53 protein-coding genes and 1 tRNA gene (2 of these 54 only partly in view) are annotated in these 57671 nt (G+C 38.4%); 49 read left to right on the forward strand and 5 right to left on the reverse strand.

What is annotated here, in order from left to right:
• From asd to G4Z05_RS02385, 32 genes are all read left to right on the forward strand, one after another.
• Positions 1-691, forward strand: the 3' portion of a protein-coding gene (gene asd, locus G4Z05_RS02230; RefSeq protein ID WP_163250268.1) for an aspartate-semialdehyde dehydrogenase. It extends 356 nt beyond the left edge of the window; 691 of the gene's 1047 nt are visible here — the last part of the coding sequence; its start codon lies beyond the left edge, outside the window; the stop codon is at positions 689-691.
• A 26-nt stretch (positions 692-717) separates the two neighbouring features.
• Positions 718-1962, forward strand: coding sequence for an aspartate kinase (dapG, locus tag G4Z05_RS02235; RefSeq protein WP_163250269.1), 1245 nt, complete (start codon positions 718-720; stop codon positions 1960-1962).
• Between the two features lie 131 nt (positions 1963-2093).
• The gene (gene dapA / locus G4Z05_RS02240; RefSeq protein WP_163250270.1) at positions 2094-2966 is read left to right on the forward strand and encodes a 4-hydroxy-tetrahydrodipicolinate synthase; all 873 of its coding nucleotides are present in this window, start codon (positions 2094-2096) and stop codon (positions 2964-2966) included.
• A 154-nt stretch (positions 2967-3120) separates the two neighbouring features.
• Positions 3121-4788, forward strand: a complete 1668-nt coding sequence (locus G4Z05_RS02245) for a ribonuclease J (RefSeq protein ID WP_163250271.1) — start codon at positions 3121-3123, stop codon at positions 4786-4788.
• A 104-nt stretch (positions 4789-4892) separates the two neighbouring features.
• Positions 4893-5648 (forward strand): ClpP family protease, encoded by a 756-nt coding sequence (locus G4Z05_RS02250; RefSeq protein ID WP_163250272.1) that lies wholly within the window; start codon positions 4893-4895, stop codon positions 5646-5648.
• Complete coding sequence (locus G4Z05_RS02255) at positions 5645-5875, forward strand: YlzJ-like family protein (protein ID WP_163250273.1); 231 nt, start codon at positions 5645-5647, stop codon at positions 5873-5875. The genes G4Z05_RS02250 and G4Z05_RS02255 overlap by 4 nt, the downstream gene beginning before the upstream one ends.
• Before the next feature lie 124 nt (positions 5876-5999).
• Positions 6000-8351, forward strand: coding sequence for a DNA translocase FtsK (locus tag G4Z05_RS02260; protein ID WP_163250274.1), 2352 nt, complete (start codon positions 6000-6002; stop codon positions 8349-8351).
• 299 nt (positions 8352-8650) lie between these two features.
• Entirely contained in the window at positions 8651-9376 is a 726-nt protein-coding gene (locus G4Z05_RS02265) for a GntR family transcriptional regulator (protein ID WP_163250275.1), read from the forward strand.
• Between the two features lie 79 nt (positions 9377-9455).
• Entirely contained in the window at positions 9456-10532 is a 1077-nt protein-coding gene (locus G4Z05_RS02270) for a BMP family lipoprotein (protein ID WP_163250276.1), read from the forward strand.
• Between the two features lie 213 nt (positions 10533-10745).
• Positions 10746-12275: an ABC transporter ATP-binding protein gene (locus G4Z05_RS02275; protein ID WP_163250277.1), complete on the forward strand. Its 1530-nt coding sequence runs from the start codon at positions 10746-10748 to the stop codon at positions 12273-12275.
• Positions 12268-13317, forward strand: coding sequence for an ABC transporter permease (locus G4Z05_RS02280; RefSeq protein WP_163250278.1), 1050 nt, complete (start codon positions 12268-12270; stop codon positions 13315-13317). Before G4Z05_RS02275 ends, G4Z05_RS02280 begins: the two co-directional genes overlap by 8 nt.
• A 1-nt stretch (position 13318) precedes the next feature.
• Positions 13319-14278: an ABC transporter permease gene (locus tag G4Z05_RS02285; protein WP_163250279.1), complete on the forward strand. Its 960-nt coding sequence runs from the start codon at positions 13319-13321 to the stop codon at positions 14276-14278.
• A 325-nt stretch (positions 14279-14603) separates the two neighbouring features.
• Positions 14604-15884 (forward strand): EF-P 5-aminopentanol modification-associated protein YfmF, encoded by a 1281-nt coding sequence (gene yfmF, locus G4Z05_RS02290; protein ID WP_163250280.1) that lies wholly within the window; start codon positions 14604-14606, stop codon positions 15882-15884.
• Positions 15884-17176, forward strand: a complete 1293-nt coding sequence (yfmH, locus tag G4Z05_RS02295) for an EF-P 5-aminopentanol modification-associated protein YfmH (protein ID WP_163250281.1) — start codon at positions 15884-15886, stop codon at positions 17174-17176. Before yfmF ends, yfmH begins: the two co-directional genes overlap by 1 nt.
• A gap of 69 nt (positions 17177-17245) precedes the next feature.
• Positions 17246-17968: an elongation factor P 5-aminopentanone reductase gene (ymfI, locus tag G4Z05_RS02300; RefSeq protein ID WP_163250282.1), complete on the forward strand. Its 723-nt coding sequence runs from the start codon at positions 17246-17248 to the stop codon at positions 17966-17968.
• A gap of 83 nt (positions 17969-18051) precedes the next feature.
• Complete coding sequence (locus tag G4Z05_RS02305; RefSeq protein WP_038541234.1) at positions 18052-18297, forward strand: DUF3243 domain-containing protein; 246 nt, start codon at positions 18052-18054, stop codon at positions 18295-18297.
• Between the two features lie 188 nt (positions 18298-18485).
• Positions 18486-19271, forward strand: coding sequence for a DUF3388 domain-containing protein (locus G4Z05_RS02310; protein ID WP_163250283.1), 786 nt, complete (start codon positions 18486-18488; stop codon positions 19269-19271).
• Between the two features lie 25 nt (positions 19272-19296).
• Positions 19297-20208, forward strand: coding sequence for a RodZ domain-containing protein (locus tag G4Z05_RS02315; protein ID WP_163250284.1), 912 nt, complete (start codon positions 19297-19299; stop codon positions 20206-20208).
• A gap of 321 nt (positions 20209-20529) precedes the next feature.
• Complete coding sequence (gene pgsA / locus G4Z05_RS02320) at positions 20530-21108, forward strand: CDP-diacylglycerol--glycerol-3-phosphate 3-phosphatidyltransferase (RefSeq protein ID WP_163250285.1); 579 nt, start codon at positions 20530-20532, stop codon at positions 21106-21108.
• 25 nt (positions 21109-21133) lie between these two features.
• Entirely contained in the window at positions 21134-22387 is a 1254-nt protein-coding gene (locus tag G4Z05_RS02325) for a competence/damage-inducible protein A (protein ID WP_163250286.1), read from the forward strand.
• A gap of 272 nt (positions 22388-22659) precedes the next feature.
• Complete coding sequence (recA, locus tag G4Z05_RS02330; RefSeq protein ID WP_163250287.1) at positions 22660-23700, forward strand: recombinase RecA; 1041 nt, start codon at positions 22660-22662, stop codon at positions 23698-23700.
• A gap of 306 nt (positions 23701-24006) precedes the next feature.
• A complete protein-coding gene (gene rny / locus G4Z05_RS02335; protein ID WP_038541253.1) occupies positions 24007-25566 on the forward strand; it encodes a ribonuclease Y in 1560 nt (519 codons plus the stop codon).
• A 96-nt stretch (positions 25567-25662) separates the two neighbouring features.
• The gene (locus G4Z05_RS02340) at positions 25663-26460 is read left to right on the forward strand and encodes a TIGR00282 family metallophosphoesterase (RefSeq protein ID WP_163250288.1); all 798 of its coding nucleotides are present in this window, start codon (positions 25663-25665) and stop codon (positions 26458-26460) included.
• A 219-nt stretch (positions 26461-26679) separates the two neighbouring features.
• Positions 26680-26940 (forward strand): stage V sporulation protein SpoVS, encoded by a 261-nt coding sequence (gene spoVS, locus G4Z05_RS02345; RefSeq protein WP_038541258.1) that lies wholly within the window; start codon positions 26680-26682, stop codon positions 26938-26940.
• Between the two features lie 478 nt (positions 26941-27418).
• On the forward strand, positions 27419-29152 hold the full coding sequence (locus G4Z05_RS02350) for a 2-oxoacid:acceptor oxidoreductase subunit alpha (protein WP_163250289.1): 1734 nt from the start codon (positions 27419-27421) through the stop codon (positions 29150-29152).
• Positions 29153-30019, forward strand: a complete 867-nt coding sequence (locus tag G4Z05_RS02355; RefSeq protein WP_163250290.1) for a 2-oxoacid:ferredoxin oxidoreductase subunit beta — start codon at positions 29153-29155, stop codon at positions 30017-30019.
• A gap of 193 nt (positions 30020-30212) precedes the next feature.
• On the forward strand, positions 30213-31757 hold the full coding sequence (gene miaB, locus G4Z05_RS02360) for a tRNA (N6-isopentenyl adenosine(37)-C2)-methylthiotransferase MiaB (protein ID WP_163250291.1): 1545 nt from the start codon (positions 30213-30215) through the stop codon (positions 31755-31757).
• A gap of 1 nt (position 31758) precedes the next feature.
• Complete coding sequence (locus tag G4Z05_RS02365) at positions 31759-32214, forward strand: YlbF family regulator (protein WP_163250292.1); 456 nt, start codon at positions 31759-31761, stop codon at positions 32212-32214.
• A 206-nt stretch (positions 32215-32420) separates the two neighbouring features.
• On the forward strand, positions 32421-32966 hold the full coding sequence (locus G4Z05_RS02370) for an outer spore coat protein CotE (RefSeq protein WP_163250293.1): 546 nt from the start codon (positions 32421-32423) through the stop codon (positions 32964-32966).
• A 188-nt stretch (positions 32967-33154) separates the two neighbouring features.
• Positions 33155-33622, forward strand: a complete 468-nt coding sequence (locus G4Z05_RS02375; protein ID WP_163250294.1) for a flavin reductase family protein — start codon at positions 33155-33157, stop codon at positions 33620-33622.
• A 130-nt stretch (positions 33623-33752) separates the two neighbouring features.
• Entirely contained in the window at positions 33753-34541 is a 789-nt protein-coding gene (locus G4Z05_RS02380) for an ABC transporter ATP-binding protein (RefSeq protein WP_163250295.1), read from the forward strand.
• A gap of 160 nt (positions 34542-34701) precedes the next feature.
• Positions 34702-35436 (forward strand): TerC family protein, encoded by a 735-nt coding sequence (locus G4Z05_RS02385; RefSeq protein ID WP_163250296.1) that lies wholly within the window; start codon positions 34702-34704, stop codon positions 35434-35436.
• A 111-nt stretch (positions 35437-35547) separates the two neighbouring features.
• Here the strand turns inward: G4Z05_RS02385 and G4Z05_RS02390 are convergent.
• Positions 35548-35621: transfer RNA gene (locus tag G4Z05_RS02390), tRNA-Arg, on the reverse strand.
• Between the two features lie 125 nt (positions 35622-35746).
• The gene (locus tag G4Z05_RS02395; RefSeq protein WP_163250297.1) at positions 35747-36502 is read right to left on the reverse strand and encodes a YwaF family protein; all 756 of its coding nucleotides are present in this window, start codon (positions 36500-36502) and stop codon (positions 35747-35749) included.
• Positions 36503-36747: 245 nt separating this feature from the next.
• Here G4Z05_RS02395 and mutS point away from each other — a divergent pair, with 245 nt between their 5' ends.
• From mutS to G4Z05_RS02410, 3 genes are all read left to right on the forward strand, one after another.
• Positions 36748-39351 carry a DNA mismatch repair protein MutS gene (gene mutS / locus G4Z05_RS02400; protein ID WP_200878205.1) on the forward strand — a complete coding sequence of 868 codons (2604 nt, stop codon included), beginning with the start codon at positions 36748-36750 and terminating at the stop codon, positions 39349-39351.
• Between the two features lie 21 nt (positions 39352-39372).
• A complete protein-coding gene (gene mutL / locus G4Z05_RS02405) occupies positions 39373-41268 on the forward strand; it encodes a DNA mismatch repair endonuclease MutL (RefSeq protein ID WP_038541312.1) in 1896 nt (631 codons plus the stop codon).
• Positions 41269-41413: 145 nt separating this feature from the next.
• Positions 41414-41863 carry a hypothetical protein gene (locus G4Z05_RS02410; protein ID WP_163184119.1) on the forward strand — a complete coding sequence of 150 codons (450 nt, stop codon included), beginning with the start codon at positions 41414-41416 and terminating at the stop codon, positions 41861-41863.
• Between the two features lie 70 nt (positions 41864-41933).
• Here G4Z05_RS02410 and mreBH read toward each other — a convergent pair whose 3' ends face one another.
• Complete coding sequence (gene mreBH, locus G4Z05_RS02415; RefSeq protein WP_038541316.1) at positions 41934-42941, reverse strand: rod-share determining protein MreBH; 1008 nt, start codon at positions 42939-42941, stop codon at positions 41934-41936.
• A gap of 350 nt (positions 42942-43291) precedes the next feature.
• Here mreBH and miaA point away from each other — a divergent pair, with 350 nt between their 5' ends.
• From miaA to spoVK, 3 genes are all read left to right on the forward strand, one after another.
• The gene (gene miaA / locus G4Z05_RS02420; RefSeq protein WP_163250298.1) at positions 43292-44251 is read left to right on the forward strand and encodes a tRNA (adenosine(37)-N6)-dimethylallyltransferase MiaA; all 960 of its coding nucleotides are present in this window, start codon (positions 43292-43294) and stop codon (positions 44249-44251) included.
• Positions 44252-44278: 27 nt separating this feature from the next.
• Positions 44279-44509, forward strand: a complete 231-nt coding sequence (hfq, locus tag G4Z05_RS02425) for an RNA chaperone Hfq (protein WP_038541324.1) — start codon at positions 44279-44281, stop codon at positions 44507-44509.
• A gap of 255 nt (positions 44510-44764) precedes the next feature.
• Positions 44765-45712 carry a stage V sporulation protein K gene (spoVK, locus tag G4Z05_RS02430; protein WP_163250299.1) on the forward strand — a complete coding sequence of 316 codons (948 nt, stop codon included), beginning with the start codon at positions 44765-44767 and terminating at the stop codon, positions 45710-45712.
• A 352-nt stretch (positions 45713-46064) separates the two neighbouring features.
• Here the strand turns inward: spoVK and G4Z05_RS02435 are convergent, their stop codons facing one another.
• Complete coding sequence (locus tag G4Z05_RS02435; protein WP_163250300.1) at positions 46065-46670, reverse strand: trimeric intracellular cation channel family protein; 606 nt, start codon at positions 46668-46670, stop codon at positions 46065-46067.
• A gap of 169 nt (positions 46671-46839) precedes the next feature.
• On the opposite strand from G4Z05_RS02435, the gene hflX reads away from it, so the two are divergent.
• The 4 genes from hflX (at position 46840) to glnA (ending at position 51316) form a co-directional block, all read left to right on the forward strand.
• A complete protein-coding gene (gene hflX / locus G4Z05_RS02440) occupies positions 46840-48096 on the forward strand; it encodes a GTPase HflX (protein WP_163250301.1) in 1257 nt (418 codons plus the stop codon).
• An 18-nt stretch (positions 48097-48114) separates the two neighbouring features.
• Positions 48115-49383, forward strand: a complete 1269-nt coding sequence (locus G4Z05_RS02445; RefSeq protein ID WP_163250302.1) for a methionine gamma-lyase family protein — start codon at positions 48115-48117, stop codon at positions 49381-49383.
• Positions 49384-49579: 196 nt separating this feature from the next.
• The gene (locus G4Z05_RS02450) at positions 49580-49954 is read left to right on the forward strand and encodes a MerR family transcriptional regulator (protein WP_205597417.1); all 375 of its coding nucleotides are present in this window, start codon (positions 49580-49582) and stop codon (positions 49952-49954) included.
• 27 nt (positions 49955-49981) lie between these two features.
• Positions 49982-51316: a type I glutamate--ammonia ligase gene (glnA, locus tag G4Z05_RS02455; RefSeq protein WP_163250304.1), complete on the forward strand. Its 1335-nt coding sequence runs from the start codon at positions 49982-49984 to the stop codon at positions 51314-51316.
• A gap of 55 nt (positions 51317-51371) precedes the next feature.
• Here glnA and lexA read toward each other — a convergent pair whose 3' ends face one another.
• Positions 51372-51995: a transcriptional repressor LexA gene (lexA, locus tag G4Z05_RS02460; protein WP_038541344.1), complete on the reverse strand. Its 624-nt coding sequence runs from the start codon at positions 51993-51995 to the stop codon at positions 51372-51374.
• Positions 51996-52154: 159 nt separating this feature from the next.
• On the opposite strand from lexA, the gene yneA reads away from it, so the two are divergent.
• The 7 genes from yneA to G4Z05_RS02495 form a co-directional block, all read left to right on the forward strand.
• Entirely contained in the window at positions 52155-52478 is a 324-nt protein-coding gene (yneA, locus tag G4Z05_RS02465; RefSeq protein ID WP_163250305.1) for a cell division suppressor protein YneA, read from the forward strand.
• Between the two features lie 4 nt (positions 52479-52482).
• A complete protein-coding gene (locus tag G4Z05_RS02470) occupies positions 52483-53130 on the forward strand; it encodes a YneB family resolvase-like protein (RefSeq protein ID WP_163250306.1) in 648 nt (215 codons plus the stop codon).
• Positions 53131-53210: 80 nt separating this feature from the next.
• A complete protein-coding gene (locus G4Z05_RS02475) occupies positions 53211-53441 on the forward strand; it encodes a DUF896 domain-containing protein (RefSeq protein WP_038541352.1) in 231 nt (76 codons plus the stop codon).
• 379 nt (positions 53442-53820) lie between these two features.
• Complete coding sequence (gene tkt, locus G4Z05_RS02480) at positions 53821-55824, forward strand: transketolase (RefSeq protein WP_163250307.1); 2004 nt, start codon at positions 53821-53823, stop codon at positions 55822-55824.
• Positions 55825-56023: 199 nt separating this feature from the next.
• Entirely contained in the window at positions 56024-56464 is a 441-nt protein-coding gene (sirA, locus tag G4Z05_RS02485; RefSeq protein ID WP_163250308.1) for a sporulation inhibitor of replication protein SirA, read from the forward strand.
• A 77-nt stretch (positions 56465-56541) separates the two neighbouring features.
• A complete protein-coding gene (locus G4Z05_RS02490; RefSeq protein ID WP_038541360.1) occupies positions 56542-56751 on the forward strand; it encodes a YneF family protein in 210 nt (69 codons plus the stop codon).
• 742 nt (positions 56752-57493) lie between these two features.
• Positions 57494-57671: the 5' portion of a hypothetical protein gene (locus G4Z05_RS02495; RefSeq protein ID WP_163250309.1), read on the forward strand. The gene runs 665 nt beyond the window's last position; 178 of the gene's 843 nt are visible here — the first part of the coding sequence; the start codon lies at positions 57494-57496; the stop codon falls past the right edge of the window.

The raw sequence follows: 57671 nt of genomic DNA on the forward strand, positions 1-57671 counted from the left end.
GTATCATCATAAAGGAATTATCGCTAATCCGAACTGCTCTACCATTCAAATGGTTGTCGCCCTCGAACCTATTCGCCAAAAGTTTGGCCTTAAAAAGGTTATTGTATCCACCTATCAGGCTGTTTCCGGTGCAGGAGCGGCTGCTGTAGAAGAACTAATGGATCAGACAAAAGCGATCTTGAATAAAGAAAACTATGAACCAAATATCCTGCCAGTAAAATCAGATAATAAACATTATCAAATCGCATTTAATGCCATTCCGCAAATTGACAAATTTCAGGAAAATGATTTTACTTTTGAAGAAATGAAAATGATTAACGAAACGAAGAAAATCATGCATTTACCAGACTTGCAAGTTGCTGCAACTTGTGTCCGTCTCCCTATTGCAGTTGGGCATTCAGAGTCTGTATACTTTGAAATTGAATCAGAACATGTAACAGCCCAAGAAATTAAAGAAGTATTAAAAGATGCACCTGGTGTTGTTTTACAAGATGAACCAGAAAATCAATTGTATCCAATGCCGGCTGATTGTGTAGGGAAAAATGAGGTTTTTGTTGGAAGAATTAGAAAAGATCTTGATGAACCACGTGGCTTCCATATGTGGGTTGTTTCCGATAACCTTTTAAAAGGCGCAGCTTGGAATTCAGTGCAAATTGCTGAGAGATTAATCGAATTAGGTCTAGTAAAATAAATGTTTTCATTAAAGGCAGGTTAATTATGAAAATCATCGTACAAAAATTTGGCGGTACATCTGTCAAGGATGAGAATAGCAGAAAACATGCACAAAGACATATTGAAAAGGCATTAGCTGATGGCTATAAGGTTGTAGTGGTTGTTTCAGCTATGGGGAGAAAGGGAGATCCCTATGCTACCGACACCCTTTTATCACTAATCGGTGGAAATGGAAGTAAACTTACTAAACGGGAACTAGATATACTAATGTCCTGTGGAGAAGTTATTTCAAGTATCGTTTTTACCAATATGCTGCTTGAAAGTGGAATTCATGCTACGGCGTTAACTGGAGCACAAGCCGGATTCAGAACCAATAATGATCACACCAATGCAAAAATAATGGAGATGAAATGTGACCGGTTACTAAGGGAACTTGAGCACCATGATGTCGTAGTTGTCGCAGGATTTCAAGGTGCGGCAAAAAACGGAGATGTCACTACCATTGGACGAGGTGGAAGTGATACCTCCGCTGCTGCGTTAGGGGCAGCTTTAAACGCTGAATGGATTGATATTTTTACAGATGTGGAAGGAATCATGACCGCTGACCCGAGAATTGTTGAAAATGCACGTCCACTTTCCGTTGTTACTTATACTGAGGTTTGCAACATGGCCTATCAAGGTGCGAAAGTAATTCATCCAAGAGCGGTCGAAATCGCCATGCAGGCGAAGGTACCCATTCGAATTCGTTCAACGTATTCAGATTCCATGGGAACGTTAGTTACATCCTTAAATAAAAATAATCGTGGTACTGATATTAAAGAACGATTAGTAACTGGCATTGCCCATGTTTCAAATGTTACTCAAATTAAGGTGTTTGCAAAGAAAGATCAATATTACCTGCAAGCTGAAGTATTTAAAGGGATGGCCAATGAAAATATAAGTGTAGATTTTATTAATATCTCACCTAACGGCGTTGTGTATACTGTCAGTGAGGAGATGACTGAAAAGGCCATTCGTGTCTTGAATGAACTAGGACATGAGCCAGTGGTTGAACGTCACTGTGCTAAAGTTTCCGTGGTAGGAGCAGGAATTGCTGGTGTCCCTGGGGTCACTTCAAAAATTGTTACGGCTCTATCTGATCAAGGGATAAGAATATTACAGTCAGCTGATAGCCATACAACTATTTGGGTACTAGTAAAGCAAGAAGACTTGATTAAATCAGTCAATGCGCTCCATGATGCTTTTCAATTGGAAGTAGAATCATTTGAATATAATCAGTCAAATTGGTAAAATGCTTCAAGTGAAATGACTATGGGCTTTGACTTAGCTCTAGGTTGATTTGCTACGAAGGTGGCAAATGATCAACCGATTAACCATTACTTCGTAGAATATGGCAACATTTAAGTAAAGGAGCATTTAAAATGTCTCATTTCGGGCGAGTGTCCACGGCAATGGTCACACCCTTTGATAATAAAGGGCATATTGACTTTGCCAAGACAACAAAGTTAGTCAATTATTTAATAGAAAATGGTACGGATTCACTTGTTGTTGCTGGAACAACAGGTGAATCACCAACATTATCAAAAGAAGAAAAACTTGCTTTATTTCAGCATGTTGTAAAAGTGGTTAATAAAAGAGTTCCGGTTATTGCCGGTACTGGTAGTAATAACACTTACTCATCGATAGAATTGACAAAAAAAGCGGAACAAATTGGTGTAGATGGGATCATGCTAGTAGCCCCATATTATAATAAGCCGAATCAGGAAGGTTTATATCAGCACTTTAAAGCAGTTGCGGAATCTACCACGCTTCCTGTAATGCTTTATAATATTCCAGGCAGAGCGGTTGTTAATATTCAACCAGAGACAATTATCCGACTATCAAAAATCCCAAATATTGTGGCAGTCAAGGAAGCAAGTGGGGATTTAAATGCAATGACAACCATCATAGCAAATACAGATGAGAATTTTGCTTTATACAGTGGAGATGATGGGCTAACCCTTCCTGTTTTAGCTATAGGTGGCGCAGGAATCGTATCTGTTGCATCACACATTATCGGAAATGAAATGCAACAAATGATTAAGGCATTTTTGGATGGAGATCATAGAAGTGCTGCTAAACTTCATCAAGAGCTGTTACCAATTATGAAGGCACTTTTTGCTGCTCCAAGTCCAGCACCAGTTAAAACCGCTTTACAACTGAAAGGTTTAGATGTAGGAACTGTTCGGCTGCCGCTTGTTGGTTTAAATGAACAGGAACGGTCAGCATTAATCGATGTATTATATAAAAAATAGATACTATAGGTGACCAACCGAATTATTCGGTTGGTTTTTCATTTTTATGGATTCCAATCGATTTTGTTTTTGGTTGTAAAGGCTTTCCGGTTTCAAGTATAATAAACGTAACTGATTTCGGTCGGCTTTAGTTCAACATAGGAGGAAACGGATTGTGATAAATAAAAAGAATCAATCCATCAAGTTCATTGCACTTGGTGGGGTAGGAGAAATCGGAAAAAACATGTACCTTGTGGAAGTGGACGAGGACATTATTATCATTGATGCTGGCATAATGTTCCCCGAGGAAGAAATGCTAGGCATCGATATGGTTATCCCAGATATTACATATCTCAAAGAAAACGAAGAACGAGTGAAAGCCATCTTTTTAACTCATGGGCATGAAGATCATATTGGTGCCCTTTCCTACGTTTTACGGCAAATCAATGTTCCTGTTTATGGAACGAAATTGACATTGGCTTTGGCACATGCCAAATTAAAAGAACAAGACTATCAGGAAAAAACCAATTTTATTGAGATTGATTCGAATACAATCGTAGAGCTAGATTCCGTAAATGTTAGTTTCTTTAGAACGAACCATAGCATTCCGGATTCTGTAGGTGTATGTATCCATACATCGGAAGGAATTATTGTATATACCGGTGATTTTAAGTTTGATCAAGCTGCTACAAAGTTTTATCGTCCGGAAATTGGAAAAATGGCAGCTATAGGTGAACAAGGTGTTCTATGTTTATTGTCTGATAGTACGGAAGCTGAGAAACCGGGTTATACAGCTTCAGAATCCATTGTTAAACATGAATGGTCCAATGCTTTTTATAATGCTCAAGGAAGAATCATTGCTGCCTGTTTTGCATCAGACATCAACCGAATTCAACATATTTTTGATGTGGCAAAAGAAAATAATCGAAAAGTAGCTGTTGTTGGAAAAAGTTTGGAAAGAATATATCATATCGCATTAGATTTAGGCTATTTGGAAGTAGATGACGAATTAATTATTTCCATCGATCAAATTAAAGATTACGAGGATCGGGAAATCGTTGTTTTAATGACCGGAAGTCAAGGAGAACCAATTGAGGCCCTTCAAAAAATGGCAAAACAGCAGCATAAACTCTTGAATATTCAAAAAGGTGATACCGTGTTAATTGCTAGCTCACCACTTCGAGGGAGCGAATTGTTTTTATATAAAACGGTTGATATGCTATTTAGAGCAGGGGCGAATGTCATCACTGGAAAGCGGACAATTCATGTATCTAGTCATGGTAGCCAGGAAGAATTAAAATTTATGATTAACCTGATGCAGCCAAAATTCTTTATTCCGGTTCATGGGGAATATAGAATGCTGAAAGCTCATCGGAAAATTGCCTTGGATTGCGGCCTAAAGGATGAGCAGATTATTATTCCTGACTGTGGAGATGTGGTGGAATGGAAAGGTAGGACCTTTGCTGTTACTGGAAAGGTACCATCTGGAAATGTGTTAATCGACGGAATAGGTGTCGGTGATGTTGGGAATATCGTTTTAAGAGATCGAAAGCTTCTATCACAAGATGGAATTTTAATTGTGGTCGTTACATTAACGAAGCAAGAAAAAAATATAGCCGCAGGACCAGAAATCATATCAAGAGGTTTTGTTTATGTTCGAGAGTCGGAAAAACTAATGGGTGATTCCACTAAATTAGTTCGTGAAATTGTCGAGGAGAATCTGGCAAAAGGATCGTTTGAATGGTCAAGCTTAAAGCAGGAAATCAGAGATGATCTGAGCCGTTATCTCTTTGAAAAAACAAAACGAAGACCAATGATTTTGCCAATTATTATGGAGGTTTAATAAGAAAAGGTATCGGAAAATCCGGTACCTTTTTCTATTCTGGTGGGATTTTTTTCTCCGATACGTAAATACTAATCCATATCATGCCTGAAGGGAGAATAATGATGAAATACGATTGGTTTAAAAATAATGCTGGTACACAAGAAGGCGGGGAGCCTCAAAAAGAGGAAAAGCCTTCATCACCATTAATGGAAAAAATTCAACAGTTAGGACAAACCAATGTACCTCAGCTTTCCTCCGATTCTAAAATACATTGTTTAACGATTGTCGGTCAAATAGAAGGACATATGGCACTACCGCCGCAAAATAAAACAACCAAATACGAACATATTATTCCACAGTTGGTCGCCATTGAACAAAACCCAAATATTGAAGGTGTTTTAATTGTTTTAAATACGGTGGGAGGTGACGTGGAAGCAGGATTGGCAATATCTGAAATGCTTGCCACCTTATCCAAACCAACTGTTTCCATCGTATTAGGTGGAGGACATTCTATCGGTGTACCTATTGCTGTTTCTTGTAATTATTCCTTTATCGCAGAAACCGCAACGATGACCATCCATCCGATTCGATTAACTGGTTTGGTCATTGGCGTACCTCAAACTTTTGAATACTTGGACAAAATGCAAGAGAGGGTTGTCAATTTTGTTACGAAGCATTCGAAAATTTCGGAAGAAACCTTTAAGGATTTAATGTTTGCCAAAGGGAATTTAACAAGAGATATTGGTACAAATGTAATTGGTCCGGATGCAGTGAAATATGGTCTGATAGATGAAGTAGGAGGGATTGGTCAGGCCATGAAGAAATTATATGAATTAATTGAGTTAAGGAAGGATAAAAAAGAGGGGCTGATTCAATGATTTTATATACGATGATGCCCCATGAATTAATATTTCCTTATGATGGAAACGCCTATGAAAAACAACAAATGGTTTCCTATCAAGGGATTCCATTGCTCGTAGAACCGGTCGATCAGCAAAATGTTCAAGTATTACGGATATTGAGTAGTGATCCACAGCATTATTTACATGCCAATTTATCACCAGGATCAAAAATTTCTTTTTCAAATCTTGATCCCGTACAGTAAATGTAGGATGAAATTATGGTATAATAAGGTTATAAATACAAGAGCAGCCATTCATAAGGCTGCTTTCTTCCTTTTTCTTGAAGATAATGTAAAAGTTTATAGTATTTAAAATATAGGTGATGAAATGGCCAAAAAAAAGAAAAGACAACCAAAAAGAAGTGATCAACAACTTAAGAGGACCGTTCAATATGAACTATCGGCTCTAGCAATCCTAGCATTAGCCATAATAGCCATTGCGAAGCTTGGAGTTGTTGGAAGGGGAACGGTACTATTCTTCCGTTTTTGGATGGGAGAATGGTATATGCTAGGTTTGTTGGGACTGTTATTTTTAAGTATTTTTTTAATGTGGAAAAGGGAAATACCATTCCTATTTCAAATTAAATTAGTAGGTAGTTACTTTGTTGTTTCCGCTATTCTATTATTAAGTCATGTGACACTATTTCATTTACTTACCAAAGAAGGAAATTTTAATAACCCAAGTGTGATCGCAAATACTTGGGAGTTGTTTATGATGGAAGTTCGCGGTGACACGAGTACAACTGATCTCGGAGGAGGAATTCTTGGGGCAATTCTTTTTGCCTTATTCCATTACCTTTTTGCAGAAACAGGTACGAAAATCATTGCTTTTATTTTCATCATTATCGGTTTTATTCTCTTAACAGGAAAATCATTTGGCGATTTTGTTGGAAAAATCATACTTACTATTCTAGATTTTATTAAAACACAATGGGCTGCATTTAAGTCAGATGTGTCTGACTGGAAACAAAAACAACAAGATCGTAGAAAACACAAACAAATAGAGAAAAACCAAAAGCAGCAAAGTGGGCAGAATGATCAAGAGTCCATTCATGATGCGGCAAAATTGAATGAAAATGAGGTTTCGGTTGTACCGGAACCAATTATATCAAACTTTGCCGATCGAGCTTATCCAGATACGGAAGCCCATAAAACGGAGAATGCAAAAGAACAGCCAAAGGCAAAGACAAAAAAACAGGAAGAACCGGAGGAGGATTCTACTCCTCCAATGACCTTTACCGAGGTGGAAAATGTCGATTATCAGCTACCGCCACTTAAGCTATTAAAACGGCCAAAGAAAACCGACCAAAGCGGGGAATACGAGCTGATTAACAAAAATGCTGCTAAGTTGGAAAGAACCTTCCAAAGCTTCGGTGTAAAAGCACGAGTCACACAAGTACACTTAGGACCCGCAGTCACAAAATATGAGGTTCATCCTGATGTAGGTGTGAAAGTAAGTAAAATTGTCAGCCTAAGTGATGATTTAGCGTTGGCGCTTGCTGCTAAAGATATCCGAATTGAAGCACCGATCCCCGGTAAATCAGCGATTGGTATCGAAGTCCCGAATTCGGAAATAGCGATGGTTTCCTTAAGAGAAGTACTAGAAGCTACCCATCATAATAAACCAGAGTCAAAACTGTTAATTGGATTAGGAAGAGATATTACAGGGGAAGCCGTTGTTGCTGAATTAAATAAAATGCCGCATCTTCTCGTTGCCGGGGCTACCGGTAGTGGGAAGAGTGTATGCATCAACGGGATTATTACAAGTATTTTAATGCGGGCAAAACCACATGAGGTAAAATTGATGATGATTGATCCGAAAATGGTTGAACTAAATGTGTACAACGGAATTCCTCATTTGCTCGCACCTGTAGTAACGGATGCAAAGAAAGCTTCGCAGGCATTGAAAAAAGTAGTTAGTGAAATGGAAAGAAGATATGAATTATTTTCCTATTCAGGGACACGTAACATTGAAGGCTATAATGATCATATTAGAAAACATAATCTTGAGGAAAATGATCAACAACCTCTATTACCATATATCGTAGTTATTGTAGATGAGTTAGCCGATTTAATGATGGTGGCATCTTCAGATGTAGAAGACGCAATTACCCGACTTGCCCAAATGGCTCGTGCTGCTGGCATTCACTTAATTATCGCCACTCAAAGACCATCGGTAGATGTCATCACTGGAGTTATTAAGGCCAATATTCCTTCCCGTATTGCTTTTGCAGTTTCAAGTGCAACGGATTCTAGAACGATCTTAGATATGGGAGGGGCCGAAAAACTTCTCGGTAGAGGGGACATGCTATTCATGCCGGTTGGGGCCACCAAGCCACTCCGTGTCCAAGGTGCATTCTTATCTGACCAAGAAGTGGAGGATGTGGTGCAGTTTGTCATTTCACAACAAAAGGCTCAATATCAGGAGGAAATGATTCCTGATGACATTCCGGAGGCTACTGGAGAGGTCGATGATGAATTATATGACGAGGCTGTTGAATTAGTAGTGGAAATGCAAACAGCTTCTGTATCCATGCTTCAACGTAGATTCCGCATCGGATACACAAGGGCAGCACGTCTCATTGATGAAATGGAGCTTCGCGGTGTGGTTGGACCGTATGAAGGGAGCAAACCACGAGCTGTATTAATTTCTAAAAATAATGAAGAGAAAAGTTCTTAACAAGGGCTACATGGTCCTTGTTTTTTTTTACTATTTTAGGACTATTAGACAATGATTTACAGTAAAATGATACTATAAATCATACATCAAAACAGGAAAATAGGAATAACGAAATTTAATTATATCAGACCTAATAATGAAAAAAATAGAAGAATTAGGACATTTGCAAACAATATGCCTTTTTTCGACAAATTCATCAAAATTCTATTTATTTCTCGCATAAAACATGGTAATATTAGTTCGATTAGTAGGAATGATATCAGAGGTCTGATGTCTTAGGAAAAGGCTGGAGGTTGCACATGTCAATAAAGTCAGATAACCGGCATTTATATTTACAAGTCATTGATCACCTGAAACAAGATATTGAAAAAGGGGTATATAAAGAAAAAGAAAAATTACCCTCAGAATTTGATCTTGCTAAACAGCTCGGAGTTAGCAGGGCAACACTTCGAGAAGCTTTGCGTATACTAGAGGAAGAAAACGTTATCATTAGGCGTCATGGAGTGGGAACTTTTGTTAACTCAAAACCACTGTTCACTTCAGGAATTGAACAGTTAAACAGTGTCACTGACATGATTAAACAAGTCGGCATGAAACCTGGGACTATTTTCTTAAGTTCCACGAAACAAGATCCTACCGAAGAGGACATTCGTCGGTTCTCATGTTCTGAAACTGAGGAAATGGTCGTGATTGAGAGGGTAAGAACCGCCAATGGGGAACCAGTCGTCTATTGTATTGACAAGGTACCTGCCCGAATTTTACCAGATACCTTTTCACATGAAGAGGAGTCTATCTTTAATATTTTAGATGTGGAAGCAAATAAAAGAATTACATATGCGGTTGCCCAGATTGAACCAATTGGTTATCACGAAAAGATTTCCCCAATTTTAGAATGTGATCCTGAGACGGCATTATTAGTTCTTAAACAAATGCATTTCGATGAAATGGATGAACCAGTCCTATTTTCGGTAAACTATTTTAAGGCGGATAAGTTTCGCTTTCATGTACTTAGGAAACGCGATTAATTTATTATGGAAATGCAGCGAATCCAGACTTTGACATTTCTACTTAATCAAACAACATTTTCTTAGGGGGTAAAAAACCTTGAAAAAGCGTAAAATTGGTATGGCACTTTCAATGGTTCTTACTGCTGGGACACTTTTAGGGGCATGTGGAAAAGCAGACGACAACGGCGGTGAAAAAGGTGGAGAAAAGAAAGACAATTTCTCTGTAGCAATGGTAACTGACGTTGGCGGTGTTGATGACAAATCCTTTAACCAATCTGCATGGGAAGGACTTCAAAACTTTGGTAAAGAAAATGGCTTAGAAAAAGGTAAAGGTGGTTATGATTACATCCAATCTAAGTCTGATGCTGATTATGCAACTAACTTAAATACATTAGTTCGTCAAGATTTTGATTTAGTATATGGAATTGGTTTCTTAATGCAAGCTGCTGTAGAAGAAATTGCGCAACAACAAAAAGATGCACATTTTGCGATTGTTGATGCAGAAGTACAACAACCAAACGTTGCAAGCATTCTATTTAAGGAGCAAGAAGCAGCATTCCTTGCTGGGGTAGCTGCCGCACTTACGACCAAAACAAATCACATCGGTTTTATCGGAGGAATGGAAATTCCTGTTATCGAACGTTTTGAATCTGGATTCTTAGCAGGTGTAAAAGCAGCTAAACCTGAAGTACAAGTAGATGTTCAATATGCTGGAGCATTTGATAAAGCTGAAGTGGGACAATCCATTGCTTCGAAAATGTATTCTTCTGGTGCAGATGTGATTTTCCACGCAGCAGGTGCAACCGGTAATGGATTATTTAAAGAAGCATCTGACCGTAAGGCGAAAGCACCAGATAAAGATTTTTGGGCAATCGGTGTGGACCGTGACCAAGCTGACATGGGACCTGAAATTGTCTTAACATCTGCTCTTAAGCGTGTTGATGTTGCGGTGCAAGACCTTGCAACAAAAGCAAAAGACGGCAACTTCCCTGGTGGTGAAATTGTATTATATGGACTTCAGGAAGATGGTGTTGGCTTAGCACCAATTAATGATAAAGTTGCTAACAAAGCTGATATCGAATCCGCTGTTAAGGATTGGATTGAAAAGATTAAATCCGGAGATGTTAAGGTTCCTGGCACCCGAGAAGAGTTGAAATCATTTAGCGTAAAGTAATGAAATAATAATGGCAGGAATAAGCAGAATTTTTCTTCAACTGTTTATTCCTGCTTGATGAAATTTTAAGTGAAGTGCAGAATGGTTTTCTGCCATTCACTTAAGGTTTTAGAGTGGGGAAAATTCCCTGTTTTTTTAAAACCTGGAAAGGTCTGACCTCTTACAGCTATTGGTCATAATTTCCATCTACCTTCATTACAGGGAGTGAGAATAATGGAATATGTAATAGAAATGCTCAACATTCGTAAAGAATTTGGAAATTTTGTTGCGAATGATAACATTACTTTGCAATTAAAAAAAGGGGAAATTCATGCATTACTCGGTGAAAATGGTGCAGGGAAATCGACTCTAATGAACGTTCTATTCGGATTATATCAACCAGATGGTGGGGAAATCCGGGTAAAAGGAACTCCAGTAAAAATTTCAAATCCGAATGTTGCAAATGATTTAGGGATTGGAATGGTGCACCAGCATTTTATGCTTGTCGACACATTTACAGTCACTGAAAACATTATTCTTGGTAGAGAGATTACGAGTGCGGGCAAAATCGATTTGAAAAAAGCTGAGCAAGAAGTACGTCAAATTTCTGAACGTTATGGTTTATCGGTTGATCCACAGGCGAAAATCTCAGATATTTCTGTCGGTATGCAGCAAAGAGTTGAAATTTTAAAAACTTTATATCGTGGTGCAGAGATACTCATTTTTGATGAACCGACTGCTGTATTAACCCCTCAGGAAATAAAGGAATTAATACAAATAATGAAAACGCTTATTAAGGAAGGAAAATCCATTATCCTGATCACGCATAAGCTTAAGGAAATTATGGAAGTGGCTGATCGTTGTACGGTTATTCGTAAAGGTAAGGGCATCGGTACCGTTAATGTTAGTGAAACCAATCCGAATGAACTGGCAAGTTTGATGGTTGGTCGAGAAGTAGTATTTAAAACAGAAAAGGTAGAAGCAACACCAAAGCATGATGTTCTTGAGGTAAAAGATTTAACTGTTAAAGATGCACGTGGTGTGACAGTGGTTAATGGACTCAATTTAACAGTCCGTGCCGGTGAGATTGTAGGGATTGCTGGTATAGATGGTAATGGACAATCGGAATTGATTGAAGCAATCACTGGATTACGCAAAGCCGAAAGCGGCAGCATTAAGGTAAATGGCAAGGAATTAATTAATCTTTCACCAAGAACCATTACAGAATCTGGTGTAGGTCATATTCCGCAGGACCGTCATAAACATGGATTGGTGTTGAACTTCCCTATAGGGGAAAATATGGTTTTACAAAACTATTACCAAAAACCTTACTCCAAAAATGGAGTGTTAAATTTTCATAAGATTTATGAGCAAGCAAAAAAATTGATTCGTGAGTTTGATGTTCGGACTCCAAGTGAATATACGTTAGCCCGTGCACTTTCAGGTGGTAACCAACAAAAGGCGATTATTGGTCGTGAAGTGGATCGGGATCCAGATTTATTGATTGCTGCACAACCAACCCGTGGTTTAGATGTTGGAGCTATTGAATTCATTCATAAACGGTTAATTGAACAGCGGGATAAAGGAAAAGCTGTTTTGCTTGTTTCTTTTGAATTGGATGAAATCATGAATGTCAGTGACCGTATCGCCGTAATTTATGAGGGGAAAATTGTAGCTATTGTCAATCCAAAAGAAACCGATGAACAAGAGCTTGGATTGCTAATGGCTGGGTCGAATAGAAAGGAAGCGGGTGCACATGTCTAAACGCTTAACAAATATATTAACACCAATTATTGCTGTATTACTTGGTATTCTCGTTGGTACGATTATTATGTTGGCTAGTGGTTATGATCCGGCTGCTGCCTATATTGCTTTATGGAATGGAGCATTTGGCGATATTTATTACATTGGAGAAGTGATTAGACAGTTTACTCCTTACATTTTAGCGGGGTTAGCTGTAGCATTTGCCTTCCGTGTTGGTTTGTTTAATATCGGTGTTGAAGGTCAATTTATCGTTGGCTGGACCGCAGCAGTTTGGGTGGGAGTTGCATTTGAACTTCCACGTATTATTCATTTACCTTTAGCCATTTTAGCTGCGATGATTGCTGGTGCGTTATGGGCGTATATACCAGGTTTATTAAAAGCTCGTTTTCGTGTACATGAAGTTATTGTTACGATCATGATGAACTATATTGCATTACACGTAACAAACTATATCATCAGAAATGTTTTGGCATCTAAAAGTGGTGACAAAACAGATCTTGTCAAGGAAACAGCATCTTTACGTTCTGAGCTGCTTCAAAGTATGACGGACTATTCTCGCTTACACTGGGGAATTATCTTAGCCATCATATGTTGTTTCATTATGTGGTTCTTATTAGAAAAAACAACCCGTGGATTCGAATTGCGTGCGGTAGGGTTTAACCAACATGCTGCCCAATATGCCGGTATGAATGTGAATAGAAACATTATTCTTTCTATGCTCATTTCAGGGGCATTTGCCGGATTGGCCGGTGCAATGGAAGGATTGGGCACATTTGGATATGCTGCTGTTAAAGGTGGATTTACTGGTGTAGGATTTGAAGGTATTGCGATTGCTTTATTAGGTGCCAATACAGCTTTAGGAGTATTCTTCTCGGCGATCTTATTTGGCATATTAAAAGTTGGATCATTAAACATGCCACTTGAAGCAGGCGTACCAAATGAACTAGTAAATATTATTATTGCATTGATTGTATTCTTTGTCGCTTCAAGTTATATCATTAGAGTATTTCTTGAACGATTCAGTAAGAAAGGGGTGAAGTAAAGTGAGCTTAATGGATATTTTAATGATCGTTGTTCCATCCACCTTATTATGGGCTGCTCCACTTGTCTTCACTGCATTAGGCGGTATTTTCTCCGAGCGTTCCGGTGTCGTAAATATCGGTCTTGAAGGTTTAATGGTTATCGGTGCTTTTTCAGCAATTGTATTTAATCTTACCTTTGCTGATACATTTGGAGAGGCTACACCTTGGATTGCTGTTCTGTTTGCGATGGTGACTGGAGCATTATTTTCAGTTTTGCATGCTGTTGCTTCCATCACTTTCCGTGCAGACCATACGGTATCCGGTGTGGCGATTAACTTATTGGCTACTGGACTCACTTTGTTTCTTGTAAAACTGATTTATGATAAAGGTGAAACAGGAATCATCAGCCAACCTTTTAGTAAAATTGATATCCCAGTTTTAAAGGATATTCCTTTTATCGGAAAAATATTGTTCCAAAATACTTACTGGACTTCATTTGTCGCTATTATTGCAGCGGTGATTGTTTGGTATATCATTTATAAGACACCATTTGGACTTCGTCTACGCTCAGTTGGTGAACATCCGATGGCGGCAGACACGATGGGGATTAATGTAACAAAAATGCGTTATTTAGGTGTTATTATTTCTGGTGCGTTTGGTGGAATAGGCGGAGCTGTATATGCCCAGGCTATTACTTCCAATTTCAGCCATGCGACTATTAGTGGCCAAGGATTTATGGCACTAGCAGCGATGATTTTCGGAAAATGGCATCCACTTGGTGCACTAGGAGCCGGTTTATTCTTTGGTTTTGCACAAAGTATTAGTATTATTGGCTCTAGTTTGCCATTCTTAAAAGAAATTCCAAGCGTATATTTATTAATCGCACCATATGTATTAACCATTCTCGCGCTAACTGGTTTTATTGGTCGAGCTGATGCACCAAAAGCTGTAGGTACTCATTATATTAAAGGAACGAGATAAACATGATTATAGGACTCTCAGTTTTAACTGAGGGTCTTTTTTACATGAAAGTAAAATGATTTTTAACTATGATTTAGCAGTGAAATGTCATCGGCTTATTGCTTAGTTGAAGAGCTTCACTTAGAAAGGCTTCGGCAGCATCAACATCGCACGACCGAAGTCGATAGCTTTTGAGAGGATATCAAACGCTGTTTACCAGGGCTTTTGCTTTTCTTATTACTTGATTTGACGATGCAATTTAGTATAGGTTTTAGTAGGATGGAAAAAATATAAAGAAAATTGTTTACATATGATATATGAGGACCTTTAAAAAGGAGGAAAATTGATGGAAGCTGCCGTTGAGAAAATCATTCAAATGCAAGGGTATAAACTTCATGTAATAAAAACAGATAAATTTAAAACAAATACGATCGTATGGAGAATGAAGGCACCTTTAACGAAGGAAGATGTTACTAAAAGGGCACTTCTTCCTCATGTTTTACAGTCGAACACAGCAAACCATCCAACAACTGCGGGCTTGCGTTCCTATCTAGATGATTTATATGGAGCCACCCTTTTTGTTGATTTAGCTAAAAAGGGTGAATACCATATCATGAGTTTTTACGTGGAAATGGCCAATGAAAAATTTCTAAGTGATCCCACTCCATTATTGAAAAAAGGTTTAGAGTTATTGTCTGAAATTTTAACCAATCCAAATGTAAAAGGAAATGGTTTTGACCCACAAACGGTAGAAATGGAAAAAAGGACTCTAAAGCAAAGAATCCAATCTATTTACGATGATAAAATGCGCTATTCTAATGCTCGCCTCATTGAAGAAATGTGTAAAGATGAGCCTTATGCCTTACAAGTAAATGGAAATGCTGAAGATGTTGATGCCATTACACCAGAAAACTTATATGAGTATTACCAAAAAGCTTTTGCCGAAGATGAATTAGATTTGTATGTGATTGGGGATGTAAATGAGGCAGAAGTAAAATCCATTCTATCCGGTCTACTCCAATTTGCCGATCGAACTCCTAAAAAAATAACAGTCGGTGAGTATCAAAGAGATTCAGATGTAAAAGAAATAAAAGAACAACAGAATGTGAAACAAGGTAAGTTAAATATTGGTTATCGGACCAATATTGTTTATGGTGATCCGGATTATTTTGCTCTCCAAGTATTTAATGGAATTTTTGGTGGATTTTCACATTCTAAACTATTTATCAATGTTCGTGAAAAAGCGAGCTTAGCCTATTATGCAGCAAGCCGTCTTGAAAGCCATAAAGGGATTATGATGGTTATGTCTGGAATTGATAATAAAAATTATGATCAAGCGGTCGGAATTATTAAAGATCAGTTGGAAGCCATGAAAAAAGGTGATTTTACCGATCAAGAATTCGAACAAACAAAGGCTGTTATCCAAAATCAAATTTTGGAAACGGTTGATACGGCAAGAGGATTGTTGGAAATTTTATATCATAATGTTGTAGCTGGTACAAAAATTGATGTGGAAACATGGCTGCAAGAAATGCAGAAAACGACAAGGGAAGAAATTATTGAAGTAGCAAATAAAATAAAAATGGATACGATTTATTTCTTAACGGGAATGGAGGCAGGCAATTAATGGATAAAATTACTTTTGACCAGCTTCAAGAAGAGCTTTATCACGAGAAATTGCCAAACGGATTAGATGTATATATATTGCCGAAAAAAAGTTTTAATAAAACGTATGCAACTTTTACTACTAAGTATGGTTCAGTGGATAATACCTTTATCCCTTTCGGTAAACAAGATTATGTAACAGTTCCGGATGGAATTGCTCATTTTTTAGAGCATAAGTTATTTGAAAAAGAAGATGGAGATGTTTTTCAACAGTTTAGTCAACAAGGTGCATCTGCCAATGCTTTCACCTCCTTTACAAGAACCGCTTATTTGTTCTCGAGTACGGCAGAAGTAGAGAAAAACCTGGAAACATTGATTGACTTTGTGCAATCACCTTATTTTTCAGAAAAAACCGTAGAAAAAGAAAAAGGAATTATCGGTCAGGAAATTACGATGTATGATGATAATCCGGATTGGCGTTTATATTTTGGGTTAATTGGAAGCCTTTATCACCATCATCCAGTGAAAATTGATATCGCAGGAACGATTGAATCCATTTCTCATATCACCAAAGACTTATTATATGAGTGCTACCATACTTTTTACCATCCAAGCAATATGCTATTGTTTGTGGTTGGTCCTGTGGATCCGGATCAAATCATGAACCAGGTGAAAGAAAATCAGGCCAAAAAGAATTATAAAGATATGCCGGAGATCAAAAGGAAATTTGAAGAAGAACCGGATTCGGTAGCAGAGAAAAAAACGGTATTGCCAATGAATGTTCAAACATCCAAATGCATGCTTGGTATTAAAGGCATTCATATCCAACAGTATGGTGAAGAGATGTTAAAAAATGAACTGTCTATGAACATCCTTCTTGAATTACTATTTGGTAAAAGTTCAGAAAATTATAATCAGCTGTATAATGAAGGTCTTGTAGATGACACATTTTCATTTGATTATACACAAGAACAAGGTTTTGGATTTGCGATGGTTGGTGGGGACACGAGTGATCCGGATCAGTTGGCTGAGAGGCTAGAAACCATCCTATTGGATGCAAAGAATTCCCTCGCTTTTACAGAAGAACAATTGGAGCGAACGAAAAAGAAGAAAATTGGGGCTTTTTTACGGGCCATCAATTCTCCGGAATATATTGCTAATCAATTTACTCGATATACATTTAATGAAATGAATCTATTTGATGTAGTCCCATGCCTTGAAAAAATTACATTAAACGATATACAAAAACTGGCGCAGGAAGTAATTGCAGAAGAACGGATCGCTATTTGCCAGGTAATTCCTCAGAATAAATAAGAAGGTAGTGCCGGAGAAGTGTCCGGCGCTTTTTCTGTGGACTTTTAAAATGGAGAAAGAGTGAAATCAATGAAGAAATTTGTCTTAATTACGGGAGCTAGCGGTGGAATTGGACAAGCGGTTGCTTGCCTTCTAGCAGAAAAAGGGTATCACCTATACTTGCATTACAATCAAAACCAAGAGAAAATTCGCGATTTATTGAATCGGTTAAAACCATATGGTGGAGAATATATACCCATACACGCAGATTTAGCAAAGACAGATGGATATAAAAAGATCCATTCAGAAATTTTTGCGCTTGATGCCATTGTCCATTGTGGTGGTATGAGTCATTATGGCCTTCTCGTAGATTTAAATCACGAAGAAGCGGAAGCGTTAATAAATGTACATGTATTAAATCCCCTGCTTTTGACAAAAGAATTACTGCCGAAATTATTAAAAAAAGGATCTGGTAATATTATTGTCATCTCTTCCATTTGGGGGCAAACTGGCGCATCTTGTGAAGTGGCTTATTCCATGGTAAAGGGTGCACAACTTGCCTTTGTGAAATCGTTAAGTAAAGAAGTTGCATTAAACGGTATTCGAGTCAATGCGATTGCACCTGGAGCCATCGAAACAAAAATGTTGGAAGGATTTACAAAAGATGAAATCGATCAGCTTGCTTATGAAATACCAATGGGCAGACTTGGTCAACCAGAAGAAATTGCTAAGGCTGTAGCATTTTTATTGTCAGACGATTCAAGCTATATAACAGGACAAGTATTAGGGGTAAATGGTGGTTGGTATACATAAAAAATAAAATGAATCACAACGTATAGTTTCGGTCGTCCTATCGCAAAATAACCGTGTACCATTTCTATAGGGAGGTAAAGACCATGTCTGTTTTAGATAACTGGAAACAATGGGAAGATTTCCTTGGCGAGCGTCTTCAACAAGCAAAAAATGAAGGAATGAGCGAAGGAGCAATCAGCAGTTTAGCTTATCAAATTGGGGATTATTTAGCAAAACAAGTGGAACCAAAAAATGAGCAAGAAAGAATTCTTGCGGATATGTGGTCTGTTGCAAGTAAAGAAGAGCAACAAGCAATTGCCAATATCATGGTTAAGCTTGTACAACATTAAAAGGTAGAGAGGAGCCAACTCCTCTCTTTTTTTATACATAAATTCAGGGTATATATTTTCTTGAATGATATCGTTTTCAAAGAATGTTTTTGCTTTCATCTTCCAGCAAAATCATTTATGATAAGGGTTAGGTAATGGGGGTATGACAAATTTTGTCGAAATTTTTTGTTAAGGGGGTACACTGCTGCATGAAAAAAGAATGGTATTTAGAATATGAAATCAAGAAAAACCGTCCAGGTTTATTAGGTGACATTTCATCCCTCTTAGGAATGCTATCTATTAATATAGTTACGATAAATGGTGTAGATGAAGGAAGACGTGGATTATTAATATTAGCAAAAGATGATAATCAAATAAAAAGGCTTGAGTCAATTTTAAATACAATGGATACAATAAAAGTAATGAAACTAAGGGAGCCGAAATTACGTGATAGGCTCGCTGTCAGACATGGTCGCTATATTCAGAGAGATGCGGATGATAAAAAAACATTCCGCTTTGTCAGAGATGAACTTGGATTATTAGTTGATTTTATGGCAGAATTGTTTAAGCAGGAAGGCCATAAACTAATTGGAATCCGTGGTATGCCTCGTGTGGGAAAAACCGAATCACTTGTTGCAGCTAGTGTATGTGCCAATAAACGTTGGTTATTTGTTTCTTCTACATTATTAAAACAAACGATTCGAAACCAACTCATCGAGGATGAATACAATACGGATAATTTGTTCATCATTGATGGGATTGTTTCAACAAGACGGGCAAATGAAAGACATTGGCAATTAGTAAGAGAAATAATGAGACTGCCCTCTGTTAAAGTGATAGAACATCCTGATATTTTTGTGCAAAATTCTGAATATACTCTTGATGATTTTGATTATATTATTGAGCTTAGGAATCATCCAGATGAAGAAATTACATATGAAATAGTCGAACAGCATAATTTGTTTTCCGGATCCGACTTTGGAGCTTTTGATTGATAAAATAATTGGTAGGTGTTAGCATGTGTCTGAATTAGGGAACCGATTAAAAGAGGCCCGATTAGCGAAAGGATTAAGTTTGGAAGATGTACAAACGATAACAAAAATCCAAAAACGATATCTTGTTGGAATTGAAGAAGGCAACTATTCAGGTATGCCTGGTAATTTTTATGTTCGCGCTTTTATAAAGCAATATGCAGAAAGTTTAGGTTTGAATCCTGAGGAGATTTTTGAAACGTATAAAAATGAAATTCCAGCGTCCTATAATGAGGAATTGCCACAAAAGCTGTCTAGAGTAAAAACACATAAGAAAATTTCCCAAGGCCATTCTAAAATCTATGATATTTTACCGAAAATACTAATCGCAGTATTTGTCATTAGTATTGCGAGTGTGATTTATTATTTTTATGCTAGTAAAGTCGGTCAAGATCCGAATGAGCAAGTCAGTAGTGAAAATGAACCAGTTAAATATGTCAAATCAGAAAATCTAGAAAACGCGAAAGAAGTTGAGAAAGAGAAATCATCTTCAAAAGAAAAGGAAAAAGTAGAAAATCAAACGAAAGAAGAAGAAAAAGAAAAGACTTCTACTCAAAATGTGCCAACTCAAGAATTGGCAGTGGTTACAACAAGCGGTAGGAAAACAACGTATTCATTAACAAACGCGGATAAATTTATTGTCAAAGTGGTTTCAAAAGGTGAATCCTGGATAAATATTAGAAATGGAAAAGGAAAATCATTTTATTCAGGAACATTAAAAGCTGGTGAGACAGATAGCTATACGGCTGATCTAACCGGTGAAAGTGAAGCGATTATCGTGGTAGGGAGAACACTGGATGCCGATATTTATGTGAATGATCAGAAATTGGAGTATCAAATCAACCCAGCTGATAAGGTTCGGCAGGACATTACGATTCAATTTGTTCCAAAGAACGAATAGTCATCAATTGATGACTATTTTCTCATTAGAATTAGAAAAGCGGAGGCACCCTGTCCAACAGCGTATGGCCTCCTCCCAAAAGCTATCGCTTTCGGTCGTGCGATGATGATGCTGCGGAAGCTTTCCATGTGATGTCCTCCAACTGAGATAAAGGAAATACGATGAGCCAAAAGGCGAATCGATGTTGACTTCTCGTAGGGAGGAGAGCGAGGCTAACTCGCTTCAAGGGGACACTTCTGCTTGTCCATTCTCAAAGATAAATTTCATCTTTAGTAAAGACACATATTGGCATTTTGGCTTAATCTATTAGGAGGAAATTGAATGAATTTACCGAATAAAATCACTGTATCAAGGATATTATTGATCCCATTATTCTTGATTATTATGCTTTATGATTTTGATTGGGGAAATATGCATCTTTTAGGTGCGGATCTTCCTGTTACTCATTTTGTGGGAGCATTAATTTTTATTTTAGCTTCCACCACTGACTGGGTGGATGGCTATTTTGCGCGTAAGTACAATCTCGTAACAAATATGGGGAAATTTCTTGATCCATTGGCGGACAAGCTTCTTGTGTCGGCAGCTTTAATTGTTCTTGTAGAACTAGGTTCTGCTCCTTCTTGGATCGTCATTATCATCATAAGCAGGGAATTTGCTGTTACCGGACTTCGGCTGTTACTTGCAGGCGAAGGGGAGGTTGTTGCTGCCAACATGCTTGGTAAGATTAAAACATGGACACAAATAATTGCGATCTCTTCTTTATTATTACATAATACTATTTTTGCTATGATTCCATTCCGTTTTGACATGTTAGCATTATGGGTGGCTTTATTCTTTACTATTTGGTCAGGATGGGACTATTTTGCCAAAAACAGTCATATATTAAAAAATTCAAAGTAATGGTTGGGTTGAGGAGTGAAGAGCAGTGAATGCTGAGATTATCGCAGTTGGTTCAGAACTGCTTTTAGGCCAAATTGTGAATACAAATGCTCGTTTTCTATCTCAGCAATTAGCTGGGCTTGGAATTGATGTTTATTATCATACAGTCGTTGGTGACAACCCTGATCGGTTGAAATCGGCGATAAAAATTGCTGAAAGTCGTTCAAAAATCATTATTTTTACTGGTGGACTTGGACCGACAAAGGATGATTTAACAAAAGAAACGATTGCCCGTCACATTGGCACTGAGTTGGTTATGAATAATGAAGCATTGGAGACAATTGAGCAGTATTTCAAACGAACGAACCGAGTGATGACGGAAAATAACCGGAAGCAGGCATTGATTTTGGAAGGGTCCCTAGTCTTGCCAAACGATCATGGGATGGCACCAGGGATGGTGCTAAAATCCGGCGGTCATATTTATATGCTCCTTCCTGGTCCTCCTAAAGAAATGGAACCAATGTTTTTGAATTATGGAAGTAAGGAGCTTGCGTTACTGACAGGAGCTAAGGAACAAATTGTTTCTAGAGTTCTTCGCTTTTTCGGGATTGGGGAAGCAGCATTAGAAACAGAAATAATGGACATTATTGATGAACAAAAAAATCCAACCGTTGCTCCTCTAGCTGGAGAAGGGGATGTAACCTTAAGGCTTACGGCAAAGCATAGGGATGAGATGAAAGCACAAGCCATGCTGGATGAAGTGGAGGCAAAAATCAGGCAGCGAGTCGGCCAGTATATTTATGGCTATGAAAATACGACTTTATTTGTTGAATTAGCTAATGTTTTAAAAGAAAGGAAATGGACGATTACTTCTGCTGAAAGTTTAACTGGTGGGCTATTCCAGCAGGAGATCACCTCTATTTCTGGGGCAAGTTCCATATTTAAAGGTGGAATTGTCTGTTACTCCAATGAAATCAAGCAGGATTTAGTGCAAGTTAAGCAAGAAACACTTGAGACGTATGGGTCAGTCAGCGAGGAGTGTGCACGTGAACTCGCGGAAAATGTGATGAAAATCTTTGGGACAGATATTGGAATAAGTTTTACAGGTGTGGCAGGCCCGGATGAATTGGAAGGGAAGCCAGTCGGTACGATTTTTATAGGGATTGCCTTAAAAGGAAGACCATCCATTGTTGAAAGAATCAAATTAAGTGGTTCGCGTGGAGCGAACCGGAATCGGGCTGTAAGATACGGCTGTTATTTCTTGTTAAAATATTTGAGAGAATTACAGGACGCGATTTAGGTGTCCTGTATTTTTTTGTGACAGTAGTCGAATTGTTGAATGATGATAATTTTCTGACATTGAAGCGAAATGCCATTATTATCTCAAAATTCATTAGAAATTTATTTTTATATAGTTCAATATGTTTGATTTTTCAAATTTAAAAGACCGGAAAATGGTCGAATAAATGTTCGTGTTTTTTCTCGACAAATAGTAAAAAAGAGGTTATATTATTAATAGGTTTTTTGATTTCAGTCATTCATTTCATTTATTTATAAAAGGAGGAACTATTTGTGAGTGACCGCAAGGCTGCCTTAGAAATGGCATTAAAACAAATAGAAAAACAATTTGGTAAAGGTTCCATCATGAAAATGGGAGAACAGCAGGAAACAAAAATTTCAACGGTTCCAAGCGGCTCCCTAGCACTTGATGCAGCACTTGGGGTCGGGGGATATCCTAGGGGACGGATTATCGAAATCTATGGACCAGAGAGCTCTGGTAAAACTACTGTTGCTCTGCATGCCATTGCAGAAGTGCAAGCACAAGGCGGGCAGGCAGCATTTATTGATGCGGAGCATGCTCTAGACCCGACTTATGCCCAAAAATTAGGTGTTAATATTGATGAATTATTATTATCTCAGCCTGATACAGGGGAACAAGCACTTGAGATTGCAGAAGCTCTAGTGCGAAGCGGTGCTGTTGATATTATCGTTATCGACTCTGTAGCCGCCTTAGTTCCAAAAGCAGAAATCGAAGGAGAAATGGGAGATTCTCATGTTGGATTGCAAGCCCGCTTAATGTCCCAAGCCCTTCGTAAACTATCAGGTGCGATCAATAAATCGAAAACGATTGCTATCTTTATCAACCAAATCCGTGAAAAGGTTGGAGTTATGTTTGGTAACCCTGAGACGACACCTGGGGGACGTGCATTGAAGTTCTATTCCACAGTCCGTCTTGAAGTCCGCCGTGCAGAGCAGTTAAAACAAGGTAATGACATGGTCGGAAACAAAACTAAGATTAAAGTGGTAAAAAATAAAGTAGCTCCTCCTTTCCGTACTGCTGAAGTAGATATTATGTATGGAGAAGGTATATCTAAAGAAGGAGAAATCATTGATTTAGGCTCGGAATTGGATATTATTCAAAAGAGCGGTTCATGGTACTCTTATAATGATGAGAGACTTGGACAAGGACGTGAAAATGCAAAGCTCTTCTTGAAGGAAAACCCTGATGTTCGTAATGAAATAGCTCAACAAATTCGTGAACATTATGGTTTGGACGCAATAAAAACGGTTTCTGAGATAGAAGAAGACGAGCAATTTGAGCTATTAGATTAATGTCAAGAGCAAAGTCTATTGTCAGGCTTTGCTCTATTTTATAATTGAATATTTATTCAATAACGCTGATAAAAATACAATAACTTCCAATAACATACAATTTATTTTTTCGAAATATTTCAAACTGGGATTTTGAGTAAACCTTGACAATCAATATTCCCGCCTATACAATGGACATGTATATTTTACATTTTAGTAATATTTTATTGTGAAAAAGCCTTAGTGCTTGCTGTATGTTGAGTCTAAACAATGTACATGCCGACACTTAAAATGTAACAAAAGTTCATAGCAAGAGGAGGTGGAACGATGGAACCAAATACGATCCTCTCCATTTTGCTTGGCCTTATCGTCGGTGCCGTTGTTGGCTATTTTATTCGTAGATCCATTGCTGAAGCAAAAATTGCAGGCGCTAGAAATGCTGCAGAGCAAATTCTAGAAGATGCTAAACGCGATGCAGAGTCGCTTAAAAAGGAAGCTCTGCTAGAAGCAAAGGATGAAATTCACAAGCTTCGAACGGAAGCAGAACGTGAGGTTCGTGAACGAAGAAATGAACTGCAAAAACAAGAAAACCGTTTACTGCAAAAAGAAGAGAATTTAGATCGAAAGGATGAAACGTTAAATAAGCGTGAAATTCTTTTAGAAAAGAAGGATGATTCTCTAAACCAAAGACAACAGCATATTGAAGAGATGGAAAGCAAAGTGGACGAGTTGGTACGTACACAACAAGCAGAACTCGAGCGAATTTCAGGCTTAACTCGTGAGGAAGCGAAAGCAATCATTCTTGAGCGGACCGAGCAAGAACTTGCTTATGATACCGCCATGATGATTAAAGAAAGCGAAAATCGTGCGAAAGAGGAAGCAGACAAAAAGGCGAAGGAAATTCTTTCGCTTGCGATCCAGCGCTGTGCTGCTGACCATGTAGCAGAGACAACTGTATCGGTTGTTAACCTTCCAAACGATGAGATGAAGGGCCGAATTATTGGACGTGAAGGACGAAACATTCGTACACTTGAAACCTTAACAGGAATTGATTTAATCATTGATGATACTCCTGAGGCTGTTATTCTATCAGGTTTCGATCCTATTCGTCGTGAAACGGCTCGCTTGGCCCTTGAAAAGCTTGTACAGGATGGGCGCATTCACCCTGCGAGAATTGAGGAAATGGTCGAAAAATCCCGCCGGGAAGTGGATGAGCATATCCGTGAAGTTGGTGAACAAACTACATTTGAAGTGGGGGTTCACGGGCTTCATCCAGACCTTATCAAGATTCTTGGCCGTTTGAAATTCCGTACAAGCTACGGACAAAATGTGTTAAAGCATTCAATCGAGGTAGCACAACTTTCCGGTTTGCTTGCCGCCGAGCTTGGACAGGATGAAACATTGGCCAGACGTGCAGGTCTATTGCATGATATCGGAAAAGCGATTGACCATGAAGTAGAAGGAAGCCATGTTGAAATCGGGGTGGAACTTGCTACGAAATATAAGGAACACCCTGTTGTCATCAATAGTATTGCTTCCCATCATGGTGATACAGCTCCAACTTCGATCATTGCTGTTCTTGTAGCGGCAGCGGATGCATTATCCGCCGCAAGACCAGGAGCGCGCAGTGAAACATTGGAAAACTATATCCGTCGCCTAGAAAAGCTTGAAGAGATTTCAGAATCCTATGAAGGGGTTGAAAAATCTTTTGCTATTCAGGCTGGTCGTGAAGTACGGATTATTGTAAGGCCGGATACAATTGATGATCTAGCTGCACATCGATTAGCTCGCGATATTCGCAAGCGGATTGAAGAAGAGCTTGATTATCCGGGACATATTAAAGTAACAGTTATCCGTGAAACACGGGCTGTAGAATATGCAAAATAAAGTGGTGCGTATGCGCCGCTTTATTTTTATGTGAATTTTTATTAATAAATTGATAAAATATGATAATGAGTGAATTTTTTAATGAAAGGGAATAACATGAAAATACTTTTTATCGGCGATGTGGTTGGTTCACCAGGAAGAGATATGGTGAAAGAATATTTGCCAAAACTAAAGGAAAAATATCGTCCTCATTTTACGATTATTAATGGGGAAAATTCTGCTGGTGGAAGAGGAATTACGGAAAAAATATATCGACAATTTTTGGAACAAGGGGCTCAAGCAATAACACTAGGGAATCATGCTTGGGATAACCGTGAAATATTCGAGTTTATTGATGAGGCCAAATATTTAGTACGACCAGCGAATTTTCCAGATGGTACTCCTGGGAAAGGGATTATTTTCGTAAAAATGAATGAATACGAATTAGCCATCATCAATTTACAAGGCCGAACGTTTATGAATCCGATTGATTGTCCATTTAAAATGGCTGACGAATTGGTTGCTCAAGCAAGGGAGCGAACCCCTTTTATCTTTGTTGATTTTCACGCAGAAGTAACAAGTGAAAAACAAGCACTAGGTTGGTATTTGGATGGGAAAGTATCGGCTGTAATCGGAACCCATACCCATGTGCAAACCGCCGACCATAGAATTTTACCTGGGGGTACGGCTTATTTAACGGATGTAGGCATGACAGGGCCATATGACGGCATTCTAGGGATGGACAGGGAGGCAGTATTAAAACGATTCTTAACGAGCTTACCTGTTCGATTTGAAGTCCCTACAAAAGGGAGAAATCAGTTAAGTGCTGTAGCGATTGAATTGGATTCAAAAACAGGATTAGCTAAACATATTGAAACCATTTTAATTAATGAAGATCACCCGTTGTACATGTAAGAGCAAAGGTATTTTGCTCTTTTTTTTGACTTTAAGAAAAATCGAACACAAGCTTCCTAGCGGTTTATACGTTGAATTTTCTCTCCACTCTGATACTTTTTTTTGACCAAGCTGGAATATGTTTCGGAGGATATGAATATAGTAGCAGTGGAATGTTATAACCTGATTTGTTCATGAACTAATCATGCGGAATCGGGATTTTACAAGGGGGAGCTAGGAATGGAAATATTAAAAGTTTCAGCAAAATCTAATCCTAATTCTGTAGCTGGTGCACTTGCCGGAGTTCTGCGTGAAAGAGGGGCAGCAGAAATACAGGCAATAGGCGCGGGTGCATTAAATCAGGCCGTAAAGGCAGTAGCAATTGCAAGAGGGTTTGTAGCACCTAGCGGAGTTGATTTGATCTGTGTTCCTGCATTTACCGATATTTTAATTGACGGAGAAGAGCGCACAGCTATAAAACTAATTGTAGAACCTAGGTAATGTCTATGATTGGTCTATAGAAAGAGAGAGAGGTTTATCCCATTTACCTGCTTTGTTTGAAAAAGCAGGTTTTTTGTTTTTATGGGCAGTTCTCTACAGTCAGAATGATAGTAATGAAAAAATAAAATTATTATTCTAAAACACTTTTTTATTGGAAAGTACTAGTGGAACGTTTATAGAATCTATTTAGAAAATGTAAAGGTTTTCAGGTGTTTTACCAATTTTATCCAGCAATTCTAACTATAAAAATCAACTAGTTTATAATAATAAAAAAATATACATATTTTAGACAATATTTCGTCAGAAAGGGTTGCATTTTTTACTTTATAGGTCTAGAATTGAAAGCGTTTAGTACATATCCATATCTCTAGTCTTGTCTTTAAGATAAAGGCTAATTTCTAGTGATTTACTTGGAGAAGTGCTACACTATTAATACATTCATTTACTTATCTTTTACATATCCAAAGGGGTGTAAGTCATGATCAATCAACTTTCATGGAAAGTTGGCGGACAACAAGGGGAAGGTATTGAAAGTACAGGGGAAATCTTTGCAATCGCATTGAATCGCCTGGGATATTACTTGTATGGTTATCGTCACTTTTCATCACGTATTAAGGGCGGTCATACTAACAACAAAATCAGAGTAAGTACGACACAAGTTCGTTCAATCGCTGATGATCTTGATATCCTTGTAGCGTTTGACCAGGAAACTATTGATTTCAACTACAAAGAGCTTCATAGTAAAGGCGTAATCTTGGCAGATGCGAAGTTTAACCCGAAAAAACCGGAAGATACAGAAGCATCATTGTATGCGGTACCATTTACAGAAATTGCTACTCAACTTGGAACTTCTTTAATGAAAAACATGGTGGCAATTGGTGCTACTGCTGCTCTTTTAGATTTAGATATTCAAGTATTTGAAGAAGTTGTAAAGGAAATTTTCGGTAAAAAAGGCGACCAAGTTGTGGCTAAAAACATGGAAGCTATTAAAGCCGGATTTGATAATATGTCGGCGAACCTGTCTGGGGTTCGAACCATGCAACTGGCAAAAGCAGATGGCAAAAAACGGATGTTTATGATTGGTAACGATGCAATCGCACTCGGAGCACTTGCAGGCGGATGCCGTTTTATGGCTGCTTACCCAATTACACCAGCTTCTGAAATCATGGAATATTTAATTAAGAAATTACCTGCTTTAGGTGGTACGGTTATTCAAACAGAAGATGAAATTGCTGCTGCTACCATGGCGATTGGTGCGAACTATGCAGGTGTACGCACACTTACTGCTTCAGCAGGTCCTGGACTTTCTTTAAAAATGGAGGCAATCGGCCTTTCCGGTATGACTGAAACTCCGCTTGTAATTGTAGACACCCAACGCGGCGGTCCTTCTACTGGATTGCCAACGAAGCAAGAACAATCAGACCTTATGGCAATGATTTATGGTACTCATGGTGAAATTCCGAAAATTGTAATGGCACCAAGTACAGTAGAAGAAGCATTCTATGATACAGCAGAAGCTTTCAACCTTGCTGAGGAATATCAAGTACCAGTAATTGTATTATCGGATCTGCAATTATCTTTAGGTAAACAAACCGTTGAACCATTAAACTTTGACAAAGTTGAAATTAGACGAGGTAAATTAATCACAGATGAGCTTCCTGAATTGGAAGGTAAGGCTTATTTCAAACGTTATGAAGTAACAGAAGATGGTATATCCCCTCGTGTTCTTCCAGGTATGAAAAATGGAATCCACCATGTAACAGGTGTTGAACATGCGGAGACAGGTAAACCGTCTGAATTAGCGGAAAACCGTAAAGCACAAATGGATAAGCGGATGCGCAAAATCCAAAATATTCGCTTTAATACCCCAGTTCATAAAAATGTGAAGCATGAAGAAGCAGATGTTTTATTCGTTGGTTTCAACTCTACACGTGGGGTAATTGAAGAAGCGATGGAACGCCTTGAAAAAGATGGATTAAAAGTGAACCATGCACATATTCGTTTAATTCATCCATTCCCAACTGACGAGGTTCTTCCACTTGTTCAATCAGCAAAAAAAGTTGTGGTTGTAGAAAATAACGCGACTGGACAATTAGCCAATATTTTAAAAATGAATGTTGGTCATGCCAATAAAATTGTGAATCATTTGAAGTATGACGGAAATCCGTTCCTGCCTCATGAAGTTTATTCAAAATGTAAGGAGTTGTTCTAAATGGCCACTTTTAAAGACTTTAGAAATGATGTGAAACCTAACTGGTGCCCCGGCTGTGGTGACTTCTCTGTACAAGCGGCATTACAACGTGCGGCTGCCAATGTTGGCTTAGAGCCAGAAAATTTAGCTGTCATTTCTGGTATCGGCTGTTCAGGACGTATTTCCGGATATATTCACTCTTATGGTTTTCACGGAATCCATGGCCGTGCTCTTCCAATTGCACAGGGAGTGAAAATGGCTAACAGGGACCTAACCGTAATCGCTTCTGGTGGTGACGGAGACGGATTTGCGATTGGGATGGCTCATACCGTTCATGCCATTCGCCGTAACATTGATATCACTTATATTGTAATGGATAACCAAATTTATGGATTGACAAAAGGACAAACGTCCCCTCGTTCTGCAGCAGGTTTTAAAACAAAGTCAACTCCAGCTGGATCCATTGAACAAGCGATTTCTCCAATGGAATTGGCTCTTACTGCTGGTGCAACATTTGTTGCTCAAAGCTTTTCAACCGACTTAAAAGATCTTACTGCTTTAATTGAAGCAGGAATTAAACATAAGGGCTTCTCCCTAATTAATGTATTCAGCCCTTGCGTAACGTATAATAAGGTTAATACTTATGATTGGTTTAAAGAAAATCTTACAAAACTAAGTGATGTGGAAGGCTATGACCCACATAACCGTGAAATGGCCATGCAAACATTAATGAAATATAATGGATTAGTTACTGGTCTGATTTATCAAAATACAGAACAAAAATCTTACCAAGAATTAGTTCATGGCTATTCAGAAACTCCACTATCAAAAGCTGATCTAAAACTTGATCAAAGTTATTTTGATAAATTAGTAGCTGAGTTTATGTAAGTAATATTTTAAAAAAAATCCCGAGTGAGAATCTCGGGATTTTTTTTTGCATGGGTGAATGCCCTAGATTTGCTATTGTTTTCATATCCATAAAGCTTTATACTATAATAATGTGCAGATAACCCCCAATCTTTATGCACGAAATAAAAATTTTTGAAGATGAATTATCTCTAGAAAGGGGATCACATAAATCATGAATGAAAAACAACGATTAGAAGGTCAGCAAGCAGTCGCTGCTAATTCTTCGGACAAAAAATCCGCCAAGGATTACAGCAAATACTTTGAACGTGTTATCACTGCTCCTTCTCTGAAAGAAGCGAAAAAACGTGGGAAAGAGGAAGTAAAATACCATAATGACTTTGCTATTCCAGAAGAATTTCGTGGAATGGGAAATGGCCGAAAATTCTATATTCGAACATATGGTTGTCAAATGAACGAGCATGATACGGAAGTAATGGCGGGTATCTTTTTAGCTTTAGGATATGAGCCAACTGAGCGCCCAGAAGATGCTAATGTGATTCTATTAAATACTTGTGCGATTCGTGAAAATGCGGAAAACAAGGTATTTGGTGAGCTAGGACATCTTAAGGCATTAAAAATGGAAAACCCTGATTTATTACTTGGGGTTTGCGGTTGTATGTCCCAAGAGGAATCAGTCGTAAACAAAATTTTAAAAATGTATCAACATGTAGATATGATTTTCGGAACCCATAATATTCACCGTTTGCCGCATATCTTAAATGAAGCGTATATGTCAAAAGAAATGGTGGTAGAGGTATGGTCTAAGGAAGGTGACGTCATTGAAAACCTTCCAAAAGAACGCCGTGGTCATATCAAGGCATGGGTTAACATTATGTATGGCTGTGATAAGTTCTGTACGTATTGTATTGTGCCTTATACTCGTGGTAAAGAACGCAGCCGTCGTCCGGAAGAAATCATTCAAGAAGTACGTCAGTTAGCAGCACAAGGTTACAAAGAAATTACGTTACTAGGTCAAAACGTGAATGCGTATGGTAAAGATTTTGAAGATATGAAATATGGCCTTGGCGATTTGATGGATGAGCTTCGTAAAATCGATATTCCACGGATCCGATTTACAACCAGCCATCCACGTGACTTTGATGATCACTTGATTGAAGTATTGGCTAAAGGCGGTAACTTAATGAATCATATTCATTTGCCAGTTCAATCAGGTTCAACTGAAGTGTTGAAAATTATGGCACGAAAATATACGCGTGAACAATATCTTGAACTTGTAAGAAAAATTAAAGCAGCGATCCCTGATGTTGCCTTAACAACAGATATTATCGTTGGATATCCAAATGAGACAGAAGAGCAGTTTGAAGAAACTCTATCTCTTTACCGTGAAGTTGGATTTGAATCCGCTTATACCTTTATTTACTCTCCAAGGGAAGGTACTCCAGCAGCAAAAATGGAGGACAATGTCCCTATGGAAGTGAAAAAGGAACGCTTGCAACGATTAAATAATCTAGTAAATGAACTTTCCGCAAAAGCGATGAAGAAATATGAGGGCCAAATTGTAGAGGTTCTTGTTGATGGTGAAAGTAAGAATAATTCTGACGTTCTTGCTGGTTATACAACAAAGAATAAACTGGTTAACTTTACTGGTCCGAAATCAGCGATTGGAAAAATTGTGAAAGTAAAAATTACTGAAGCAAAAACATGGTCATTAAACGGAGAAATGGTGGAAGAATTAGAAGCGGCAGAGGTGAAATAAGGTGGCGAAGTATACAAAAGACGAAATCGTCGCTCGTGCAAAAGAATTGGCACGCATGATTGCAGAAACTGATGAAGTGGACTTTTTCAAACGCGCAGAAGCAAAAATTCATGAAAATCCGAAAGTGCGTATGTTAATTTCCGATATAAAAGGGTTACAGAAACAAGCTGTCAATCTGCAACACTATGGGAAACCAGAAGCATTAAAAAAGGTTGAAGCAAAATTGGCTTCCCTTGAGCAAGAATTAGATGAAATTCCGGTTGTACAAGAATTTAAACAATCACAAGTTGAAGTCAATGATTTGCTTCAGCTCATTGCTACCACTATTTCCAATACTGTCACAGATGAAATTATCATTTCAACAGGCGGGGATTTACTCCGTGGTGAAACAGGTGCCAGTTTGAGAAATGGCGGCGCTGCATGTGCAGGGCATAATGATTGCGATCATGACCATTAATGATGATAAGTCAAGACTTTCTAAAAGTCTTGGCTTATTTTTTTTTATCTATTTATCTAAGCATTTGTCCAAAGGCACACACCTAGACATCCCGCATATGATGAAATCATGAATAAACTTTTTCCAGCATTCCAAGATTTACTTTCACACTAGTCTAGACATTCGCATAGGATGAAATGAAACTGAATGAGGAGGGTTCGCGCGAAATGGGAGAATATAGAGAGATATTTGCGAAGGCCGTAGTAGCGAAAGGACGAAAGTACACCAAGTCCAATCATACGATTAGCCCGGCACATAATCCGACAAGCGTGTTAGGTTGTTGGGTTATCAACCATAAATACAACGCGAAAAAAGTTGGCAAGACAGTCGAAATTCACGGCTCTTATGACATCAATGTATGGTACTCCTATAATGATAATACGAAAACAGAAGTTGTAACTGAACGTGTACATTATACAGATGTCATTAAGTTAAAATACCGTGATCACGATTGCTTGGAAGACAATGAAATTGTGGCTAAAGTTCTTCAACAGCCTAATACATGTGAAGCAGTGATTTCTCCAAATGGGAATAAAATCATTGTTCATGTGGAAAGAGAGTTTCTTGTTGAGGTAATTGGTGAGACTAAAATTTGTGTTCGGGTCAATCCCGAAGGCTGTGAAGACCATGAGGATGAATGGGGATTGGATGTAGATGACGAAGAGTTTGAAGATCTAAATCCCGATTTCTTAGTTGGTGGAGAAGAAGAATAAAATGAACTAGGAGGTTTTTGCTTCCTAGTTTTTTTCTTTTCAGTGTAAATGGATGATTAATAATGAATATATTCAACATAAAAAAAATCATACCTTCCTACCCAAAGTTAATAGGTGAAAGGTTTATTCATGATTGGCCGCTCTTAGACATAGTCATGAATGGAGGATAATTTCAAGGGGGAATCACGATGAATGAACGTCTTTTTCGACAGGCGATGGGGAAATTTGCAACAGGTGTGACAGTGGTGGCTACAAAGGTGGGAGGAAAAGTTCACGGTATGACAGCGAATGCGTTTATGTCGGTCTCCCTGAATCCGACACTTGTAGTAGTCTCCATAGCAGAAAAAGCACAAATGCTTGAATACATGAAAAAAAGCAAACAGTTTTCTGTAAATATCCTTTCTGCAGAACAAAAGGAACTCTCCATGATTTTTGCTGGTCAACTAAAAGAAAATCGGGAAGTTTCATTTGATCAACTTGGTGGAGTGCCGGTATTGCCAGGGGCAATTGCCCAAGTAGTATGTGAGGTTACAGCCGCACATGTGGAAGGGGATCATACATTGTTTATTGGAAAAGTGAAAGAGCTACAGGTGAATGAACATAGGGGAGATCCGCTTATTTATTATAGTGGACAATATCGTTCACTAGCAGAATAAAAAATGTATGTTCATACCTTTTCATATTTGAAGCTTTCCATATCCGGATGAATTCTATTGTTCTTTCGTTTCTATTTTTTAAAAATTTTGATAATATATTACTTAATCAAGTTTACTGGAGGAAATAGAAATGATCGTACAATTAAAGGATGTTACATTGGTTCGGGATGGGAAGCATATTTTAAAAAACGTAAATTGGCAAATTGAAAAAGGAGAGCATTGGGTGCTGTTTGGTTTAAATGGTTCCGGAAAAACGGCCATTTTAAATCTATTAAATGCATACTTGTTTCCAACAACCGGGAGTATCCATGTGCTAGGGATGGAGTTCGGTAAAACGTATCTCGGCGAAAAATTGCGAAGGAAAATCGGCTTCGTATCTTCTTCCCTTCAAGAAAAATTTTATCCAGGGGATCATGCCTTTGAGGTAGTATTAAGCGGAGCATTTGCCTCGATTGGACTTTACGAAACACCGACGGATGAAATGAGAAAAAAGGCCATTCGTCTGCTGGAGGAGCTAGGGTGTATGGAGTATGCCAACCAAAACTACGAAACCTTATCCCAAGGAGAAAAGCAACGTGTATTAATTGCACGGGCACTCATGGCTGATCCTGAATTATTAATTTTAGACGAACCTTCCAATGGGCTTGATTTTATTGCTCGCGAAAAATTGTTAGAATCTATTGAGATCATTGGAAAAAACATTAAGGCACCAACGATTATTTACGTTACCCACCATGTGGAAGAGATCTTACCATTATTTAATAAAACGATGTTATTAAAAGAAGGACAAGTTTTTGCTGCGGGGGCAACGGACGAAATCCTAACAGAGGAACAACTATCAGAATATTTTGGTCTACCCGTCCATGTTCGTTGGCAGAATGGTCGACCTTCTTTATCAAAATTACAATTACAAAAATAAGCATACAATGTCTGTGATGATAATTAGCGGTCCGTGATGGATCGCTTTTTATTTTTCTTGGGACATATATGGTGATTCCTATCATACATTTCTAGAAAAGGACATTCATTTCGGAAGTAGATTGTCTGACAACGGGAATAGAAAAGGAGAAAATAATAAAATGGAGAAGGTTCTACAAGAAATCATTGATCATTATCAAGCATTTTTCTCGCTAGAGGCTTTCGAACAAATATTTTTAGATCCGTATAGCTGGGGAGTCATTGGTTCACTGGTCCTATTAGAAGGATTATTATCCTCCGACAATGCGCTGGTGTTAGCGGTGATGGTAAAGCATTTACCAAAAGAACAGCGTAGGAAAGCCCTATTTTACGGGATTTTTGGTGCCTATTTATTCCGATTTTTAATCATTGGCATTGGCATTGCTTTTATTCAAAAAGGGTGGATCATGATCGTCGCCGGACATTATTTGTTATACATCGCTTTAAAAAATCTACTTCAGGATAAGGTGGAGGAAGAGGAAGTCGCTCGACATCAATGGGGGTTTTGGGGAACGATTTTGACCGTTGAGATGATGGACATTGCATTTAGTATTGATAGTATTGTGGCCGCCCTAGGTGTTTCTGATCAAGAATGGGTTTTATTTCTCGGTGGAATCATTGGCATATTAATGATGAGGGGAGCAGCACAATTATTTCTCGGATTGATAAAAAGGGTACCAGAGTTTGAAGCAACTTCTTTTGTGTTAATCGCTATAATAGGGGTAAAAATGATTGTTTCACCATTTGGATACCATATGAATGAAATCGTATTCTTTGGGTTACTTATTTGTACCTTCTTGGGAACGTTTATTGTCCATTGGATAAGAAAGGACTCCGGTAATGAACCAACGGTTTAGGATGGAGAGAGTTTTTTTGAATAAGATAAATATGAAGAAAGAAATATTTTTCCTGAATATGATAATCTTACGTCAAAAATAAAAACCCTTGCTAAGGCAAGGGTTTTTTAGCGTCCCAGAGAGGATTCGAACCTCCGACCCACAGTTTAGGAAACTGTTGCTCTATCCTACTGAGCTACTGAGACATCTGATTGGGAACGTTTTTTATTATAATTCGAACATGGATAAAGGTCAATAAAAAAAACAATAATCATGGAACATTTTTCTAGTAGGATAGGTATTTTCCCAATAGTCAGGAATGTTCTGCTTTTTATTGGAAATAAGGCTTTTTGAGGTATGGATCATTTTTAGGAGTTGTTCTCTTATCACTTTTATCCCTAAAAATGAACCAAATCACTATACTTAGGACAATCAGGAGTGCTTCCATTGAAAGAATATAGTATGGATAGGGGCCCAATAAATCAAGCAAGCTTGGTCCGGGTGGTTTATGACTTAGAAAGAAATAGTTTCCGCTAACACGTTTGTTGATCAATAGGATAACCGGCAATAAACCATTTAAAAACACACATAGTTTCACAATGGACCATAAAGTAGGTCGATACCCTTTAACCCATGTAAAATATAAGACGACCCAAATCATCATTAGATGAGTATAAAAGAAATGAAAGAATCGGAAATGTGGGAAATCAAAGTTGAGATAAGGAGTGATCAAAGCTTGTGATGCCCCTAATAAGGCAGTAAATAATAAAATTTCATAGATGAGTTTCTTTTTTGTTATTAATAATAATACGGTTAGAAACAAACTAATACTGCATAATTCTAATGGAAGGGAATGGCTTACCTTCCACATGCCACCGACAAACATCCATAAATGATAAAGCGCTTCTATGCCAAGTAAGGAAATGGCAGCTGCGATTTCATAACGCCTCCATTTATCATCTTTTAATCTTTCTTTCTTCCAAAATATCATCATGGAAACGAAGATAAGAATACTAATTACAACGATATGACTAATGGAGAACATTTTAAATGGATTCATTTGATAATTTGAACCGAACCAGTCCAATCAGGATCCCCTCATTTCAAATGTAGGCTTACTTTCATTATGAGGTTTTTACTCATTCTGTTAAAGAAGATTTGTCTTTCAAATTATGACAAAATCCTATTGGATTTTAGAGAAGGTTTCTATGAAAGAGTTTGGAAGGGATTGGAAAAATGAAGATAGGTTTATTCTGGTTCATAAAGTTACAGCAAAATATGATATAATAGTTTGTCGAAGATACTCGAATGATTAATAGTTTGGAGGAAATTATGGCTTCTTATACGCCGATGATACAGCAATACTTAACAGTCAAGGCAGATTATCAGGATGCCTTTTTATTTTTTCGTTTAGGTGATTTTTACGAAATGTTTTTTGAAGATGCGATTAAAGCATCTCAAGAATTAGAAATTACATTAACTAGCCGGGATGGTGGGGCCGAGGAACGGATTCCGATGTGTGGAGTCCCGTACCATTCAGCAGCTAACTATATTGAACAGCTCATTTCAAAAGGATACAAAGTTGCAATTTGTGAACAAATTGAAGATCCGAAGCAGTCAAAAGGCGTGGTGAAGCGTGAGGTCGTTCAAGTCATCACTCCTGGTACCGTGATGGACGGAAAAGGGTTAATGGAGAAAGAAAATAACTATATTGTTTCGGTTACAGCTTTTGAAGACCAAACCTTTGGACTAGCATATAATGATATCTCCACAGGGGAAAGCAAAGTCACGTTATTATCCAACAATCTGGAAGAAGTATTGAACGAAATTGCTGTTTTAGGAGCAAAGGAAGTCGTCGTTGCTAGTGACTTTGACGGTGAATGGCAAAAGAAAATGCGGGAGCGGAATGTACTTGTCATATCTTATGAGGATCAAAGTTCAATAGATAGGAAGTTTTCCCACCTACTCGAAGATTTGAATCAAGACAAACTCAAACAGACCGCCGCTAGATTATTTCATTATTTATACCGCTCGCAAAAAAGAAGTTTGGACCATCTCCAGCCCGTATCTACGTATCAAATCCATCAATTTATGAAAATTGATTATTACTCGAAACGAAATCTAGAATTAACAGAAACGATCCGCACAAAAGGAAAGAAAGGTTCTTTATTATGGCTCTTGGATGAAACAAAGACAGCGATGGGCGGAAGGATGTTAAAGCAATGGATTGACCGTCCGTTGATTGACCGAGAAAAAATCGAACAACGTCATCACTTCGTTGAATTATTGATGAACTACTATTTTGAACGCCAAGAACTTCGTGAAAAATTGAAGGAAGTATATGATTTGGAGCGTCTGGCAGGCCGGGTTGCTTTCGGAAATGTAAATGCCCGCGATTTAGTGCAATTAAAACAATCTTTATTACAAGTGCCATATTTAAAGCAAATTCTTCAATCGATCGGAAGCGAAGAGATGAACCGACTCATTGAACGCCTCGATCCATGTGAAGAGGTGACAGATCTTTTAGAACGGGCGATTGTGGATAATCCTCCGCTATCATTAAAAGAGGGAAACATCATCCGTGATGGGTATCATGCTCAGCTTGACCAATACCGCGATGCCAGCCGAAACGGAAAAACATGGATTGCCCAATTAGAGCGCGAAGAACGGGAGAAAACCGGGATCAAATCGTTAAAGGTTGGGTATAATCGTGTGTTTGGCTATTATATTGAAGTGACAAAAGCGAACCTTCATCTATTAGAGGAAGGACGATATGAGCGGAAACAGACGTTAACAAATGCAGAACGCTTTATCACTCCTGAATTGAAGGAAAAAGAAGCGTTAATTTTACAAGCAGAAGAAAAAATCGGCGAGCTCGAGTATGAATTGTTTACGGAAATTCGTGAAACGGTAAAAGAATATATTCCACGTCTGCAGGCATTAGCGAAAACGGTTAGTGAGCTCGATGTCTTACAATGTTTTGCTCAGGTAAGTGAAGAACGTCGATATGTTAAACCAAAATTTTCTTCGGAACGCCGTGTAGTCATCAAGGATGGACGCCATCCAGTTGTTGAAAAAGTGTTAAATGCCCAAGAGTACGTTCCAAATGACTGCTTTATGGACAGTGATCGTGAAGTCTTGCTCATTACTGGTCCAAATATGTCAGGGAAAAGTACGTATATGCGTCAAATTGCATTGACAGCGATACTGGCGCAAATTGGATGCTTTGTTCCGGCGACAGAAGCGGTCCTACCTATTTTTGATCAAGTGTTTACTAGAATTGGGGCTGCCGATGATCTAATTTCCGGGCAAAGTACATTTATGGTTGAAATGCTTGAGGCAAAAAATGCGATTGCCAATGCAACGCAAAATAGCTTAATTTTATTTGATGAAATAGGGCGCGGAACATCGACCTATGACGGTATGGCACTGGCCCAGGCCATTATTGAATATATTCACAATCGAATAGGTGCAAAAACCTTATTCTCCACCCACTATCATGAATTGACTGTATTAGAGAAAGAACTTGCGCAATTAAAGAATATCCATGTTAGTGCCGTCGAACATAATGGGAAGGTGGTATTCCTTCATAAAATTAAAGAGGGTCCAGCTGATAAAAGTTATGGTATCCATGTCGCTCAATTAGCGGAATTACCATCAGAACTCATTGAAAGAGCAAATGAAATTTTAACAACGCTGGAACAGTCAACTGTCTCAGATACTCAAAGGAATGAAAATGCAGCCATTCCTACTGAAAAAGTGGAGCAACCGGAACAATTGTCATTTTTCGATACACCAGTAGAACCAATAAAATCCGAGCTTTCAGACAAAGAAAAGAAAGTCCTCGACAAAATGAAAGGACTAGATTTGCTGGATATCACCCCACTCCAGGCGATGAATGTTTTGTACGAACTTCAGAAAATGTTAAAGGGGTAAGGAAGGAAGGAGGAGGACATCATGGGGAAAATTATCCAATTAGATGATGCCCTATCCAATAAAATTGCGGCGGGAGAGGTCGTCGAACGCCCTGCTTCTGTCGTCAAAGAACTCGTGGAAAATTCGATTGATGCTGGCAGTTCTGTGATTGAAATTGAAGTAGAAGAGGCAGGACTGGCTAAAATTCGAATACTGGACAATGGAAACGGCATTGAAGAGGATGATGTGCTTCTTGCTTTCCAGCGTCATGCCACTTCCAAAATTAAAAACGAAAATGATTTATTCCGAATTCGAACACTCGGCTTCCGTGGTGAGGCCCTTCCAAGTATCGCATCCGTGTCCAGATTGGAGATGAAGACCTCAACCGGCGAAGGTGTCGGTCATCGAGTGGTGATTGAGGGAGGAAAAGTAGAGGTTTTTGAAAAAGCGTCGGCAAGACGGGGGACAGATGTCACGGTTACCGATTTATTTTTCAATACTCCAGCCCGTCTGAAATATATGAAGACAATTCATACGGAATTAGGGAATATCACAGATGTAGTGAATCGTCTTGCATTATCTCATCCAGAGGTGGCCTTCCGTTTGGTTCATAATGGGCGGAAGCTGCTGCAAACAAACGGAAATGGTGATGTCCGGCAGGTGCTTTCTTCGATTTACGGATTAAGCATTGCAAAGCAGCTCGTGCCGATTGAAGGAAGTTCGTTAGATTATAAGGTGAGCGGATTTGCTTCCATGCCTGAAGTGACAAGAGCTTCAAGAAATTATATTTCCACCATGGTAAACGGTCGTTTTATCAAAAACTATCCTTTAGTGAAGGCCGTCCAAGAGGGGTACCACACACTTTTGCCTATTGGAAGGTATCCAATCGTCCTTCTTAACATTGAAATGGATCCATTGTTAGTGGATGTCAATGTCCATCCATCCAAAATGGAAGTCCGTTTCAGTAAAGAAAAAGAACTGAATGAACTAGTGACAAGGACGATAAAAAATGCCTTTCAATCAAAAGTTTTGATTCCAACCGCTACACCTGTGAAAAAAGAAGTGCCTAAGACGGAACAAACGGCATTGGATCTGAATGAGGGGACCATTACACCAAGTGTTACTTCCTTCCATTCTAAAGAAGAACGTCCGGTCTCATCTTATACCATGCCAGAAATAGGATCAGACTTGAAGAAAGCACAGCAGGTCCATGAACCACCTGTATGGGAGAAGGAAACTTCATATAAAGAGCCGCTTGCCTCTGTGGAGGATATCGAAGAGAAAGAGCGGAAGGAAGAAACGGTAGAGGATAACGATATCACTCATTCTATTCGTGAAGAGAATCAGGTTGAGAGCCGTGTTCCACGGATGTATCCCATCGGTCAGATGCATGGCACCTATATTTTTGCTCAAAATGAAAATGGCTTGTATATCATTGATCAGCATGCCGCACAAGAACGCTTGAAGTATGAATATTTTAGGGAAAAAGTCGGACAGGTCGCGTCTGAGTTACAGGAAATGCTCATACCGTTAACTTTTGAGTATTCGACAGATGAATATATAAAAATTACCGAACATAAAGCCGAGCTTGAAAAGGTAGGGGTATTTCTCGAGGAATTTGGCCCAAATAGCTTTATTGTTCGATCTCATCCACAATGGTTTCCAAAAGGGGTAGAAAAAGAAATTATCGAAGAGATGATTGAGCAGCTATTATCCATGAAAAAGGTCGATATCAAAATCTTACGAGAGGAAGCTGCCATCATGATGAGTTGCAAAGCCTCTATTAAAGCAAACCGTCATCTTCGAAACGATGAAATCCAAGCATTGCTTGATGATTTAAGAAAAGCATCCGATCCTTTTACTTGTCCGCACGGCCGGCCCATTATCGTGCATTACTCCATTTATGAAATGGAAAAGATGTTTAAGCGGGTGATGTAATTCATACATGGTCCAACTCGATTTAGAGTTGGACTTTTGTTTTTATGATGAAAAATAAACGTGATGGAGGCAGGAATAAAACGTTTTTTGGCCAATTATAATAGAGTAATATGGAAAGAAGCATGCATAATAGGGGTGGGCAACGGTGGTATTGGGTCTATTTGTCATTCTTATACCGGTATTGTTAATCATTTTTGTGATAAATTTTGCTTTGAAATCGAATGAAAAAGGGGGAGAGTCAGTGTTCCGGCATCTATATATCTATTTAGTATTATTTGCAACCTTAATGATGGTCATTGGTGGCGGTATTTCCATTTTTATGGCAGCTGCCGATTTAGTCAGTCCGCCGTCCTATTACCAAAGCTACGAAGAATATAAAATGATGAAACAGAGTGAAGTGACGAAAGAGGAAAACGAAAAAGCTTTGACAGAAGAGGAACTTCGGGCTAGTTATGAACAAGCGGTAAAAGACGAGCAAAATCGCACAAAGGTACAGGCCAAAAATCAAATCATTAAAAGCTTAGGTTTTATTGTGATTCCTCTACCCGTCTTTCTCTATTTTAATAAGTTAAGAAAAAAGCATGGTGAAGTATAACAAAAGCCGCATACCATTTGCCTTACAAGTAAACAGGCTGGTATGCGGCTTTAAATCTATCACAATAGGATTATTTCACGGCTGCTTGAAGCTTGCTCATATATTGAATGGCCTTTCCAGTACCATAAGCGACTGATTCAAGCGGGCTTGGTGCCAGTTGAACGGGAACGACAATCTCATTACTTAGCCATTCTTCCATTCCATTTAACAAGGCACCGCCGCCAGTCAAAATGACTCCTCGATCCACAATATCTCCACTTAGTTCGGCTGGGCAGTCTTCAAGAGTAGCTCGAATCGCCTCCAAAATATGCAATAGTGCTTCTTTCAATGCATTACGAATTTCATAGGATGATAGAGTAATTGTTTTTGGCAACCCAGTAACAAGGTCGCGGCCACGTACATCCATTTTCTTTTCTTCATGATCTACAAGTGCATATCCAATTTCCTTCTTGATATTTTCAGCGGTTAATTCCCCGATTAAGACATTGTATTCCTTGCGTACATATTGGATAATATCTTCATCGAGACGGTCACCACCAACTTTAATGGAATGGTAAGCAACTACTCCTCCAAAGGAAATGATCGCTACTTCGGTGTTCCCTCCACCAATATCGACGATCACGTTGGCAACCGGTTCATCGATTGGTAAGCCAGCTCCAATAGCAGCTGCCACCGGTTCTTCAATTAATGTTATTTTTTTAGCGCCTGCATTTTTGACAGCATCATGAATCGCTCTTCTTTCCACACTAGTGGAACCGGACGGAATGCATACAACTACATTCGGTTTGCGAACGGCAAAGCCAATCTTCTTTGATGCTTTACGCATGATATGTTTTAACATTTCTGTTGTAATATCAAAGTCCGCAATCACACCATCTTTTAATGGACGGATGGCGACGATTTTTTCAGGAGTCTTCCCGAGCATTTCTTTTGCTTCTATTCCGACCGCAACGATTTTTTTAGTTTCTGTGTCCATGACGACAACCGATGGTTCATTTAGTGTAATTCCTTTTGCTTTACTATAAACTAATGTATTTGCAGTCCCTAAATCAATTCCAATATCATATGAGTTTAACATATCATCACCTATTTCCGTTATAGTAATCTTTTTACAAATAAATCTATATTCTCGCGTTCGTTTGACATTTTACGAGTAATACCTACAAAATAGACTACGAACCATCCTACCACGAAAATGGGGGTTGAAAGCGGTTTGTAAAGGAACCGTTAATGGATTGTAAATATCCGAGACATTCTTATTCATTTTGAAATAACCGTTATGTTATTTTCATGTAAGAAAGCGCATAGAAATAAAAGTTTTTGTATATACTTGTTTGATGTTCTACTGCTATGAAAAAATATGTTACGATAAAGCTGTGAATGTAATGAAAATCTCACAGGAAAAAACGATAAGGCAGTGTGAAAAGATTGGATGCAAAGCAAAAATTACTAGTCATCATTGGCCCGACTGCCGTTGGTAAAACAAAACTCAGTATTGAATTGGCCCATCGATTCAATGCTGAAATTATCAGCGGGGATTCCATGCAAATATATCGAGGAATGGATATTGGTACAGCCAAAATTAAAAAGGATGAAATGGAAGGGATACCCCATCATTTAATTGATATTAAAGAACCGTATGAAAATTTTTCAGTGGCTGAATTCCAACATCTGGTTCGCGCCAAAATAAAAGAGATTGCCGAGAAAGGGAAACTTCCGATGATTGTGGGCGGTACGGGCCTGTACATTCAGTCTGTCATTTATGACTACCGATTTGCCGATGTTCCCGGTGATGAAGCGTTACGACGGAAGCTGGAGGAGAGAGCGAATGAAATAGGGAATGAGGCACTGCACAAGGAGCTAATGGAAAAAGCCCCTGTAAGTGCAGCACACATTCATCCAAATAATCGGAGAAGGGTGATCCGTGCATTGGAAATTTTCCATCTTACCGGTGGAAAAACCATGCATGATTTTCAAATCAACCAGCAACCAGAGTTAATGTATCAAACTGCATTAATTGGCTTAACCATGGAACGGGAGAAGCTGTATGAGCGAATCAATCAGCGTGTGGATTTGATGATGAAGCAAGGTCTATTGGAAGAGGTGAAATCTCTTCATTCCCAAGGTTTGCGTGATTGTCAATCCATTCAAGCTATTGGCTATAAAGAAATTTATGAATATCTTGATGGGAAAATTAGCCTTGAACAAGCGGTAGAAAACTTGAAGCAAAATTCCCGGCGCTATGCCAAAAGGCAATTAACTTGGTTTCGGAATAAAATGGATGTACAATGGTTTAATATGACAGATGTGACGAACCTGTCAAAAAAAATAGAGGAAATTTCACAATATGTGGAAGGAAAGCTTCAAGTAAAATCGAATACATATTAATAGAGATATAAGAGGAGGATATACAAAATGAAAACAACCATTAATATTCAGGATCAGTTCTTAAACCAATGCCGTAAGGACAATACGCATGTGACCGTATTCCTGCTAAACGGGTTTCAATTAAGAGGCCAAATTAAAGGTTTTGATAATTTTACCGTTCTTTTTGAATCAGATGGGAAACAGCAATTGGTTTACAAGCATGCCATTTCCACCTTTGCACCGCAAAGAAATGTACAACTTGACCTGGATAACCAATAATTAAACAACCGAGCCCAAATTTTGGGCTCTTTTTTTATTGGTCAAAATAATAGCTGATTTCAAAATAAACAAGTTCCCTTCTGAGAGAGTCTTTCGTTCCGTCACCAGCAAATTCAAAAAACTTTTTAATGAAATGAATAAATGGTGAATAAACATAGTATGAAAGAGAAGGATTTTTTTCCATTGCAATGATTTAAGTACCATCCAATAATTATCCTTTGTCTAAATGGCCTGCAAAAATGAGAGGTGAAAGCTTTGGATCAACCGATTCGTATGAAAAGCAACGGTCAAATAAGCGTAGTCCTCAATTCCCAAAAAAGAAAAACCGTAACAAAAGAGTTACCTGATTTTCACGTTGCTCCAAAGGTTATTCCCCCTGAACATTCAGCTCTGAAGGAAATTGAAGAAGAGTTGGGAGCTTTGGTTGGCATGGAAGAAATGAAACGAACCATAAAAGAAATATATGCATGGATCTATGTAAATAAAAAGCGTGAAGAAATGGGCCTAAAAGCTAAAAAACAAGCTCTTCACATGATGTTCAAAGGGAATCCGGGTACTGGGAAAACGACTGTAGCCAGATTAATTGGTAAACTGTTTCATAAGATGAATGTATTATCAAAAGGCCACCTAATTGAAGCAGAAAGGGCCGACCTTGTTGGTGAATATATTGGGCATACGGCACAAAAAACACGGGATCTTATAAAGAAAGCTCAAGGTGGAATATTATTTATTGATGAAGCCTATTCCTTAGGGCGTGGTGGTGAAAAAGATTTTGGGAAGGAAGCGATTGATACCCTTGTTAAACATATGGAAGATAAACAATATGAATTTATTCTTATTTTAGCTGGATATTCACGCGAAATGGATTATCTATTATCACTAAACCCTGGTTTGCATTCTCGTTTTCCTTTAGTGATTGATTTTCCTGATTATACGATCGATCAATTGATGGAAATTGGTGCAAAAATGCTCGCTGAACGAGAATATTCTTTAAGTCATGAGGCGGAAAAGAAGCTAAAAGAACATTTAATTGAAGTTCGTTCTGTTATGAGCCCGAATCGCTTTTCGAACGGAAGGTATGTTAGAAATATCATTGAAAAATCCATTCGGGCACAGGCTATGCGTTTGTTAATGCAAAATAGCTTTGACAGACATGATTTAATGATGATAAGAAGTAATGATCTCGTTTTTGAAGAGAAATAAAAATCGGCGGTTCATCCATCCGCCGATTTTTTTGAGATAAAACTATTTTTTGTTCAAGTGAACTTTCTAAATCCAAGCTATACACCGCTGGACAGGTGGCTTTTGCTTTTCCGAAAATATGAGAAAGTATCTTTCTACTTCGGAAAATGTCTAGCTCCAGCCCCCTAGCGGCTAATGTCTTTCGGTCTCCGCCCTACGATAAGTCAACATCGAATCGCTAACACTCTCCGTGTTTCCTTTATCTCAGTCGGAGGCCACCACAAGGAAGGCTTCAGCAGCTAAGCATCGCACGACCGAAAGCGATAGCTTTTGGGAGGATGGCATACGCTGCTAAGCAGGGGCTTCCACTTTTCTAATGTACTCCAAGTCTGCGGGATGGTAGTTTCCAATCATATGTATAGGAAAGTACCCGCAGGATCGTTACAAGGATAAATAAGGTGTATAGTTCCCAAGAGTTGGTGGCAATTTTTAGACCAATGATCACGCCAGCAAGGATCGCCCAAACAGCATAAATTTCTGAACGAAGCACAATTGGTTTTCGGCCTGCTAATAAATCGCGGATGATTCCTCCTCCGCTTCCCGTTAACACAGCAGCAACGATGACGGCACTCAACGGGTGATTCATATCCGCTGCATACATGGCCCCTTGGATCGCAAAGGCGGATAAGCCGATGGCATCAGTGAAATTTCCCCAGCGATTCCAGTGTTTTAATAGATTATTTGGAAACAGAAAGACTGCAGTAATAGAAATTAACGCAATCTGAAAAAATAATCCTTGCTCCCATAGAGCAGAAACAGGAACACCAATTAATAGGTTTCGAATAGCCCCACCACCGAAAGCGGTGACAATTCCTAAGATATAAACGCCTAGAATATCATATTCTTCTTCCATTGCCACAATGGCGCCGCTGACAGCAAAAGCAATGGTGCCAATCATACTTAATACTTCCCATGTCATTTTCTGTCTGTTTCTCCTTGATGTTTAATATATTTGTAGCAAACAAAATTTTATCATGGGTACGGAAAAATACAATAATTATTTTTAAAAAATAAAAGGAAAATTAGAGAATCCTTGTCATTTTTGATAAGATGAAAACTAGAGTGATTCGGAAAGGGAAGGATGTCTTGTGGAACAAAGAGAACCAAAAGAAAAGGCCATATTAGTTGGCTGTCAAATAGATGATGATGATTTGCGCTTCCATTATTCAATGGAAGAATTGAAATCCTTAACGGAAACAGCACAAGGAATAGTCCTTGCGACTGTCTCTCAAAAGCGGGACCGACTTCATCCAGCAACCTATATAGGGAAAGGGAAAGTAGAAGAAATTAAGAACTTGGTCGAGGAAACAGAGGCCGACTTGGTGATTTTTAATGATGAACTCACACCGAGTCAAAAGCGGAACTTATCTGCTGAAATCGATGCCCGGATTATTGACCGAACTCAGCTTATACTAGATATTTTTGCACAAAGGGCTCGTTCCAAAGAAGGAAAACTGCAAGTAGAACTTGCCCAGCTTCAATATTTACTTCCAAGGCTAGGGGGTCAAGGAACGGCCTTATCCAGACTCGGTGGTGGAATCGGTACACGCGGTCCAGGGGAAACCAAATTGGAATCGGATCGACGCCATATCCGTCGGAGAATTGATGATATAAAAAATCAACTTTCCGTCATTACAGAACACCGAAACCGTTACCGGGAAAGAAGAAAGAAAAATAAAACTTTCCAAGTAGCGATTGTCGGTTATACGAATGCTGGGAAATCTACGCTATTTAACCGTTTGTCTGAAGCGGATTCCTATGAAGAAAACCAATTGTTTGCCACTTTGGATCCGATGACAAGAAAATTGATTTTACCGAGCGGCTTTCTTGCCTTAATTACAGATACTGTTGGCTTTATTCAAGATTTGCCAACCTCACTCATTGCGGCCTTTCGGTCAACTTTAGAAGAGGTAAAAGAAGCAGACCTATTGCTTCATGTAGTGGATATGTCCAATCCGGATTATTTCCAACACGAAAAAACAGTAAATAAGTTGCTCGAGGAATTAGAAGTAAGTGATGTTCCTCAATTAACCGTCTATAATAAAAGAGATATTAAGCATCCTGACTTCGTTCCAACGGCGAATACACCAACTGTTTTTATCAGTGCATTGGATGAAGGGGATCGACAAAACTTAAAACTTAAAATAGAGCAGGTTATGAAAGGGATGATGCAACCATATGAAGTAGTGGTGCCATCTTCGGAAGGGAAACTGCTTTCTCAATTAAAAAATGCAACCATTTTAAGAGAGTTAACATTTAATGAAGAGACGCAAGCGTATCATTGTAAAGGATATACATTACAGGATCATCAAATAACAGGACAATTGCAGAAATATCAACTATAGATAGGAGAAAAATACAGCATGTTTCAACAGTTAAAAAACGGGGAAAAAATTCAGCCGATTGTGAGTGAAGTGGAAAAGCAAATTTCGGCTGTTCATCAAGAAATTGAAAGAAGAATTGAATCCAATCAATTTAGGGTACTACAAAGCTTTCAAAAGCATAGGGTAAGTGATGCACATTTTATTCCATCTACAGGCTACGGTTATGATGACATCGGTCGAGACACGTTGGAAAAAGTATATGCAGATGTTTTTGGCGGTGAAGCTGGGCTCGTCCGGCCGCAAATAATCTCTGGGACCCATGCCATTTCGATCGCTTTATTTGGTGTCCTTCGCCCAGGAGATGAACTTCTTTATATTACCGGAAAACCTTATGATACATTAGAAGAAATTGTCGGTATTCGAGGCAGCGGGGTTGGTTCTCTCAAGGAGTTCGGCATTTCCTACAACAGTGTTTCCTTAACAGAAGAGGGAACCATTGATTGGGATATGATCGCTAAAATGATCAAGCCGAATACAAAAATGATCGGAATTCAACGTTCCAAAGGGTATGATGTACGACCATCATTTTCTGTAGCAGAAATCGGAGAAATGATTCAATTTGTAAAAGAAATCAAGCCAGATGTGGTCGTGTTCGTTGATAATTGTTACGGGGAATTTGTGGAAGAGTTGGAGCCTTGTCACGTTGGTGCAGATTTAATGGCCGGGTCACTTATAAAAAATCCTGGAGGCGGTTTGGCCAAAACGGGGGGATATATTGTTGGTAAAAAGAAATGGGTAGACGCTTGTTCTTATCGAATGACCTCCCCTGGAATTGGAGCCGAAGCTGGAGCTTCTCTCTATAGCTTACAAGAAATGTATCAAGGATTTTTCCTCGCACCACATGTAGTTGGCCAAGCATTAAAAGGGGCAATTTTTACAGCAGCCATGCTAGAAAAATTAGGAATGAATTCCACTCCAAAATGGGATGAAAAGCGAACCGATCTCATCCAAGCCGTACAATTCGATGATCGGGAAAAAATGGTTTCTTTTTGTCAAGCCATACAATTCGCCTCGCCAATTAACTCTTATGTTACACCTCACCCTAGCTATATGCCGGGGTATGAAGATGATGTCATTATGGCGGCTGGAACATTCATTCAAGGAGCTAGTATTGAGCTGACAGCAGATGGTCCACTTCGACCGCCTTATGCGGCCTATGTGCAAGGTGGCTTAACTTACGCCCATGTTAAGATTGCTGTCTGTTTGGCAATTGATCATTTAGTAGAGAAAGGATTACTTACCTTATAAATAGAAAAATGTTGGGATAGTGATGAAAGCTATCCCATTTTTATTTTAAAAACCATGTTAGGTTTTCTTACATATCGTTGACATTTTTTCTAACGAGAAATATAATGACAATAAGTAATACAAATTAACTCGCGAGTTAAAGTTACTAGAAAGGTAGGAGGAGAATTTGGTGAGTGGAAAAGAAATTCGAAGATCAATGCCGCTGTTTTCCATCGGAACGGTCATGAAGCTTACTGATCTGACCGCAAGACAAATCCGCTACTATGAAGAACACCAATTAATTTCTCCTGCGCGAACAGATGGAAACAGGCGGATGTTTAGTTTAAATGATATTGATAGGCTATTAGAAATTAAGGATTTAATTGACCAAGGAATCAATATTGCTGGAATTAAACAATTGTTTATGGTCAAAGAACAGCAAAACGAGGTAATTGCACAAGAAGTGAAAAAGGCGAAACGTGAAGTGACAGATGAACAATTGAGAAAACTTCTTCGTAATGAATTGTTACATGCGAACAGATTGAATCGTTCATCATTACGCCAAGGGGATCTATCACGTTTCTTCCATTAAATTTTTAATAAATTGGGGGACAGTACGATGGCTAAGTACTCAAGAGAAGATATTTTACGGATGGCGAAAGAGGAGAATGTAAAATTTATCCGTCTACAGTTTACGGATATTTTAGGAACAATTAAAAACGTGGAAATTCCTAGTAGTCAATTGGAAAAAGCGTTAGACAACAAAATGATGTTTGATGGATCTTCCATAGAAGGATTTGTACGTATCGAAGAGTCTGATATGTATCTTTATCCAGATTTAGATACATGGGTAATATTCCCGTGGACAGCTGAAAAAGGGAAGGTTGCTCGATTAATTTGTGATATTTATAATTCAGATGGTACACCATTTGCAGGGGATCCACGCAACAACTTAAAGCGTGTGTTAAAAGAAATGGAAGAGCTTGGCTTTACAGATTTCAATCTTGGGCCTGAGCCTGAATTTTTCTTATTTAAATTAGACGAAAAAGGCGAACCTACCTTGGAGTTGAATGATAAAGGTGGCTACTTTGACCTTGCACCAACAGACCTAGGTGAGAATTGCCGACGTGATATTGTTCTTGAGCTTGAAGAGATGGGCTTTGAAATTGAAGCATCCCACCATGAAGTAGCACCAGGACAACATGAAATTGATTTTAAATATGCCGATGCCCTAACGGCATGTGATAACATTCAAACTTTTAAACTAGTCGTAAAAACGATTGCTCGTAAACATGGTCTGCATGCAACCTTCATGCCAAAACCATTATTTGGTGTAGCTGGTTCTGGTATGCATATGAATCTATCATTATTCAAAAATGGAGAAAATGCCTTCTATGATCCAAATGCCGATTTGAAATTGAGTGATACAGCTCGTCATTTCATTGCGGGTATTTTAAAACATGCGACTTCCTTTACTGCCGTGACGAATCCGACTGTCAACTCTTATAAGCGTTTAGTTCCAGGTTATGAGGCGCCTTGTTATGTTGCATGGTCAGCACAAAACCGTTCTCCATTAATTCGTATTCCAGCTTCTCGTGGTATGAGTACACGTTGTGAAATTCGCAGTGTTGACCCATCAGCGAACCCATATCTAGCGATGGCTGTTCTACTAAAAGCAGGATTAGATGGTATTAAAAACAAACTTACACCACCTGCACCAGTTGATCGTAACATCTACGTGATGACTGCGGAAGAAAGAATCGAGGAAGGAATTATCGATCTTCCGGCTACATTGGCTCAAGCATTAGAGTTATTGAAAAATAATGAAGTGGTTAAAGCCGGTCTTGGTGAACATATTTTCGAGCGTTTTGTCGATGCGAAAGAGATTGAATGGGATATGTTCCGTACCGTTGTACATCCTTGGGAGAGAGAACAATACTTAACAATGTATTAATAGATGGAAAAAGCCATGGTCCAAATATTTGAGACCGTGGCTTTTTTTTGTAAGTTTAATGAATTTGTCGATAAACACCGATAACTTTTCCTAAAATGGATACATTCTTTAAGATGATCGGCTCCATCGTTGAATTTTCCGGTTGTAGGCGAATATAATCTTTCTCTTTGAAAAATCTTTTGCAAGTAGCTTCATTATCTTCCGTCATCGCTACAACGATATCACCATTGTTGGCAGATTGCTGCTGTTTTACAATGACATAATCCCCATCAAGGATTCCCGCCTCAATCATACTTTCTCCCATAATTTCCAGCATAAAAATGGATTCTCCTGCAGGTGCAAGTCTTTCTGGAAGAGGGAAATATTCTTCTACATTTTCAATGGCGGTAATTGGAAGTCCAGCAGTAACTTTACCAACGACCGGAACATTAATCACGTTATTCCTTGGGATAGATGCATCTTCATCCGCTTCTAATATTTCAATCGCTCTAGGTTTTGTAGGATCGCGTCGGATTAATCCTTTACTTTCTAATCTAGCCAGATGTCCGTGTACAGTGGAACTGGATGCTAGTCCAACCGCTTCACCAATTTCCCGAACAGAGGGAGGGTATCCTTTCCGTTTCACTTCTTCTTTAATGAAGTCTAGGATATCCTGCTGCCTTTTTGATATTTTTACCATGATAAATTGCACCTCGTCTGGTTAATGTTGTCTTTATTATAACATGTTCTGCAACAGTATACAAACATAAGTTCGAAAACTACTTGACATCAAACAAATGTTCGTACTATAATCAAAACATCAAATGACGAACATATATTCTGTAAGAGGTGTGGTTTGATGAATAACCTATGGTCAAAATACTCTTATGCTATTATTCTCTTCCTTTTAAGTGGTACTTTTGCACTTATTCTTTCGTACCGACAAATTCCGGTACCGCAGGATCAATATATCACAGTAACGGTATCAGAAGGAGATTCCCTTTTGAAAATCGCCGGGCAATATTCCGAGCAACATACATTATCAAATGAAGAATTTATTGATTGGGTGAAAAAATATAATAAAATGGTTGGAGATCAAATTTTTCCTGGAGATGAAATTATGATTCCTGTTCGTAAAGAAGTTCCTTCTCCAAGACAATTAGCCAGTGCTTTGGAGGAATGATTGAATGAAAGCAGTAATATATTGTCGTGTCAGTACAAATAAGGAAACCCAAGAAACGTCCCTGGAGCGTCAGGAAGAAGAACTCATTCAACTTGCAAAACGGTATCAATTTGAAATTGATTCTATTATTAAAGAGCAGGCAAGTGGATATGATTTTGATAGAGATGGAATCCTTCAGTTATTAGAACGGATTAAGGACGAGGAAGTTCAAGCTGTATTAATTCAGGATGAGACAAGACTTGGCAGGGGGAATGCAAAGGTTGCGATCCTTCATTGTATTTTAAAAGAGGGGATTAAGCTTTATTGTATTGCTCATAATGGAGAGCTGCAGCTTTCAGACTCCGATTCCATGGTATTGAAGATTGTAAGTATGGTTGAGGAATATCAACGAAAACTACATAATGTGAAAATTAAGCGCGGGATGAAACGGGCGATTGAAAAAGGGTATAAACCTCAAAAAAACCTAAAGAATCTGGGTGTCAACTCTGGTCGTGAGAAAATAGAAGTTCCTGTTGAAGAAATTTACAAACTAAGAGCAAATGGACTAACATTTGCAGAAATAGCTTCCACACTAAGAGGCTTTGGATATAACATATCCAAGGCAACCGTTCATAGGAGATATCAGGAATATTTGGATAGCCAAGAGGAATAAGGGATATCCCTTGTCAAATTCATACTTTTTTTGTAAAATTAATTCTTATTGTAAGGAGTTTTTGAAAGGAATGGGCTTGAATGCTATCCAAAGAAAAGATTGCTAGAATTAATGAATTGGCCAAAAAAGCAAAAACGGAAGGTTTAACCGAAATAGAAGCTAAGGAACAATCAAAATTAAGAGCTGAATACTTAGCAGCTTTTCGTTCAAGTATGCTTGAGACACTCACTAATACAAAGATTATTGATCCGATGGGAAATGATGTTACTCCTGAAAAAATAAAAAATAGAAGAAAAAATAGGCTTCACTAACATCTGGGAATACAAATATTTGTATTCCTTTTTTAAATAGGATATTTTTTTACATATAGCTTAGAGTAAAAGTTCAATGGGGGATAGACACCTATGTTTGCGACCAATGATTAGTCTCATGTCTAAGAGGTGTTCATCTATTATGATTAAACTTGGAGCACATCTTTGAGATGGCAATGATCGTAATTGCACTGCATGTCCACCTTCTTGATTTAGGTGCTTGCGTTTTACGAACATATTTCCAACACCATGTGCCAATATGAAGGACAAAGTGGCATATATTTGAAAAACTAGTTGTAATTTGTTGAATTATTTGAAGCTCCACTATAATATTAATGTTGAGGTAAGATCCTATTGTGATAAAGAAAGGATGTAATTGATGTTTAATACAGTTGATGAATTATCTGTAACTACCATTCGTACACTCTCAATTGATATGATTGAGAAGGCGAATTCCGGACATCCGGGAATGCCAATGGGTGCTGCACCAATGGCGTATACATTATGGACAAGATTCATGAACCATAACCCAAAAAATCCTAATTGGTTTAACCGCGACCGTTTTGTCTTATCTGCTGGTCATGGATCTGCTTTATTGTACAGTATGTTACATCTATCTGGATATAATCTATCCATGGATGATTTAAAGCAATTCCGTCAATGGGGAAGCAAAACACCAGGACATCCAGAGTATGGACATACAGAAGGTGTAGAAGCGACGACTGGTCCACTTGGACAAGGGATTGCAATGGCTGTAGGAATGGCTATGGCAGAACGTCACCTAGCTAGCGTATATAATAAAGATCGTTATGAAATTGTGAATCATTTTACATATAGTATTTGTGGTGACGGGGATCTAATGGAAGGTGTTTCTGCGGAAGCTGCTTCTCTTGCTGGGCACTTGAAATTAGGCCGTTTAATTGTTCTTTATGATTCAAATGATATTTCCCTAGATGGAGACTTGAATAAATCTTTCTCTGAAAGTGTGAAAGAACGTTTCCAATCCTATGGATGGCAATATCTTCGAGTCGAAGACGGAAATAATTTAGAAGAAATTGCGAAAGCATTGGAAGAAGCAAAAAGCGATCTAGACCGTCCTACCCTTATTGAGGTAAGAACAGTTATCGGATATGGATCACCAAACCGTGCAGGTACTTCTGGAGTTCATGGAGCACCACTAGGCAAAGAAGAGTTAAAGCTTACAAAAGAAGCTTATCAATGGACTTTTGAAGAAGATTTCTACGTTCCTCAAGAAGTGTATGATCATTTCCAAAAACTGATCGTCGAACAAGGTGAGAAAAAAGAAAAAGAATGGAACGAACTTTTTGCTGAATACAAAAACGAATATCCAGAATTAGCTACTCAGCTTGAGCAAGCATTACGTGGCGAACTTCCAGAAGGATGGGATAAAGCAATCCCTGTATATAGCGAAGGAAAAGCTCTTGCTACCCGTGCTTCATCTGGTGAAGTATTAAATGGCATTGCGCAAAATCTTCCAATCTTAATTGGTGGATCAGCTGACCTTGCCGGTTCCAATAAAACCATGATCAAAGGATCTGGAGATTATATGCCAGGTTCTTACGAAGGTCGCAATATTTGGTTTGGTGTTCGAGAATTTGCGATGGGTGCTGCCATGAATGGAATGGCCCTACATGGTGGTGTAAAAGTATTTGGAGGAACGTTCTTCGTATTCTCAGATTACCTACGTCCTGCCATTCGCCTTGCTGCATTAATGGGTCTACCAGTAACATATGTCTTAACACATGACAGTATTGCTGTCGGTGAGGACGGTCCAACCCATGAACCAATCGAGCATTTAGCTGCTTTACGTGCCATGCCGAACCTTTCTCTCATTCGTCCTGCTGATGCGAATGAAACGGCAGCCGCATGGAAGCTGGCTGTTGAATCAACCAATAAACCAACAGCATTAGTCCTTACACGTCAAAATTTACCGACATTAAAAGGAACCGCAGAAAAAGCGTATGAAGGCGTATCTAAAGGTGCTTATGTGATTTCTCCAGCAGGAAAAGAAACTCCGGATGCGCTCCTATTAGCTTCTGGTTCAGAAGTAAGCCTTGCGATTGAAGCACAAAAAGCGTTAGCTGAGGAAGGTATTGATGTTTCAGTTGTAAGTATGCCTTCTTGGGACCGTTTCGAACAACAACCACAAGAGTACAAAGACTCTGTTTTACCTAAGAACGTGAAAAAACGACTAGGTATTGAAATGGGCTCATCCCTTGGTTGGCACAAGTATACAGGTGATGAAGGTGAAGTACTAGCCATTGATCAGTTCGGAGCATCAGCACCAGGTGAAAAGATCATGGATGAATTTGGATTTAATGTGAATAATGTAGTTGCACGTGTAAAAGCACTACTTCGCTAATAATTTTGTTAAGAGAGAACGATGAATCGTTCTCTCTTTTTTTGGGTTGGAATGTAAGATTTAAGCTGGGATGAATAGATAGGTTTGACCTTTCTTTCAATCGACAAAAAAAGTGAAAGTTTTTGCCGCTTTCAGACAAATGTTTCTTTTTCGATTTTTTATAATAAATGAAAGGAAAGTCGGCGAAGGAGAGGTCAGTGTGAGAAAATATCAATTATATTTAATAGAAGATGAATTTGCCACTCATTACTTCGGACGCGAGAGATTATTTTTTCAACTTTTTAAAGAACATTTGAATGCTAGTGGAGAACTTGCTTTTATTATTAATAAACAAATTGCCTATATCACTAAAAAAGTAGAAGTATTGAAAATACACCAGCTTATACAAAAACATCTTGGAAAACGAAAAGGATTTAAAGCCGATCATGGCGCATATACGATTGAATTGAGTGGAAAAATAAGTAAGGCGAAATTGGAAATATATCAAGACCTCCTCACGATTGAAGCAGATGGCAGTTATGAAGCGGAAACGATCTTTTTTGAAGTGTTAAGAAAATATGAATCATCGATTTTAGCGATTGATCTTGAACATGAGCGTTTTGGATGGCTAAAACCCATTAAAGAAAGAAAATATGTCTAATTGAAACGAAATATTGTGTAATTCCATTTTATTTAGTACACTGTAGTATGGTAGACAACATGAAGGAGGAAATTAGAATGATGTATGTTCTAGTTGGTATACTAGCACTGCTTGCTGGTGTAGCACTAGGATTTTTCATTGCTCGTAAATACATGATGAGCTATTTAAAGAAAAATCCACCAATCAATGAGCAAATGTTAAAAACTATGATGATGCAGATGGGTCAAAAGCCATCTCAAAAGAAGATCAATCAAATGATGCAAGCCATGAACAAGCATATGAAATAAAACGAATGGCTAGGACTCCCTTAGGAAATAAGGGGCTAATGCCGAAAAAGCCGCTTTTTGGTGAAATCAGAACCAGAGGAGCGGTTTTTTTAATGGGAATGAAAGATGAAACTTCCTAGAAAAGAGCACTCCATGATATTAAATAGACTATACTAATAATACTGCAACTAATGATGTAGGTTTGTTGGAGTAGAAATTTCTATTAAGTTGGAAAAGTTAATTGTAAAAGTATGTATGAAAGTGGGCTAATGATGATAAAGGAAATGGATATTCGATGACCTTTATACGGTGAAAGTTTTTCCCCAATGAAAATTAAAAAATCAACGGGAATAACCCTTGAAAAACAAAATGGAAGTAGGAGATATATTATCCAAAGGAAGATATAAAGGAGTACCTTCTTCTTATGGTAATGGTGAATTATGCCCAATAGATAAGTATAAAATTCGGAAGATTACGGGCTACTTTGGATAGCAGAGACTCTTCAAAAATACATAGATGTTTTTCGTAGTTATGGGGCCAAAGGCATTGATTGAGTAATTGGCGTGTTTTATGAAGGACAGTGCAATTTTATATTTGAACCAATATCTATTAAGTGAATTGGTGAATGAGGTATTCCCTTACAAGTAAGTTGTTATGAAGTCTTATTTAAGTAACGAGCAGGATAGGTGTTAAGAATGGATAATCATTTTGATGACTTTGTGTTACACTTTATGGACAATAAATTGATAAAAGGTCGTACAATATGAATGATTTTAAAGATATAAGAATTTATTTTCTTATGCTACCTTCTATCCTTATAGGAACTCTGGCAATGGTGTCATATGGTGTGACGGTTAGTCTTTGGATGCAAAACATAATAATTTGGATCATAGGAACTACTTTGAGTTCGGTCTTTATAATTAAGAATAAGAAAAGAAAAT

The sequence above is a fragment of the Neobacillus thermocopriae genome, from assembly GCF_010975035.1.
In the GTDB taxonomy this organism is placed as follows: Bacteria; Bacillota; Bacilli; order Bacillales; family Cytobacillaceae; genus Neobacillus; species Neobacillus thermocopriae.

Coding starts and splice junctions, on each gene's coding strand:
- dapG (WP_163250269.1), top strand. CDS start 718: ATGAAAATCATCGTACAAAAATTTGGCGGTACATCTGTCAAGGATGAG.
- dapA (WP_163250270.1), top strand. CDS start 2,094: ATGTCTCATTTCGGGCGAGTGTCCACGGCAATGGTCACACCCTTTGAT.
- G4Z05_RS02250 (WP_163250272.1), top strand. CDS start 4,893: ATGAAATACGATTGGTTTAAAAATAATGCTGGTACACAAGAAGGCGGG.
- G4Z05_RS02255 (WP_163250273.1), top strand. CDS start 5,645: ATGATTTTATATACGATGATGCCCCATGAATTAATATTTCCTTATGAT.
- G4Z05_RS02260 (WP_163250274.1), top strand. CDS start 6,000: ATGGCCAAAAAAAAGAAAAGACAACCAAAAAGAAGTGATCAACAACTT.
- G4Z05_RS02265 (WP_163250275.1), top strand. CDS start 8,651: ATGTCAATAAAGTCAGATAACCGGCATTTATATTTACAAGTCATTGAT.
- G4Z05_RS02275 (WP_163250277.1), top strand. CDS start 10,746: ATGGAATATGTAATAGAAATGCTCAACATTCGTAAAGAATTTGGAAAT.
- G4Z05_RS02280 (WP_163250278.1), top strand. CDS start 12,268: ATGTCTAAACGCTTAACAAATATATTAACACCAATTATTGCTGTATTA.
- yfmF (WP_163250280.1), top strand. CDS start 14,604: ATGGAAGCTGCCGTTGAGAAAATCATTCAAATGCAAGGGTATAAACTT.
- yfmH (WP_163250281.1), top strand. CDS start 15,884: ATGGATAAAATTACTTTTGACCAGCTTCAAGAAGAGCTTTATCACGAG.
- ymfI (WP_163250282.1), top strand. CDS start 17,246: ATGAAGAAATTTGTCTTAATTACGGGAGCTAGCGGTGGAATTGGACAA.
- G4Z05_RS02305 (WP_038541234.1), top strand. CDS start 18,052: ATGTCTGTTTTAGATAACTGGAAACAATGGGAAGATTTCCTTGGCGAG.
- G4Z05_RS02310 (WP_163250283.1), top strand. CDS start 18,486: ATGAAAAAAGAATGGTATTTAGAATATGAAATCAAGAAAAACCGTCCA.
- pgsA (WP_163250285.1), top strand. CDS start 20,530: ATGAATTTACCGAATAAAATCACTGTATCAAGGATATTATTGATCCCA.
- rny (WP_038541253.1), top strand. CDS start 24,007: ATGGAACCAAATACGATCCTCTCCATTTTGCTTGGCCTTATCGTCGGT.
- G4Z05_RS02340 (WP_163250288.1), top strand. CDS start 25,663: ATGAAAATACTTTTTATCGGCGATGTGGTTGGTTCACCAGGAAGAGAT.
- spoVS (WP_038541258.1), top strand. CDS start 26,680: ATGGAAATATTAAAAGTTTCAGCAAAATCTAATCCTAATTCTGTAGCT.
- G4Z05_RS02350 (WP_163250289.1), top strand. CDS start 27,419: ATGATCAATCAACTTTCATGGAAAGTTGGCGGACAACAAGGGGAAGGT.
- G4Z05_RS02355 (WP_163250290.1), top strand. CDS start 29,153: ATGGCCACTTTTAAAGACTTTAGAAATGATGTGAAACCTAACTGGTGC.
- miaB (WP_163250291.1), top strand. CDS start 30,213: ATGAATGAAAAACAACGATTAGAAGGTCAGCAAGCAGTCGCTGCTAAT.
- G4Z05_RS02370 (WP_163250293.1), top strand. CDS start 32,421: ATGGGAGAATATAGAGAGATATTTGCGAAGGCCGTAGTAGCGAAAGGA.
- G4Z05_RS02375 (WP_163250294.1), top strand. CDS start 33,155: ATGAATGAACGTCTTTTTCGACAGGCGATGGGGAAATTTGCAACAGGT.
- G4Z05_RS02380 (WP_163250295.1), top strand. CDS start 33,753: ATGATCGTACAATTAAAGGATGTTACATTGGTTCGGGATGGGAAGCAT.
- G4Z05_RS02385 (WP_163250296.1), top strand. CDS start 34,702: ATGGAGAAGGTTCTACAAGAAATCATTGATCATTATCAAGCATTTTTC.
- mutS (WP_200878205.1), top strand. CDS start 36,748: ATGGCTTCTTATACGCCGATGATACAGCAATACTTAACAGTCAAGGCA.
- mutL (WP_038541312.1), top strand. CDS start 39,373: ATGGGGAAAATTATCCAATTAGATGATGCCCTATCCAATAAAATTGCG.
- mreBH (WP_038541316.1), bottom strand. CDS start 42,941: ATGTTAAACTCATATGATATTGGAATTGATTTAGGGACTGCAAATACA.
- hfq (WP_038541324.1), top strand. CDS start 44,279: ATGAAAACAACCATTAATATTCAGGATCAGTTCTTAAACCAATGCCGT.
- G4Z05_RS02435 (WP_163250300.1), bottom strand. CDS start 46,670: ATGACATGGGAAGTATTAAGTATGATTGGCACCATTGCTTTTGCTGTC.
- G4Z05_RS02445 (WP_163250302.1), top strand. CDS start 48,115: ATGTTTCAACAGTTAAAAAACGGGGAAAAAATTCAGCCGATTGTGAGT.
- G4Z05_RS02450 (WP_205597417.1), top strand. CDS start 49,580: ATGCCGCTGTTTTCCATCGGAACGGTCATGAAGCTTACTGATCTGACC.
- glnA (WP_163250304.1), top strand. CDS start 49,982: ATGGCTAAGTACTCAAGAGAAGATATTTTACGGATGGCGAAAGAGGAG.
- lexA (WP_038541344.1), bottom strand. CDS start 51,995: ATGGTAAAAATATCAAAAAGGCAGCAGGATATCCTAGACTTCATTAAA.
- yneA (WP_163250305.1), top strand. CDS start 52,155: ATGAATAACCTATGGTCAAAATACTCTTATGCTATTATTCTCTTCCTT.
- G4Z05_RS02470 (WP_163250306.1), top strand. CDS start 52,483: ATGAAAGCAGTAATATATTGTCGTGTCAGTACAAATAAGGAAACCCAA.
- G4Z05_RS02475 (WP_038541352.1), top strand. CDS start 53,211: ATGCTATCCAAAGAAAAGATTGCTAGAATTAATGAATTGGCCAAAAAA.
- tkt (WP_163250307.1), top strand. CDS start 53,821: ATGTTTAATACAGTTGATGAATTATCTGTAACTACCATTCGTACACTC.
- G4Z05_RS02490 (WP_038541360.1), top strand. CDS start 56,542: ATGATGTATGTTCTAGTTGGTATACTAGCACTGCTTGCTGGTGTAGCA.